The sequence below is a fragment of the Halogeometricum sp. CBA1124 genome (assembly GCF_009741955.1).
GTDB classification, from domain to species: Archaea; Halobacteriota; Halobacteria; order Halobacteriales; family Haloferacaceae; genus Halogeometricum; species Halogeometricum rufum.
In genome coordinates this window covers 1-54,764 of record NZ_WPCD01000007.1, presented here as the reverse complement: position 1 = coordinate 54,764, position 54,764 = coordinate 1, and the positions used below count along the sequence as shown (strand labels likewise).

General features: G+C 68.5%; 48 protein-coding genes and 14 pseudogenes. 36 read left to right on the top strand and 26 right to left on the bottom strand.

What is annotated here, in order from left to right:
* Both GJ632_RS22810 and GJ632_RS02175 read left to right on the top strand, forming a co-directional pair.
* Positions 1-230 (top strand): hypothetical protein (locus GJ632_RS22810; protein WP_231751251.1); only part of this gene is annotated, 230 nt, incomplete at its 5' end.
* A 307-nt stretch (positions 231-537) separates the two neighbouring features.
* Positions 538-1,037 (top strand): annotated as a pseudogene (locus GJ632_RS02175) (DUF5813 family protein).
* Between the two features lie 36 nt (positions 1,038-1,073).
* Here GJ632_RS02175 and GJ632_RS02170 read toward each other — a convergent pair.
* Positions 1,074-1,303: pseudogene (locus GJ632_RS02170) on the bottom strand (Lrp/AsnC ligand binding domain-containing protein).
* A gap of 1 nt (position 1,304) precedes the next feature.
* Entirely contained in the window at positions 1,305-1,988 is a 684-nt protein-coding gene (locus tag GJ632_RS02165; RefSeq protein WP_191451934.1) for a TrkA family potassium uptake protein, read from the bottom strand.
* Between the two features lie 86 nt (positions 1,989-2,074).
* On the opposite strand from GJ632_RS02165, the gene GJ632_RS02160 reads away from it, so the two are divergent.
* On the top strand, positions 2,075-2,308 hold the full coding sequence (locus tag GJ632_RS02160) for an Lrp/AsnC ligand binding domain-containing protein (protein WP_089808693.1): 234 nt from the start codon (positions 2,075-2,077) through the stop codon (positions 2,306-2,308).
* A 74-nt stretch (positions 2,309-2,382) separates the two neighbouring features.
* Positions 2,383-2,790: a hypothetical protein gene (locus tag GJ632_RS02155; RefSeq protein ID WP_343160967.1), complete on the top strand. Its 408-nt coding sequence runs from the start codon at positions 2,383-2,385 to the stop codon at positions 2,788-2,790.
* A gap of 54 nt (positions 2,791-2,844) precedes the next feature.
* Here GJ632_RS02155 and GJ632_RS02150 read toward each other — a convergent pair whose 3' ends face one another.
* A complete protein-coding gene (locus GJ632_RS02150) occupies positions 2,845-3,891 on the bottom strand; it encodes a thiamine pyrophosphate-dependent dehydrogenase E1 component subunit alpha (protein ID WP_191451933.1) in 1,047 nt (348 codons plus the stop codon).
* Positions 3,892-4,052: 161 nt separating this feature from the next.
* Between GJ632_RS02150 and GJ632_RS02145 the strand changes: the two genes are divergently transcribed.
* Together GJ632_RS02145 and GJ632_RS02140 are read left to right on the top strand one after the other, a co-directional pair.
* The gene (locus tag GJ632_RS02145; protein WP_191451932.1) at positions 4,053-5,252 is read left to right on the top strand and encodes a glycosyltransferase family 2 protein; all 1,200 of its coding nucleotides are present in this window, start codon (positions 4,053-4,055) and stop codon (positions 5,250-5,252) included.
* Positions 5,253-5,301: 49 nt separating this feature from the next.
* Positions 5,302-5,625, top strand: coding sequence for a hypothetical protein (locus tag GJ632_RS02140; protein ID WP_089808702.1), 324 nt, complete (start codon positions 5,302-5,304; stop codon positions 5,623-5,625).
* Between the two features lie 59 nt (positions 5,626-5,684).
* On the opposite strand, the gene tmk is transcribed toward GJ632_RS02140, so the two are convergent.
* Positions 5,685-6,284, bottom strand: a complete 600-nt coding sequence (tmk, locus tag GJ632_RS02135) for a dTMP kinase (protein ID WP_089808703.1) — start codon at positions 6,282-6,284, stop codon at positions 5,685-5,687.
* A gap of 161 nt (positions 6,285-6,445) precedes the next feature.
* Here tmk and GJ632_RS02130 point away from each other — a divergent pair, with 161 nt between their 5' ends.
* The 6 genes and pseudogenes from GJ632_RS02130 (at position 6,446) to GJ632_RS02105 (ending at position 12,179) form a co-directional block, all read left to right on the top strand.
* Positions 6,446-7,342, top strand: a complete 897-nt coding sequence (locus GJ632_RS02130; protein ID WP_191451931.1) for a complex I NDUFA9 subunit family protein — start codon at positions 6,446-6,448, stop codon at positions 7,340-7,342.
* A gap of 232 nt (positions 7,343-7,574) precedes the next feature.
* On the top strand, positions 7,575-8,756 hold the full coding sequence (locus tag GJ632_RS02125; protein WP_177232630.1) for a tubulin/FtsZ family protein: 1,182 nt from the start codon (positions 7,575-7,577) through the stop codon (positions 8,754-8,756).
* Positions 8,725-9,510, top strand: coding sequence for a hypothetical protein (locus GJ632_RS02120; protein WP_089808707.1), 786 nt, complete (start codon positions 8,725-8,727; stop codon positions 9,508-9,510). The genes GJ632_RS02125 and GJ632_RS02120 overlap by 32 nt, the downstream gene beginning before the upstream one ends.
* A 39-nt stretch (positions 9,511-9,549) precedes the next feature.
* Positions 9,550-10,172: pseudogene (gene cofC, locus GJ632_RS02115) on the top strand (2-phospho-L-lactate guanylyltransferase).
* Between the two features lie 196 nt (positions 10,173-10,368).
* Positions 10,369-11,526 (top strand): 7,8-didemethyl-8-hydroxy-5-deazariboflavin synthase subunit CofG, encoded by a 1,158-nt coding sequence (gene cofG, locus GJ632_RS02110; protein ID WP_343160966.1) that lies wholly within the window; start codon positions 10,369-10,371, stop codon positions 11,524-11,526.
* A 47-nt stretch (positions 11,527-11,573) separates the two neighbouring features.
* Positions 11,574-12,179 carry a class I SAM-dependent methyltransferase gene (locus tag GJ632_RS02105; RefSeq protein WP_343160965.1) on the top strand — a complete coding sequence of 202 codons (606 nt, stop codon included), beginning with the start codon at positions 11,574-11,576 and terminating at the stop codon, positions 12,177-12,179.
* Here GJ632_RS02105 and GJ632_RS02100 read toward each other — a convergent pair.
* The 3 genes and pseudogenes from GJ632_RS02100 to cofH all read right to left on the bottom strand — a co-directional run bounded on the left by GJ632_RS02100 (position 12,169) and on the right by cofH (position 14,941).
* Positions 12,169-12,779: pseudogene (locus tag GJ632_RS02100) on the bottom strand (hypothetical protein). The gene GJ632_RS02105 and the pseudogene GJ632_RS02100 sit on opposite strands and share 11 nt — an antisense overlap.
* A gap of 141 nt (positions 12,780-12,920) precedes the next feature.
* Positions 12,921-13,469 (bottom strand): metal-dependent hydrolase, encoded by a 549-nt coding sequence (locus tag GJ632_RS02095; RefSeq protein ID WP_191451929.1) that lies wholly within the window; start codon positions 13,467-13,469, stop codon positions 12,921-12,923.
* An 80-nt stretch (positions 13,470-13,549) separates the two neighbouring features.
* The gene (gene cofH / locus GJ632_RS02090; RefSeq protein WP_191451928.1) at positions 13,550-14,941 is read right to left on the bottom strand and encodes a 7,8-didemethyl-8-hydroxy-5-deazariboflavin synthase subunit CofH; all 1,392 of its coding nucleotides are present in this window, start codon (positions 14,939-14,941) and stop codon (positions 13,550-13,552) included.
* A gap of 150 nt (positions 14,942-15,091) precedes the next feature.
* Between cofH and GJ632_RS21800 the strand changes: the two are divergent.
* A pseudogene (locus GJ632_RS21800) lies at positions 15,092-15,412 on the top strand (DUF5518 domain-containing protein); the annotation flags it as partial.
* Between the two features lie 107 nt (positions 15,413-15,519).
* Here GJ632_RS21800 and GJ632_RS02085 read toward each other — a convergent pair.
* Positions 15,520-15,963: pseudogene (locus GJ632_RS02085) on the bottom strand (formate/nitrite transporter family protein); the annotation flags it as partial.
* Positions 15,964-16,051: 88 nt separating this feature from the next.
* On the opposite strand from GJ632_RS02085, the gene GJ632_RS02080 reads away from it, so the two are divergent.
* Positions 16,052-16,294 (top strand): hypothetical protein, encoded by a 243-nt coding sequence (locus GJ632_RS02080; RefSeq protein ID WP_191451926.1) that lies wholly within the window; start codon positions 16,052-16,054, stop codon positions 16,292-16,294.
* On the opposite strand, the gene GJ632_RS02075 is transcribed toward GJ632_RS02080, so the two are convergent.
* The 3 genes from GJ632_RS02075 to GJ632_RS02065 all read right to left on the bottom strand — a co-directional run bounded on the left by GJ632_RS02075 (position 16,242) and on the right by GJ632_RS02065 (position 18,565).
* Positions 16,242-17,249, bottom strand: a complete 1,008-nt coding sequence (locus GJ632_RS02075) for a 5,10-methylenetetrahydromethanopterin reductase (RefSeq protein ID WP_191451925.1) — start codon at positions 17,247-17,249, stop codon at positions 16,242-16,244. The two genes, GJ632_RS02080 and GJ632_RS02075, sit on opposite strands and share 53 nt — an antisense overlap.
* The gene (locus tag GJ632_RS02070) at positions 17,242-17,994 is read right to left on the bottom strand and encodes a coenzyme F420-0:L-glutamate ligase (RefSeq protein ID WP_191451924.1); all 753 of its coding nucleotides are present in this window, start codon (positions 17,992-17,994) and stop codon (positions 17,242-17,244) included. Before GJ632_RS02070 ends, GJ632_RS02075 begins: the two co-directional genes overlap by 8 nt.
* Positions 17,995-18,058: 64 nt before the next feature.
* Complete coding sequence (locus tag GJ632_RS02065; RefSeq protein ID WP_191451923.1) at positions 18,059-18,565, bottom strand: metallophosphoesterase family protein; 507 nt, start codon at positions 18,563-18,565, stop codon at positions 18,059-18,061.
* Positions 18,566-18,622: 57 nt separating this feature from the next.
* On the opposite strand from GJ632_RS02065, the gene GJ632_RS25090 reads away from it, so the two are divergent.
* The 3 genes and pseudogenes from GJ632_RS25090 (at position 18,623) to GJ632_RS02055 (ending at position 21,225) form a co-directional block, all read left to right on the top strand.
* On the top strand, positions 18,623-19,234 hold the full coding sequence (locus tag GJ632_RS25090; RefSeq protein WP_343160964.1) for an NUDIX domain-containing protein: 612 nt from the start codon (positions 18,623-18,625) through the stop codon (positions 19,232-19,234).
* Positions 19,228-19,877 (top strand): annotated as a pseudogene (locus GJ632_RS25720) (hypothetical protein). Before GJ632_RS25090 ends, GJ632_RS25720 begins: the two are co-directional and overlap by 7 nt.
* Positions 19,878-20,139: 262 nt before the next feature.
* Positions 20,140-21,225: a PAS domain-containing protein gene (locus GJ632_RS02055; RefSeq protein ID WP_191451922.1), complete on the top strand. Its 1,086-nt coding sequence runs from the start codon at positions 20,140-20,142 to the stop codon at positions 21,223-21,225.
* Here the strand turns inward: GJ632_RS02055 and engB are convergent.
* Positions 21,218-21,838 carry a GTP-binding protein EngB gene (engB, locus tag GJ632_RS02050; RefSeq protein ID WP_089808928.1) on the bottom strand — a complete coding sequence of 207 codons (621 nt, stop codon included), beginning with the start codon at positions 21,836-21,838 and terminating at the stop codon, positions 21,218-21,220. The two genes, GJ632_RS02055 and engB, sit on opposite strands and share 8 nt — an antisense overlap.
* A gap of 241 nt (positions 21,839-22,079) precedes the next feature.
* On the opposite strand from engB, the gene GJ632_RS02045 reads away from it, so the two are divergent.
* From GJ632_RS02045 to GJ632_RS02030, 4 genes are all read left to right on the top strand, one after another.
* On the top strand, positions 22,080-22,319 hold the full coding sequence (locus tag GJ632_RS02045; RefSeq protein WP_191451921.1) for a hypothetical protein: 240 nt from the start codon (positions 22,080-22,082) through the stop codon (positions 22,317-22,319).
* A gap of 81 nt (positions 22,320-22,400) precedes the next feature.
* On the top strand, positions 22,401-23,414 hold the full coding sequence (locus tag GJ632_RS02040) for a bifunctional oligoribonuclease/PAP phosphatase NrnA (RefSeq protein WP_089808932.1): 1,014 nt from the start codon (positions 22,401-22,403) through the stop codon (positions 23,412-23,414).
* A 96-nt stretch (positions 23,415-23,510) separates the two neighbouring features.
* Positions 23,511-24,218, top strand: coding sequence for a 5-formyltetrahydrofolate cyclo-ligase (locus GJ632_RS02035; RefSeq protein WP_191451920.1), 708 nt, complete (start codon positions 23,511-23,513; stop codon positions 24,216-24,218).
* A 222-nt stretch (positions 24,219-24,440) separates the two neighbouring features.
* A complete protein-coding gene (locus tag GJ632_RS02030; RefSeq protein ID WP_089808936.1) occupies positions 24,441-26,141 on the top strand; it encodes a BCCT family transporter in 1,701 nt (566 codons plus the stop codon).
* A gap of 63 nt (positions 26,142-26,204) precedes the next feature.
* Here GJ632_RS02030 and GJ632_RS02025 read toward each other — a convergent pair whose 3' ends face one another.
* Together GJ632_RS02025 and GJ632_RS02020 are read right to left on the bottom strand one after the other, a co-directional pair.
* Entirely contained in the window at positions 26,205-27,515 is a 1,311-nt protein-coding gene (locus GJ632_RS02025; RefSeq protein ID WP_191451919.1) for an amidohydrolase, read from the bottom strand.
* 146 nt (positions 27,516-27,661) lie between these two features.
* Positions 27,662-28,844, bottom strand: a pseudogene (locus GJ632_RS02020) (M24 family metallopeptidase).
* Positions 28,845-29,046: 202 nt separating this feature from the next.
* On the opposite strand from GJ632_RS02020, the gene GJ632_RS02015 reads away from it, so the two are divergent.
* The 3 genes from GJ632_RS02015 (at position 29,047) to GJ632_RS02005 (ending at position 33,030) form a co-directional block, all read left to right on the top strand.
* A complete protein-coding gene (locus GJ632_RS02015) occupies positions 29,047-30,438 on the top strand; it encodes a TIGR00341 family protein (RefSeq protein WP_343160963.1) in 1,392 nt (463 codons plus the stop codon).
* A gap of 59 nt (positions 30,439-30,497) precedes the next feature.
* A complete protein-coding gene (locus GJ632_RS02010) occupies positions 30,498-31,418 on the top strand; it encodes an SIMPL domain-containing protein (RefSeq protein WP_343160962.1) in 921 nt (306 codons plus the stop codon).
* A 214-nt stretch (positions 31,419-31,632) separates the two neighbouring features.
* Positions 31,633-33,030 (top strand): aminomethyl transferase family protein, encoded by a 1,398-nt coding sequence (locus GJ632_RS02005; RefSeq protein ID WP_197427817.1) that lies wholly within the window; start codon positions 31,633-31,635, stop codon positions 33,028-33,030.
* Between the two features lie 79 nt (positions 33,031-33,109).
* Here the strand turns inward: GJ632_RS02005 and GJ632_RS02000 are convergent, their stop codons facing one another.
* The gene (locus tag GJ632_RS02000; protein ID WP_089808943.1) at positions 33,110-34,132 is read right to left on the bottom strand and encodes a GTPase; all 1,023 of its coding nucleotides are present in this window, start codon (positions 34,130-34,132) and stop codon (positions 33,110-33,112) included.
* 152 nt (positions 34,133-34,284) lie between these two features.
* On the opposite strand from GJ632_RS02000, the gene GJ632_RS01995 reads away from it, so the two are divergent.
* Positions 34,285-34,653, top strand: a complete 369-nt coding sequence (locus GJ632_RS01995; protein WP_089808945.1) for a DUF5518 domain-containing protein — start codon at positions 34,285-34,287, stop codon at positions 34,651-34,653.
* Positions 34,654-34,667: 14 nt separating this feature from the next.
* On the opposite strand, the gene GJ632_RS01990 is transcribed toward GJ632_RS01995, so the two are convergent.
* On the bottom strand, positions 34,668-35,183 hold the full coding sequence (locus GJ632_RS01990; protein ID WP_089808947.1) for a DUF367 family protein: 516 nt from the start codon (positions 35,181-35,183) through the stop codon (positions 34,668-34,670).
* Positions 35,184-35,329: 146 nt separating this feature from the next.
* Here GJ632_RS01990 and GJ632_RS01985 point away from each other — a divergent pair, with 146 nt between their 5' ends.
* Positions 35,330-35,695, top strand: a complete 366-nt coding sequence (locus GJ632_RS01985) for a nuclear transport factor 2 family protein (RefSeq protein ID WP_191451918.1) — start codon at positions 35,330-35,332, stop codon at positions 35,693-35,695.
* 18 nt (positions 35,696-35,713) lie between these two features.
* On the opposite strand, the gene GJ632_RS01980 is transcribed toward GJ632_RS01985, so the two are convergent.
* The 3 genes from GJ632_RS01980 to GJ632_RS01970 all read right to left on the bottom strand — a co-directional run bounded on the left by GJ632_RS01980 (position 35,714) and on the right by GJ632_RS01970 (position 38,629).
* Positions 35,714-35,983, bottom strand: coding sequence for a hypothetical protein (locus GJ632_RS01980; RefSeq protein WP_089808951.1), 270 nt, complete (start codon positions 35,981-35,983; stop codon positions 35,714-35,716).
* Between the two features lie 168 nt (positions 35,984-36,151).
* Positions 36,152-37,534 carry a serine--tRNA ligase gene (gene serS / locus GJ632_RS01975; protein ID WP_191451917.1) on the bottom strand — a complete coding sequence of 461 codons (1,383 nt, stop codon included), beginning with the start codon at positions 37,532-37,534 and terminating at the stop codon, positions 36,152-36,154.
* 72 nt (positions 37,535-37,606) lie between these two features.
* Positions 37,607-38,629: a nitronate monooxygenase gene (locus tag GJ632_RS01970; protein WP_343160961.1), complete on the bottom strand. Its 1,023-nt coding sequence runs from the start codon at positions 38,627-38,629 to the stop codon at positions 37,607-37,609.
* 119 nt (positions 38,630-38,748) lie between these two features.
* On the opposite strand from GJ632_RS01970, the pseudogene GJ632_RS01965 reads away from it, so the two are divergent.
* Positions 38,749-39,662 (top strand): annotated as a pseudogene (locus GJ632_RS01965) (MBL fold metallo-hydrolase).
* A gap of 24 nt (positions 39,663-39,686) precedes the next feature.
* Here the strand turns inward: GJ632_RS01965 and GJ632_RS01960 are convergent.
* Both GJ632_RS01960 and GJ632_RS01955 read right to left on the bottom strand, forming a co-directional pair.
* Positions 39,687-40,430 (bottom strand): DICT sensory domain-containing protein, encoded by a 744-nt coding sequence (locus tag GJ632_RS01960; protein WP_197427815.1) that lies wholly within the window; start codon positions 40,428-40,430, stop codon positions 39,687-39,689.
* Between the two features lie 47 nt (positions 40,431-40,477).
* The gene (locus GJ632_RS01955; RefSeq protein ID WP_191451914.1) at positions 40,478-40,756 is read right to left on the bottom strand and encodes a hypothetical protein; all 279 of its coding nucleotides are present in this window, start codon (positions 40,754-40,756) and stop codon (positions 40,478-40,480) included.
* 417 nt (positions 40,757-41,173) lie between these two features.
* On the opposite strand from GJ632_RS01955, the pseudogene GJ632_RS01950 reads away from it, so the two are divergent.
* Positions 41,174-43,191 (top strand): annotated as a pseudogene (locus GJ632_RS01950) (AMP-dependent synthetase/ligase).
* Between the two features lie 197 nt (positions 43,192-43,388).
* Positions 43,389-45,250 (top strand): annotated as a pseudogene (locus GJ632_RS01945) (cation:proton antiporter).
* A 78-nt stretch (positions 45,251-45,328) separates the two neighbouring features.
* On the opposite strand, the gene GJ632_RS22805 reads toward GJ632_RS01945, so the two are convergent.
* The 4 genes and pseudogenes from GJ632_RS22805 to GJ632_RS01925 all read right to left on the bottom strand — a co-directional run bounded on the left by GJ632_RS22805 (position 45,329) and on the right by GJ632_RS01925 (position 47,383).
* Positions 45,329-45,853, bottom strand: a complete 525-nt coding sequence (locus GJ632_RS22805) for a hypothetical protein (protein ID WP_231751250.1) — start codon at positions 45,851-45,853, stop codon at positions 45,329-45,331.
* Between the two features lie 7 nt (positions 45,854-45,860).
* A pseudogene (locus GJ632_RS25715) lies at positions 45,861-45,935 on the bottom strand (hypothetical protein); the annotation flags it as partial.
* Between the two features lie 27 nt (positions 45,936-45,962).
* Positions 45,963-46,112, bottom strand: coding sequence for a hypothetical protein (locus GJ632_RS01930; protein WP_191451911.1), 150 nt, complete (start codon positions 46,110-46,112; stop codon positions 45,963-45,965).
* A gap of 137 nt (positions 46,113-46,249) precedes the next feature.
* On the bottom strand, positions 46,250-47,383 hold the full coding sequence (locus GJ632_RS01925; RefSeq protein ID WP_191451910.1) for a thiolase family protein: 1,134 nt from the start codon (positions 47,381-47,383) through the stop codon (positions 46,250-46,252).
* A gap of 377 nt (positions 47,384-47,760) precedes the next feature.
* Here GJ632_RS01925 and GJ632_RS01920 point away from each other — a divergent pair, with 377 nt between their 5' ends.
* The 3 genes from GJ632_RS01920 (at position 47,761) to GJ632_RS01910 (ending at position 50,277) form a co-directional block, all read left to right on the top strand.
* Positions 47,761-49,149 carry an ATP-binding protein gene (locus GJ632_RS01920; RefSeq protein WP_191451909.1) on the top strand — a complete coding sequence of 463 codons (1,389 nt, stop codon included), beginning with the start codon at positions 47,761-47,763 and terminating at the stop codon, positions 49,147-49,149.
* Positions 49,150-49,217: 68 nt separating this feature from the next.
* A complete protein-coding gene (locus GJ632_RS01915) occupies positions 49,218-50,042 on the top strand; it encodes an MBL fold metallo-hydrolase (RefSeq protein ID WP_089808974.1) in 825 nt (274 codons plus the stop codon).
* Positions 50,043-50,091: 49 nt separating this feature from the next.
* Positions 50,092-50,277: a hypothetical protein gene (locus tag GJ632_RS01910; RefSeq protein WP_089808976.1), complete on the top strand. Its 186-nt coding sequence runs from the start codon at positions 50,092-50,094 to the stop codon at positions 50,275-50,277.
* Positions 50,278-50,298: 21 nt separating this feature from the next.
* Here the strand turns inward: GJ632_RS01910 and GJ632_RS01905 are convergent.
* Positions 50,299-51,281 (bottom strand): annotated as a pseudogene (locus GJ632_RS01905) (DUF5787 family protein).
* A 103-nt stretch (positions 51,282-51,384) separates the two neighbouring features.
* Between GJ632_RS01905 and GJ632_RS01900 the strand changes: the two are divergent.
* The 4 genes and pseudogenes from GJ632_RS01900 to GJ632_RS01885 all read left to right on the top strand — a co-directional run.
* A complete protein-coding gene (locus GJ632_RS01900; RefSeq protein ID WP_191451908.1) occupies positions 51,385-52,230 on the top strand; it encodes a DUF6517 family protein in 846 nt (281 codons plus the stop codon).
* Between the two features lie 146 nt (positions 52,231-52,376).
* A complete protein-coding gene (locus GJ632_RS01895) occupies positions 52,377-53,606 on the top strand; it encodes a translation initiation factor IF-2 subunit gamma (RefSeq protein WP_177232657.1) in 1,230 nt (409 codons plus the stop codon).
* Positions 53,603-54,046, top strand: a complete 444-nt coding sequence (locus GJ632_RS01890; RefSeq protein ID WP_394351774.1) for a PIN domain-containing protein — start codon at positions 53,603-53,605, stop codon at positions 54,044-54,046. Before GJ632_RS01895 ends, GJ632_RS01890 begins: the two co-directional genes overlap by 4 nt.
* A gap of 7 nt (positions 54,047-54,053) precedes the next feature.
* Positions 54,054-54,617: pseudogene (locus tag GJ632_RS01885) on the top strand (DNA-directed RNA polymerase); the annotation flags it as partial.
* Between the last annotated feature and the right edge of the window lie 147 nt (positions 54,618-54,764).

The following is a 54,764-nucleotide window of genomic DNA, read 5'->3' as shown; positions in this document are numbered from 1 at the left end:
GAGGAGATGGACGCTACATCATCCGTCGTCGACGACCCCGATCGAACTCGGGATGGCAGCGAACCGCCGAGAAGGAGGGGTTGGAGTCCATCGCGGACATCGCGCGGACGGAGTGGCGGCCGCCGCGACAGAGGCCGGGCGAGTGGACTCGGACCGGCACGAGTGACCCGCCGCGGGCCGTCGCTTCGCCCGCGACGGCGCGAGAGCGTCGCCACTCGAACTCGGTGTAGTGGACGAATCAAACGAGTCGACCGACCGGTTCGGTGGTCGACGCCGTCGCTCGAACGTGCGAATCAGTGGGAAAAGGTAGCGCCCGTTCGGGAACAGCCCGAACGGACGCTGCCGCCCTGAATTGGTCCCCGCTGACGCTTCGGCCCTCCAAAGCGAAGCGTCACATGTTCCGATGGCTGGCAGACACTTAAACGTGCCGCACGCCGGGAAAATCTCCGGTTGTGTGCCGTCGTGGCGAAACCGCACGCGGCCGGGCGGAGACGCGACGCGAGGGGCTTTTGTCCCGTCGTCACCTGTCTGTAAGCGATGAGCGACGTACCGGACCGGGCACGGCGTGCCTTCCGCGACCACGACTCCTTCGAGCAGGTGGACGAGACGACGTACGAGTGGACGGCGACGGCGTTCGACGGCCGCGTGACCGCCGGCGCAGACGGCGGCGGAATCGCGTTCGCGGTGACCGTCCGCGTCCCGATGCTGGACGCCGCCGTCGAGGACGACGTCGCCCCGGTCGTCGAGGACGGCTGGTACGAGACGTCGAGTTGCGCGTCGAGGACGTCGGCGGGGTCACCAAGAAAGAGCACGACTTCGACGTGGACGTGTCCCGCGAGGGGTCGACGGCGGTGGTCAGCACGTCCTTCACCGACATCGACGAACGGCGCGGCGTCGCGGACGCCGGCGCGGTCATCGACTACGTCGAGGGGACGTACGTGCAGGGAATCATCCCCGGCTACGAGTACACGGAGCCGGTTTCGGGCCTCGTCCAGCGCGCGACGGACGCGGCCAACAGCGACGGCGCACCGCTCTGAGAGCGTCCCGACGTCGAGACGGGGCGGCGCGGCGTCTCAGTCCATCGCGATGTACGTCTGCGTGTCCTCGATGCCGTCCATCTCGTGGATGGACGCCGCGATGTCCTTGACGTCGCCCGGACCATCGACGTTCGCCTTGACGATGAAGTCCACGTCGCCGGCGACGATGCTGACGGTCTCGACGCCGGCGCGAGGTCGAGCATCGACTGTTTCAGTCGGTCCACGTCGCCTGTCGACGCCTTCACCATCACGTAGGCGGTGACCATCTCAGGCACCCCCCGCGGCGGTGGCGACGTCCTCGCCGACGACGAGTTGCCGCACCTCGTTGAGCACGTCGAAGTCCGCGAGGATGGCGAGTCTGTCGCCCGTCTCGAGGGAGTCGTCGCCCATCGGGATGCCCATCTTCTCGTCGGCCTTCCCGAACGCGAGGATGCGAGCGTGCGCCGGGAGCGCCACCTCCTCGATGGAGTAGCCGCGCATCGGCGACTCGTCGCTGACGGTCATGAGGACCACCTGGAGGTTCTGCGCGATGTCGGCGATGGCGCGAATCGACCCGCCGAGGAGGGCGTTCTTCGCGCCGATGGCGCCGAGGCGTTCGGGGTAGACAACCTCGTCCACCTCCTCGGCGTACTTCCGGTACACCTCCTCGCGGTAGTCCTCGTCCACGCGAAGCACCGTCCGCAGACCGTGATGCTTGGCGATGGAACAGGCGGCGAAGTTGACGTTCAGGTCGCTCGTGAGTGCGCCGAGGGCGTCCGCGTCCGCGACGCCCGCCCGGTCGAGGACCACCTCTCTGGAGCCGTCGCCTTCGACCACCTCGAACTCCGCCTCGCGGGCGCGTTCGATTCGGTCGGCGTCCACCTCGACGAGTGTCACCTCGTGTCCTTCCTCGCGGAGGACGCGGGCCGTTCTGAGTCCGACACGCCCTGTACCAATGATAACGAACCGCATGGGGAATACCTACACCGCCTGAGATGAATAAGCTTCCCCCGACGGCCGGCGCAAACGCTATGTCGCGCGGCGTGCACCTGTGTAGCATGGTCCACGCCTTCATCATGGTCAAGACCGGGGCCGGCGAATCAGAACGGCTCCTCGCGCCGATTCGAGAACTGGAGACGGTGACGGAGGCGCACATCGTGGCGGGCGCGTACGACATCATCGCCGAAGTCGACACCGACGAGGTGTACGAGGTGCTCCAGACGGCGTCGAGCAAGGTGCAGGGGTTGCAGGGCGTCACGGACACGAAGACGTACATCACGATGGACGACTGAGTGCGGCGAGGCGCGAGGGACGACGGCCGAAGGTGAGCGGAACGGTCAAGTGTCGCTCGGTGGAACTGTGTCGCGTGCCAACGGTTCCCCGTGACCTCCGAACGTCGCTGAAGACCGAAGCATGGACGTCCCTGCTCGCCGCCGCCGTGTTCGCCTCCCTCGGTGGCTTCTCGACGGTACTGCTTCAGGCGTCCCCGTGGACGGTTCTGGGAGCGGCGCTCGTTCCGATTCCGGTCGGCGCGTTCTTCGCGCTGGGGAAGAGTTCTCCGCGCGTCGCGGAGGCGCTGACGCACCGCGGGTTCCGCTTCGCGTTCACGCTCTCGGTCACGCTGTCGCTGGTGTGGCTGGTGGCCGGCGGGTCGCCCGGCGTCCGCCTCGGCGTCGTCTCGTTCCTCGGAGGGGTCGCCGCCGGCAACTGGTATCTCTACTCGGTGGCGGGTATCGAGTACGCCGGCGACGAGGGCAACGTCCTGCCTCCCTGACCCCGCGCCGGACCGACGGCCGGCGAAGCGGCGGGCGTGCCGACTCCCCGACGTTCAGTACTCCAGTTCGTTCGGGTCGTGCCGGGTGAGGAACTCGCGCATCTCCTCGCGTTGCTCCACGAGGGCCGGCGGCAGCGTCTCGTAGGCGTGCTCGAACGCGTCGTCGGGGTCGGCCGGCGGCAGGTCCTCGACCCACTCGACGGCGTCTTTCAGTTCGGCCTCTGCGTTCTCGCGCACCGTCTCGACGAACGCGTCGTCTATCACCCCACGGTCACGCAGGAACTCCTCGTAGCGGTCGAGCGGGTCGCGGACGCGCCACTCGGGCAGGTCCGGGTCGTCGTCGCGGTAAGCGCTCGGGTCGTCCGCGGTGGTGTGAGCCCCCTGACGGTACGTCAGGCTCTCCACGAGGACCGGACTCCCCTCGCGGGCGTCGGCGAGGGCCTCGGTGACCGTCTCGCGGACCGCGAGGGGGTCGTTGCCGTCCACCTGCACGCCCTCGAAGCCGTACGCCTCGGCCTTGACGGCGATGGAGTCGCTGGCGGTCTGTCGCTCCCGCGGCATCGAGATGGCCCACGCGTTGTTCTCGCAGAAGAACACCACCGGCGCGTCGAACACGCCGGCGAAGTTCAGCCCCTCGTGGAAGTCGCCCTCTGAGGTGGCGCCGTCGCCGAAACAGACCAGAATCGCGTGGTCCTCCTCGGTGTAGTTCGCCGCCATCCCGGCGCCCGTCGCCAGCGGAATCTGCGTGGCGATAGGCACCGCCTGCGGGAAGACGGGGACGTCGTGGTCCGAGAGGTACTCCGGGCGGCCGCGGCGGAACGCGAGGATGTCGCTCATCGGGACGCCGCGAGCGATTTGGAGCGCGTTCGACCGGTAGGTGGGAAACAGCACGTCGTCGTCGCGCATCGCGTGGGCCGCGCCGACCTGCGAAGCCTCCTGTCCGGTGAAGGGCGGATAGCCGCTCATCCACCCCCGCCGTTGGAGCGCGAGTGCGCGTTCGTCGAACCGCCGCGTCCGAACCATGTCGCGGAAGGCCGCACGCGCGTCTTGCTCGTCCAGCCACGAGTCGTCGAGGGACCGCTCACCGATGAGTCGGTGCATGTCGGCTTCACACCGTGACTCGTGATAAACGTCCCCGGTTCACGCGCGTCACCGGCACGAACCGGTTTCGGCCCCACAGGAACCTGCTACCGCCGGTTTAACGGCCCACGTAGTCCGGAACGGTGCACTCTACTTATATCGAGATAGTCAGTAAATAGAGTATGTTCGAGGTGCGGGCCGAACTCGTCGTAACCGTTCTCCTGTGGGTCTCCCTCGGGTTCTACGGGTTCTCGGCGCTCTGGTGGCTGTTCGAGACGACGGTGCTGTCGCGGGGATGGCGGACCGACGACAGACTCGTCTGGGGACCCGAGGACGTGCAGGTGCGGATACTCACCGTCGACGCCGAGGACGTGGTGCAGGCGACGGTGGACGCCATCCCCGAGGAGATACCCGACGTCCACGTCGTCGCCGAGCGACCGATGACCGTCGCGGGCGCGACGGTGCACGTCGTCCCGTCGGCGTTCACCTGCGAGGCGGCGAACAAGGGACGCGCCGTCGAGTGGGCCCGACGACACGTGGCGTGTGACCGCGAGTACGTCCTCTACCTCGACGAAGACACGCTGATGACCGGGTTCGACGGCGTTCCGGACGCAGACGTGGTGCAGTTCTCCGAACTCCCGATGTTCACGGGGTCGAGGCTCGCCTACCTCTGTGAGGTGTTCCGGATGGGCTACCAGTACGAACAGCGCGGGTTCCACCGACTCCGCTACCCCCTGTACGCGTGGGGCGGGGCCGTCGCGGTCCGGCGGTCGGTCGAGGCGCGCGTGACGTGGGACGCGAAGACGCTGACGGAGGACACCAACTTCGTCTGGCGGGCGGCGCGGGACGTCCGCGCGACGTACGCCCTCGTGGACGCGAAGTTCCGGAATCAGGCGCCGCCGTCGGTTCGCGCGCTGATACGCCAGCGCCGGCGGTGGATTTCGGGGTCCATCGACGACGACAGTCACCTGGCGTGGCGCTACCGTCCGCTGTACGCGACGCGCATCGTCGCGTGGGCGTTCTCGCCGCTGGTGCCGTTGCTGGTCGTGGCCGCCTACGTCCACCCCGGAACCGCGCCGAACTTCGCGCTGTACGCCGGGATAGCGACCGGGTTCGGCCTCCTGCTCTACGTCTACACCGCGCTCGGAGCGGTGTCGTACGGCAAGTCGCTCCCGCTCGCTCTCCTGTACGTGGCGCTCACGCCGGTGGCCGTCGTCGTCCACGCCGCCGGCGCGATGTGGGGCGTCCTCTCGCCGGTGCGGACGTTCGAGGTGACCGAGAAGGTGGTTCCCGAGCGACTGGTCGACGCCCACCCCGAGATGGAACCGGGCGACCTGACCGACGAGGACGGCAGGCGGTCGGTGGACCAGACGGCCGACTGAGCGTCGAACGCACCCGAGCATGTAAAGTCGTCGGGCGCCTACGTCGGGTATGGTCTCGGTCCTCGACCTCGTGCTGTTCGGTGTGGTCGTCGCGGGGCACACCCTCATCGCGGCGGTGATGACCCGATTCTTCCGCATCCGGCTGAAGACGCAGTGGGGGTACGTCGTCTACTCCCTGCTGCTCATCCCCGTCGTCCTCCTCGTGACGACGCTGGTGTTCTTCGGCCTCCTCCCCATCGGCGGCAGTCTCAACCTCGACACGCCGGCGTTGCTCGCGGCGTCCATCGGGATGCCGCTGGCGCTCGGGTTCACCGTCGACACGCTGTACGTCCCGCCGCCGGAGGAGTACGACCTGCCCGAAGCGCGGAACTAGGAACGACCGCGGCGGAGCGCGAAACTGAGAACGACTCGTTCGAAGCGCGGTCCCGAGCGCTACCGCCGTTCGTGTTCGGCGACGAGTCGCTCGACGCTGCGTTCGACCATCTCGATTACGTCCTCCGGGGGTTGGCTGGCGTCGACGCGGACGAACCGCTCGGGTTCGGCGTCGATGAGGCGTTCGTAGTTCTGCCGCACCGACTCCAGATACGAGGCGCGCTCGAACTTGTTCGTCGCGCCGGCGCGCGCGGCGGCGGTCTCGGGGTCCACGTCGAGGTAGATGGTCGCGTCCGGCGGCCGGGAGAAGGCGGCGTGGATGCCGCGGATGTAGTCCAGCGGTCGGCGGAGGTCCGACTCTTCGAGCGTCGCGGCCTGATAGGCGAACCGGGAGTCCGAGTAGCGGTCGGAGACGACGAGTTCGCCGTCGGCGAGTGCCGGGCGGACCACGCGCGAGAGGTGGTCGGCGTGGTCGGCGGTGAACAGGAACAGTTCCGCGAGCGAGTCGGCGTCCTCGTCGGCCATCGACCGGGAGACGGCGTCGCCGTACCACGACTCGGTGGGTTCGCGCGTGAACACCGCGTCGGGGTGGGCGTCGTGCAACGCCTCCCACGCCGTGGTCTTTCCGCTGCCGTCTAACCCCTCAAGCGTGATGAGCATGGTTCGAGGTGGACGGTCGGGGGAGTAAAACCGCTCGGGTCGCCGCCGCCCCGGACCGCGTCGGGTCGGCGGTGGTTCGAGGGTCGAATTCGCCCACAAATCGCGAGACGACGGCACCCAACGGGGGTACATTTACGTCGATTCCGCGACAACTGTAGGTGATGAAAGTTCTCGTGGTCGGCGGAAGCGGTTTCGTGGGAACGAACCTGTGCCGTGAACTGAAAGCGCGGGGCCACGAAGTGACGGCCCTCTCGCGGAGTCCGAGTAGCGAGGCGTTGCCGAAGGGCGTGAACAAGACGATGGGCAACGTCACGGTGTACGACTCCATCAAGAACGCCTTCGAGGGGATGGACGCCGTCTACAATCTCGTCGCACTGTCGCCGCTTTTCAAACCGAGCGGGGGCAAGGAGATGCACGACAAGATTCACCGACAGGGCACCGAGAACGTCGTGCGCGCCGCCGAGAAACACGAGGTGGACCGGTTCGTCCAGATGAGCGCTCTCGGGGCGGACGAGGACGGCCCCACCGCCTACATCCGAGCGAAGGGCGAAGCCGAGCAGATAGTCACCGAATCGGTCCTCGACTGGACCATCTTCCGCCCGTCGGTCGTCTTCGGCGAGGGCGGCGAGTTCGTCAAGTTCACGAAACTGCTCGCGCCGCCGTACGTCAGCGCACTCCCCGGCGGCGGAAAGACGCGGTTCCAACCGATTCACGTCGACGACGTGGTCCGGATGATGGCCGACGCTATCGAAGACGAGAAACACGTCGGCCAGACGTACGAGATCGGCGGCCCGGACAAACTCACTCTCGCGGAGATAGCGAAACTGATACACGAGTCCAACGGGCGGTCCACCACCGTGGTCCCGGTTCCGATGGGTCTCGCCAAGGTGGGACTCGCCGTCGGCGGCGCGATTCCCGGGTTCCCGATGGGTTCGGACCAGTACCGGTCGCTGAAGTTCGACAACGTCACCGACGACAACGACATCGGAGCGTTCGACTACGGCACGGGTGAACTGACCACGCTGCGAGCGTACCTCAACGACTACGGCGACGAGTAGAATATGAAAAAAATTGCCGCATCACTCCCGTTATCGCCCTCCAAATATTATATAAAAAGAGATATTCTCTATAGTGAGAATTACCCGGTTTCGGATAACGGGTGATTAACGTCTGCCCCGCGTCTGTCGATTTCGAGAATTATTGTATCATTTTCCAGATGTTTCCCCATCACAAAGTTTATGTTCGCATTCGTGCTGGCATATAGTCAATGGCGAGGGGACCGAACAAACGATGAAACTCGCAATGATCGGATTCGGGCAAGCCGGGGGAAAGATAGTCGACAAATTCGTCGAGTACGACCAGCGACACGGTTCGGGCATCGTCCGGGCCGCCGTCGCAGTCAACTCCGCGAAGGCCGACCTGATGGGCCTAGAGCACATCCCGCAGGACCAACGGGTCCTCATCGGGCAGTCGCGTGTGAAGGGTCACGGGGTCGGTGCCGACAACGAACTCGGCGCTGAAATCGCCGAGGAGGACATCGACGAGGTGCAGGGTGCCATCGACAGCATCCCCGTCCACGAGGTGGACGCGTTCCTCGTCGTCTCCGGACTCGGCGGCGGCACCGGCAGCGGTGGCGCGCCCGTATTAGCGAAACACTTGAAACGAATCTACACAGAGCCAGTCTACGGACTCGGCGTCCTGCCGGGCGGTGACGAGGGCGGTATCTACACCCTCAACGCCGCGCGGTCGTTCCAGACGTTCGTCCGCGAGGTTGACAACCTCATGGTGTTCGACAACGACGCCTGGCGCAAGACCGGTGAGTCCGTGCAGGGGGGGTACGACGAGATAAACGAGGAGATAGTCACTCGCTTCGGCGTCCTGTTCGGCGCGGGCGAAGTCGAACACGGCGGCGAAGTCGCAGAGAGCGTCGTCGACTCCTCGGAGATAATCAACACGCTCGCCGGCGGTGGCGTCTCCACCGTCGGGTACGCCTCCGAGACGGTCGAGGAGAAGAACTCCAGCGGCGGACTCCTCTCCCGCATCACCGGCGGCGACGGTGACGAGCAGATAGACACCGCCCACACGACCAACCGCATCACGTCGCTGGTCCGGAAGGCCGCACTCGGCCGCCTCACGCTCCCGTGCGAGATAGAGGGCACCGAGCGCGCGTTGCTCGTCCTCGCCGGTCCGCCGGAGCATCTCAACCGGAAAGGAATAGAGCGCGGCCGGAAGTGGATCGAGGAGCAGACCGGCAGCATGGAGGTCCGCGGCGGCGACTACCCCATCCGCAACTCGGGGAAAGTCGCGTCGGTCATCCTGCTCTCGGGCGTCACCAACGTGCCCCGCATCAAGGAGCTGCAGCAGGTGGCCATCGAAGCGCAGGAGAACATCGACGAGATTCGGCAGGAGAGCGACGAGAACTTGGAAAATCTGGTCAACGATGACGAAGACGAGTTGGAATCGCTTTTCTAAGCTCGCGCTCGCCTGTCTCGTCGCCCTGACGGCCCTCGCGGCACCCGTCGCCGCCGTGTCGGTCGCCGAGGACGACGTGCCCAGCGAAGCGCAGGTCGATTCGAAGGTCACCACGACGGTGACGCTGAACGAACTGTACCAGAACCCGCAGTTGGAGTCGTGGACGCTCGCCGGGTCGACCGAGTTGACGGACGTGACGTGGACCGTCACGTACTACGACCAGACGGGTGCCAAGGTGAACCAGCAGTCGTTCGACGGCCAGAACTTCAGCGGCGCGTCCATCGACGCCGGTGACGGCACCAGCGAGGTCGAGGTGCGCGTCTCCGGCACCGCGCCGAGCGTCGAGTCGTACGTGTACGACCCCGCGCAGTCGTTCACCGTCATGAGCCTCCAGCAGACGCGCGAAGGCGGCTCCTCGAACGACATCGGGTCGTGGACGACGCAGCACTTCACCGAGGAGAGTCAGAGCGCCCGGTCGGCGCTCGACGAGTCGCAGGCGGCCGTCCAGAGCGCCGGGTCCGACCAGGCCGAATCGACGTTCGACAACGCCGTCAGCGCGTTCGAGAACGGGAACTTCGAACTCGCGACCGAGCTGGCGAATCAGGCGCAGAGCGAGGCCCAGCAGGCTCAGCAGTCGAGCCAGACGCAGCAACTGCTCGTGTACGCCGCCGGTGGACTCGTCGCCCTGGCCGTCGTGGTCGGTGGCGTCTTCTACTGGCGCTCCCAGCAGGACAGCTACGACAAACTGGGCTGAGCCGCACCGTTCTTCTTTGCGGACCACGCCGGTATCGACATGCACGTCGTCGTCCCGTACACCACGCGCGAGCCGAAGAGTCGCCTCGCCGGCGTCCTCGCTCCCGACGAACGCCGCGCGTTCGCCCGCGCGATGCGCGACGACGTCGTCGCCGCCGTCCGCGCGGCGGGCGAGACGCCGACGGTCCTGACCACGGAACCGCTCGACGACGGCGTGGACGCCCCCGTCGTCGTCGACGACAGGCCGCTGACGCCCGCGGTGAACGCGATACTCGCCGAGGAGGCGGAGTCGGCGGTGGGCGTCGTCATGGCGGACCTGCCGCTCGCGACGCCGGACGCGCTCGCGCGACTGTTCGAGAGCGACGGCGACGTCGTCGTGGCACCGGGGCGCGGCGGCGGGACGAACGCGCTCGTCGTCCGCGACCCGGCGTTCCGCGTGGACTACCACGGCGCCTCCTACCGGGACCACCGGCGAATCGCGGCCGACGCCGCCGGACTGTCCGTCGCCGTCGTCGATTCGATGCGGTTGGCGACGGACGTGGACGAACCCGCGGACCTCGCGGAGGTCCTCCTCCACGGCGAGGGGGCCGCGCGGGCGTGGCTGACGGACGCCGGCTCGAACTCGCCGTCGCGGACGGCCGCGTCGGCGTCGCGCGCGAGTGAACCCGCCAGTAGGACTATACGTTTCAGCGGCGAAGTCTCACGATGCGCGACGCGTCGGGTGTGCCGGGCGTGAGCGGGCGTTTCACCGTCCGCACCGTACCGCACGCAGTAGCGCGTCGCGCAGTCCCCGCGCGGAGACGTGGTCGGCGTCACCGCGAGTGACATACTTTTGTGCCTCCGAGACGGACGCGCAGTCGTGTTCCCTGCGGCCGACGAGTACGACGTACACATCGAACCGGACGACGACGCCGTCGAGCGACTGCTGGCCGTCTCGCCCGACGACGTCGACCCGGCGTCGGAACTCACCTTCTCCCGGAACGTCTTCCTCCCGTTGACCACCGCCTGCCGGTACACCTGCACCTACTGCACCTACTACGACGTGCCGGGCGAGGCGACGCTGCTGTCGCCCGAGGAGGTGCGCGAGACGCTCCGAGTCGGCGCCGACGCCGGCTGCACGGAGGCGCTGTTCACGTTCGGCGACGAACCGGACGACCGCTACACGGCGATACACGACCAGTTGGCCGAGTGGGGGTACGACGACGTCTTGGCGTACCTGCGCGACTGCTGCGAGATGGCGATGGAGGAGGGACTGCTCGCGCACTCGAACCCGGGCGACCTCACCGAAGCCGAGTTCGAGCGCCTCGCCCCGGTCAACGCGTCGATGGGCGTCATGCTGGAGACGACGGCGGACGTGGCGGCGCACTCGGGCGGCCGGCGGAAGACGCCGGGACAGCGACTCAACACGGTCCGCGCCGCGGGCGAGGTGGGCGTCCCCTTCACCACCGGCATCCTCGTCGGCATCGGCGAGACGTGGCGCGACCGCGCCGAGAGCCTGTTGGCCATCCGCGAACTGCACGAACGCCACGACCACGTTCAGGAGGTCATCGTCCAGAACGTCGTCCCGAACGAGCGGTCGAGCTTCGAGCGGCCGTCGGTGGCGACGATGCGCCGCGTCGTCGCCATGGCCCGCGCCGCCCTCCCCGAGGAAGTGTCGGTGCAGGTGCCGCCGAACCTCTCGCCGACGCGCGACCTCCTCGACTGCGGCGTCGACGACCTGGGCGGCGTCTCGCCCGTCACCGACGACTACGTCAACCCCGACTACGAGTGGCCCGCCCTGCGGGAACTCCGCGACGTCGCCGACGCGGGCGGGGTCCCCCTGTACGAACGCCTGCCGGTGTACGAGCGCTACCTCCCCGAGCGTCACCGCCGCCCCGAGTTCGACGGCCGGCCGGCGACCGGAACGTGGCTCTCCGACCGCGTCCGCGCGGCGATAGACGCCGACGACGTCCACGGCGAACGCTACCGCGGCGTCGCCAGACGCGACGGCCCCCTCGCCGTCGGCTCTGCGGACTGAGCGCACACCACCGAGCGAACTATCCTGACAGTCGGCGAATCAGAACCGTGTTCGAGAACACGCGACAGCCCGACTGGGACTGGTGGGAGACGCTCTGGCCGGAACCGAAGGCCGTCCTCCGGCGCGTCGGCATCGACGCCGGTCAGTCCGTCGCGGACGTCGGGTCGGGGAACGGCTACTTCACGCTCCCGCTCTCGGAGGTGGTCGGCGACGAACCGGTGTACGCGGTGGACATCGACGACGCGTTGCTCGACGAACTCTCGACGCGGGCCGACGACCGGGACTGCGCCAACGTCCGCTGTCTCCACGGCGACGCCCGGAACCTCCCGGACGTCCTGCCGGAACCCGTCGACGTGGTACTGGTCGCCAACACGTTCCACGGCGTCGAACGGCAGGCCGAGTTCGCGCGACTGGCGCGGGAGTCGCTCCGCCCGGGCGGGCGGTTCGTCGTCGTGAACTGGCACGACCTGCCGCGCGCCGAGACGACCGTCGACGGCGAACCGCGCGGCCCGCCCGAGGACCTCCGGATGTCCGTCGCGGAGACGCGAGAGGTGTTCTCGGCGGCGTTCGACGACAGGGAGACGGTCGACCTGCCGCCGTACCACTACGCCGTCGTCGGGCGGAACGAGTCGACCGGCGACCTCAGCGCCTGAAGAGGGAGACGAGGGCGACGACGGCCGTCAGCACCGGCGGCACGGGGAGATTCACCCGCCCGGACAACTGCGGAATCCGTTTCCTGCAGAGCGCGTAGCCGGCACCGACGACCAGCGTGCCGAGCGCGAACGCGCGGACGCCCTCGCCGAAGACGACCAGTCCGGGCGCGACGAGGACGACGGCCAGCGCGAGGTCCTCGGGTGCGCCGTCGTAGCGAATCCACCGCTTCGGCGCGACCCACGCCTCGCGCGACCGGAGGTAGACGCCGTGGTCCGTCGCCGCCTCCCACGGGCGCGCCTCGGGAACTCCCGCCCGCCGAGGTCGAACAGGGGGGTGAAGCGCCGCGGCGACGAAGAACGTCGCGGCGGCGACGGCGGGCGTGAGGGGGCGACGACGGCGGCGAACGTCGCGAGGACCGCGAGGAGGGCGTACGCCTCAACGGCGTGGAGCGTGCGCCGGTGTTCGCCCGCCACCATGTCGAGGTCGGGGAAGACGCTGCCCGCGACGGCGGCGACGACGACCAGTGGCGCGAGTTCCGGCGCGAGGAGGGCGACGGGAGCGGCGAGTGCGATGCCCGCTCCGACGTGCGTCGGCGCCATCATCGCTCGCTCACCGCCGTTCGCGCGCGATGCCTCTGTGGTTCGTTCATCCGACCGAACTGATCGACGCGGAGGGATCTGTCTTGTGCGCTCGGGTCCGGCGTCGCCGTCCGCCCGCCGACGCGCCGCCCTCGACCCGGGTCAGATGCCCAGCACGTCGGGAACGCGCCGCCGAAACAGGGTGTAGACGGCGGCGACGACGAGTCCGACGGCGACGACGAGGCGAGCGGAGGGGACGAGGTACGCCGCCGGGAGGGCGAGGGCGGCGGTGAGGAAGAAGTCCTCGGGTGCGCCGTCGTACCGGACGACGTGCCGCGGGCTGAGCCACCGCTTCCGCGGGTGGAGGTACACCGCGCGCGGCGAGGTGCGCTCCCACGGGCGGAGTTCGTCGCTGCCGCCGAACCAGTCGGACGCGGCGTGCAGACCGGCGGCGAGGAGGAACGTCGCGAGGGCGACAGTCGCGGAGGAGGGGGCCGCGACGGCGACGACGGCGGCGACGACGCCCGCCAACGAGGCGTAGACGGGGTAGTGGAGCGACTTGCGGTGCGTGCCGACGAACAGGTCGACGTCGGGCGCGACGCCGCCGAGGAGGGCGCCGCCGACGGCCGCCGCCGTGAACTGGGGTGCCACGACGGCCGCGGGCGCGCCCAACAGGAGGAGTGCTGCGGCGGCGTGAGTCGTCACCATCATCGCTCACAGAGAGGGGCGACGGACACTTCAGACTGCGCCCCTCGGCAGAGTGGTCCCGCGCCCGCCGACGGCCGCCGCGGTCAGTCGTCCGCGGGCGCCGGTTCGCCGCCGTCGTCTTCGGGGCGCGCGACCATCGGCGTCCCGTCGGCGCGCGGGCCGAGCATCGGGCCGTGCGGGCCGTCGTCGGGGTCCAGACGGCGTCGCTGCCGGTAGTCGGTCGAGCGTTCGACGGGCGGGCGGCCGATGGCCGACACCATCTCGACGTAGTCGTCGAACGACCGGAACTCGCCGTAGTCGCCGCCCGCGCGCTTCGTTATCTCCTCGGAGAGGATGGTGCCCATGAAGTCGTTCGCACCGCAGTTGAGCAGTTTCAGCGACTTGGCGTCGCCGAACTTCACCCACGAGGACTGGACGTTGTCCACGTTGTCGAGGAACAGGCGCGCGACGGCGACCATCAGTTCGTCCTCGGCGTCGGAGGCGCCCTCGGTGACGAGTCCGCGTTCGTACAGCGGGGTGTTCCGGTGGACGAACGAGAGCGGGACGAACTCCGTGATGCCGCCCGTTCGGTCCTGCAGGTCGCGAATCACCTTCAGGTGCATGACGCGGTGGGCCTCGTTCTCGACGTGGCCGTACATGATGGTCGCCGTCGCGTCGAGGCCGGCGGCCATCGCCCCCTCCATCCCCTCGACCCACTCGTCGGTGCCTATCTTCCCCGGGCAGATGACGTCGCGAACCTCGGGAACGAGTATCTCGGCGGCGGTGCCGGGCACGGAGGCGAGGCCGGCGGCCTTCAGTTCGCGGTACACCGCCTCGTAGGACCAGTCCGTCCCGCGGCGGGCGTGGTACGCCTCCTCGGGCGTCATCGAGTGGAGGTGCGCCCCGCCGACGGACATCGCGCGCATCTGCTCGACGTACGTGCCGGGGTCCGTGTCGTACGCCGCGGGCGGTTTGTAGTCAACCTCGGCGTACGGGTCGTCGTACGAGTCGAGAATCTCGCGGTGCTCCTCGTTCAGGACGAACGCGGGGTGGAGGCCGGAGACGGAGGTGACCTCGTAGATGCCGGTGTCGAGGGCGTCCTCGACGACGGCGCGGGACTCGGCGGGCGTCTTCGTGAACCCGGTGTGGTCGCCCTCGTGGTCGGACTCGAACTGGTGGGCCGTGTTCTTGAAGTTGCAGAACAGACAGCCGGTGTTGCAGGCCGTCGTGACGTTGTTGTTCAGGTTCGCGACGAACGTCACGTCGTCGCCGACCATCTCCGCGCGGCGGCGGTCGGCGGCCTCCAGCACCTGCTCTTTCCGCACCGGGTCGATGCCCTCGCGGTCCGTCCCCGTCGTCATCAGTTCGACGCCGTCGGCGACGGTGAGTCTGTCACCGGCGCGCGCCTTCGCAAGCGCGTTCTCGAACGACTGGTCGGTGTCGGGGACGTGTTCGAAGTCGAGGTCCGCCCCGCCCGAAGCCGACGCGTCGGTCATGGTTCGTCACCACTGCGCGGGAGCACAAAAGTGAGGCGGTATCGGCCACCGGAGCCGGCAGCGACGACGAGACGGCCGGTCGGCGTCGAACGGACCGGCGAGGTGCTATCCTGCCTCAGACGTGGCTATATCCGCTCGGCGCGCGTAGATATGGGTATGACGCAAACTACTATCGACACGACGGACCGCGAGGGGATGAGCTTCTGGGTGAGCGCGCTCATCGGAGCGCTGGTGAGCGTCGTCGCGAGCGTCGTCCCGTTCTCCCCCGTCCTCGGGGGCGGCGTGGCGGGCTACCTGTACGCCGGGTCGCGCGACGACGGCCTCCGGGTCGGCGCCGTCTCTGGCGCCATCGCCGCGGTCCCGGTCCTCCTCGTCGTCGCCCTCGTCTTCGGCGGCCTCGGGCTGATAACCATCGTGGAGAACGCCCTCAACGCGGCGGTGTTCTTCGTCGGGACGTTCCTGCTCGTCACCCTCCTCGTGGTGGCGCTGTCGGCCGGTCTGTCGGCCCTCGGCGGCTACCTCGGCGTCTACGTTCGCGAGGAGTACGACGGCGGCGACTCGCGCCGCCGCGAGGACGACGCGCCGACGCCGCCGCCGACGAAGTTGCCGGCGACGACGACGGCCCAGATCTTCAGCAGGTGGGGGACGCTCACCAGTCGTTCGAGCAGGAGGACGACGGGCGGCAGCGTGTTCTCTGTGTAGAGCTGGTAGCCCCCGATGATGATGAAGACGAACCCGAGCGGGTACAGCAGCGCGCTGAGAACCGGGTCGCGGCCGGTCGACGCCGTCATCGACGCGTACAGCAGGAACGTGACCGTTATCGCGAACCCGGCGGCCAGCGCGCTGAAGAACAGTTCACGCGTCTTCCGCGTCGCCTCCTCGTCGGCGACGGCGATGATGCGCTGGAACACCTCGTGCGTCTCGAACCGGTCCCGGACGGTCCCCCCGTACGCCGGCGCACCGCTTCGCGACTGTTCGACGGCCTCACGAATCGACTCGTCGTCGGAACTCTCGTCGTCCATCTGCTACGGCATACCGAGGGGACGGTGAAAACTCCTCGCCGCGGTGGGAATCCTCAACACACAAGTACGGCCGTTCCGAACGGCGGGTATGGTCACAGTCATCGACTTCGTCGTGGAGTTGCTCACGAGCGTCGTCAACCTCGTGCTCACGTTCGTCTTCGACGTGTTCCTCGGTGTGGACCCCCTCAGCGCAGTCGCGTTCCTGTTCGGCGCCGGGTTCGTCCTCGCCGCCAGCGCCGTCTTCGGCTACCTCACGGTCGGGGCTCTCGTGAACGCCCTCACGGGCATCGGTTCGAGCGCGCGCGAGCCGTCGCCTCGGCGGCGAGCGTAACCGCCTCGTCCGGGTCCGGGCCGAGGGGCGACCCGACCACCACGCCGTCGGCGTGGTCGAGGACGGCCGCGATGCGGTCGGCCACCTCGTCCGCGGTGCCGGCGACGGAGAACGCGTCTATCATCGCGGGCGTGACGAGGCCGAACGCCTCGGAGAACTCGCCCGCCGAAATCTTCTCGCCGATGTCACTCGCCAGCGACCGGTCTATCCCGTGTCTGTCGAGGACCGGCGGGGCGGCCCCCGCGGCGATGAACGCCACCGGCGGCCGGGCGGCCTCGCGGGCCGCCTCGCGGTCGGCACCGACGCTGACGCTGGCGTACGCGAGGAGTTCGAAGTCGCCGCGGTCGTCGGGTCGGTCCTCGATACCCTCCGCGACGCGGTCCCGGGCCCACGACAGGTCGTCGGGGTGGGAGCCGTTGAACAGGAGGCCGTCGGCGTGCTTTCCCGCCATCCGGCACATGTGCGGCCCCTCGCCGCCGACGTACACCGGAATCTCGCCCGGCACGTCGAAGTTGAGACCGGCGTCGGCCGCCTCGAACGTCCCGTCGTGACTGACGCGTTCGCCGTCCCACACTCGCTGGGCGACCTTGAACGCCTCAAGCACGGAGCGGAGGCCGCGTTCGTCTTCGAGGCCGAGGTTCGAGAGCGTCGAGGGGTCGCCCGGGCCGATGCCGAACACGGCCCGGCCCGCCGACAGTTCCGCGACGGTGGCCGTCTTCGCGGCGAGGGTGACCGGGTGCATCTCGTAGGGGTTGGCGACGCCCGGGCCGAGGCGAATCCGGTCCGTCTCGCCCGCCAGACGGGAGAGGACCGCGAACGGGTCGCGGTTGTTGTAGTGACAGGAGACGAACGCCGCGTCGTAGCCGGCCTCCTCGGCGCGGACGCCGCGTGCGACCGTCTCGGGGACGGGGGCTTCGGGCGTGAGTTCGATGCCGAGCGTCGGGTCGTCACTCATGCTCCCACCCCCGGACGGCCTGCCGGACGAAGTCGCCCGCTATCTCGCGGAAGTGGTTGTCGCTGCCGCCGTGGTCGCCCCACTCGAAGTCGCGGACGACGACGACGGGCGTCCCGCCCGCGCCCTCGCCGGCGAGGAGGTTGGCGGCCGCGGCGAGTTCGTCCACGACGTTCTCGACGGTGACGCCGAGTTCGCGGCCGTCGCGGTCCGTCTCGCCGCGCCAGTCGCGCGAGGCGTGCATCCCGGCCCACCCGATGGCGACGCCGCGTTGCCCGTGGCGGAACGGTCGCCCGCAGGTGTCGGTGACGACGACGCGGTCGGCGGGGAGTTCGGCGCGGATTCGCTCGGCGCTCTCGGACGGGCGTTTCGGCAGGAGCAGCAGGTCGTGGTCGGGGACGTTCGAGCGGTCGATGCCGGCGTTGACGCCGACGTGCCCGAAGCGCGTCTCCGTGAGGAGAAACGGCGACTCCATCAGGAGGTCGACGCTCTCCTCTAAGACCGCCTGCGCGAAGCGCGGGTCCTTCTCCTCGCCGGTGGCGGCTTCGAGGGTCGACGCGATTTCGCGGGCGCGGGGGCCCGCCGGGAAGTCTTCGAGGTCGAACAGTCGCCCCTCGGCCTTCGAGACCACCGTCGAGGCGACGCAGACGACGTCGTCCTCTCGGAGGTCGACCCGGTCGCGGACGACGGCCGCGAGGTCGTCGCCCGGCCGAATCTCGGGCACGTCGGGGACGGCGAACAGTTCCATACCCGTCGGTCGGGACCGGACAGGTAAAAAGCGGGGAGATGGTGGTGAGTGCGGCCGGTTTCGGTCACTCGCGGTGGAGCGTGGCCGACACGTCCGACCCCTCGACGGTGACCGTGAGCATCGTCGCCTCCGTCGCCGGACTCGCGCCCGTCGCGCTTCCGGGGTTCAGGAGTCTGACGCCGTCGAACGCCTCGTCCATCACCTCGTGGGTGTGCCCCGAGATGCCGACGGCGTCCGGACCGCCCGACTCCCGCACCGTGCCGGCGACGCGTTCGCGGTAGCCCTCCCGCGGGCCGGAACCGTGAGTGACGACGAACAGGGCGTCTTCGACCGAGAGCGTCGTCACCTCCGGCAGGTCGAACGACCGCGGGTCGATGTTGCCGAGGACGGCGGTGAGGTTCCCCGCCCCGCCGGCGAGTTCGACCACCCGGTCGTAGGCGTCCAGGGAGTCGAAGTCCCCCGCGTGGACGACGTGGTCGGCCGCGCGAATCCGCCCGGCGACCCAGTCGGGGATTCGCGCCTCCCGCGACGGCACGTGCGTGTCGCTGACGACGGCGAGTTCGACGGACATGCGGGAGAATACGCCGGACACCGCAAAAACCGTTGTCCCGCGCGCCTAACGGGCGGTATGGCACACGTCGTCACCTGCTTCGTCCGGAACCGCGGGGCGGTGTTACTCACCCGACGGAGCGAGCGGACGGGGACGTACGCCGGTCGGTGGGCGGGCGTCTCCGGGTACGTCGAGGGCGACCCGGCCGACGCGACGGCGGACGCGTGGCGGGAACTCCGCGAGGAGACCGGTCTGACGGAGGCCGACCTCGAACTCCTCGCCGCGGGCGAGACGGTGACCGTCGCGGACGAGGAGGGGTCGTTCGTCGTCCACCCGTTCCTGTTCGAGTCGTCGTCGCGGACGGTCACGGCGAACGAGGAACTCGCCGAGACGGAGTGGACGGACCCGACGGAGATACGTGACCGGCCGACCGTCCCGCACCTCTGGGAGACGTGGCGACGCGTGGGTCCGACCGTCGACGACGTGCGGACGGACCGGACCCACGGGTCGGCGTGGATTTCCGCGCGCGCGCTGGAAACGCTCCGAGACGCCGCCGCGGAGGCGGACGACTGGGAGTCGGTCGCCGCGGTCGGCCGCGAACTCCGCGACGCGCGGCCGAGCATGGCCGCCGTCGGCAACCGCGTGAACCGCGTCCTCGCGACGGCCGAGCGAACCCCCGACGCGTGGTGACGACGGCGATTCGGGAACTCCGGGCGGCGTTCGACGCGGGCGACGAGGCGGCGCGGACCGCGGTGCGGCGGCTTCGAGACGCCGAGGCGACGGCCGTGGCGACGCTGTCGCGGTCCGGCACCGTCGCGACGGTCCTCCGCGAACTCGACCCGTCGTCGCTCCTCGTCGCGGAGTCGCGACCGGAACGCGAGGGCGTCGCCGTCGCGGAGTCGATGGCCGCGGCGACGACGGGGACGGTGACGCTCACCACCGAAGCGGCGCTTCCGGCCGCGATGACGGCCGCGGAGACGGCCGTCGACGCCGTCGTCGTCGGCGCGACGCCGTCGGCCCGGACGGGAGCGTCGTCAACAAGACGGGGACGCGCGTCCTCGCCGGCGCGGCGCGGGAGGCGGGGGTGCCCGTCTACGTCGTCGCCGCCAGCGACAAGGTGCGGCCGGCGGGTGAGTACCGGGTGGAAGACGAGGCGTCGCCGCGCGGCGCGGTGTACGACGGCGACGCCGAGGTGACGGTGTTCGCGCCGACGTTCGAACGCGTCCCCGCCGCGTCGGTGGACGGACTCGCCACGGAGGACGGCCTGCTCGACGCGGCGGCCGTGCGCCGGGTCGCCGCGACCCACGCCGAGAACGGCGCGTGGGACGCCTAGCGAGCGACGACACGGCGCGCAGAGGGTAAGGGTGAAATGCGGCGGCCCGCTACCGTCCCACGGGCGACAGTGACGAGGGTTACCCCCACCGAGCCCCGTGTGACGAGGCACTCAACGCCCGAGTCGCCCTTCTGTGACCGAGACGACATTAATCCCGGGATAGCGAGCGACAGCGGCGTAAAATCGCCTGATTTCGCGTTGAAAGACGGTGTACGTTAAGGGGGTCGGGCGTCCGAGAGAGACCGTGAACGAGCACCGCCCAGTGGACGACGACGTGGGTATCCTGCTCGTCGACGACGACCCCGCATTCGTCGAGGCCGCCGCGACGTTCGTCGGCCGCCACCTCCAGTCCGCCAACACGTACACCGCCGAATCGCCGGCCGACGCCCGCGCGTTTCTGGAGTCGAACGCGTCCGCCGTCGACTGCGTCGTCAGCGACTACGAGATGCATCGCGAGACGGGCCTCGACCTCCTCGAAACGGTCAGGGACGCCTATCCGAACCTCCCGTTCATCCTCTTCACGGGGAAGGGAAGCGAGGAAGTCGCCGGCGAGGCGTTCCGCGCCGGTGCCACCGACTACCTGAAGAAGGAGATGGGCACCGAGCAGTTCGAGGTGCTCGCCCGGCGCATCGAACAGGCCGTCACCGCGTCGCGCGCCACCCGGGAGGCGGCGCGGAACCGGAAACTGCTCGACACCGCTCTCGACGCCGTCGAGGACGTGTTCTACGTGTTCGACGCGTCGGGGCAGTTCCTCCGCTGGAACGACGCGCTGGCCGACCAGACGGGGTACGCCGACGAGGCGATAGCGGAGATGCACCCGACGGAGTTCTTCGACGACGGCGACGCCGAACGCGTCGCCGAGGCCATCGCGGCCGTCCTCGACGGCGAGAGCGTGACCATCGAGGCGACGGTCCGGACGAAAGACGGCGAGTCGCGCCCGTACGAGTTCACCGGGTCGCTCCTCGAAGACGAGGCGGGCGGACCGTTCGGCGTCTGCGGCGTCGGGCGCGACCGGTCGAACCGCGCCCGCATCCACGAACTCGAAGCCGTCCTCGACGGTCTGGGCGTCCCGACGTTCGCCGTCGCCCCGGACGGGACGCTCGGCGACGTGAAAGGGGCCTGTGACCGACTCGGCGTCGACGACTCGCACGTCGGTCGACCGGCGTGGGACGTCCTCCCGTGGGACGCCGACTCGGCGCTGGCGACGGCGGTCGACGAGACGAGGGCGACGGGCAGGTCCAGGACGGTTTCGGTCCCGTTGCCCGACGGGGACGCCGTCGGCGCGACGTGTCTCTCGTCGAGGGCGGGCGTCTCGGTCCGCGTCTACCTGAGCGAGGCCCCTAGCTGACGAACTTCAGCAGGTCGTCGCGTTTCTGCTCGTGGAAGTACGTCTGCAGCGATTCCAGAAGCGCGTCGATGCTCCCGCGCTTCGCGGTGACGGGCGCTATCACGTCCGACCACTGTTTCCACGGCGGCATCAGGCCGAGACGGTCACAGAGTTCGTCCAGTCGTTCGTCCCTGTCGTCGACTTTGTCCATCTTGTTCACCGCGACGACGGTGGGGACGCCGAGTTCACGGAGGAAGTGGAACATCTCCACGTCGTGGGGAATCTCGTCCGGGCCGGAGTGCCGGTCGATGATGTCCACGACGCTCTTGCCGTCCACGACGAGGACGGCGGCGAGGATGTCGTCGGCGTTCGACTCGAGGTAGCGGACGATGTCCGTCTTTATCTCCTCGCGGCGGGCCTCCTCGACGCCCGACATGAACCCGAAGCCGGGGAGGTCGGTGAACATGAAGCGCTCGCCGCTCCAGTCGAAGTGGTTCGGCTGTCGGGTCACGCCCGGCTTCTTGCCCGTCGTGAACTTCGAGTGGCCGGTCAACTCCCGCATCAGCGTCGACTTCCCGACGTTAGAGCGCCCGACGAGGACGACTTCCTGACGGTCCGGGCGGTCTTCGAACATGTGCGACTGGAGGCCGTCCCGCCGGTTAACGCTGACGTTGCGGGCCGAATCGGTGCAGACCGTCTCGGTTCGGATACAGTCCCGTTTCGGACATAGTCTTATTACGGATGATGTGAACAGGAGGCACAGAGACCGATGTCAGAGACGACCGACCGACGACCGAACGGCCCCGAGTCCGGCGCGACGCCCGAGGAGTTCCAGCAGGCGCGTCCGGGACGCCACCGCCCTCCTGTCCGACGACGTGGAGCGACCGGAGTCGTTCTTCCTCGCCATGCAGTACGGGAGCGGCACCGACTACGTCCACGCGCACGCCGACGCGAACGACGACCAGTTGGACGCGAAGGTGTACGACCTCCTGTCGCCGCTGGCCGTCCACGCCAGACAGGTCGCCGACGCGGCGAACGCCGACCCCGAGACGGTGCTGGAGTGCGCCGCCGAGATACTCGACAGCGTCGAGGAGCCCGACAGAGTCGGCGAGTGAGGCGACCGCCCGCGCCGACGGCCGTCCGACGCGCGCTCCCTCGGGAGTAGACCCTTGTAGTTCCCGCACCGAACGCCGGGGATGAGCGACATCTCCGAACTGCAGTCGCTGCTCGCGGACGCCGCGGAGTTGAACATCGTCTGTCACAACAACCCCGACCCGGACTGTCTCGCGAGCGCGTTCGCGCTCGGCCGAATCGCCGCGGACGCCGGGATAGACGAGCGTCGAATCCTCTACAGCGGCGACATCTCCCACCAGCAGAACCGCGCGTTCATCAACCTCCTCGAAATCGACCTCACGGCGTTCGACGCGGCTGCCGTGACGGACCGACCGGCCGACTCGCTGGTGGCGTTCGTCGACCACTCCCGCCCGGGTGCGAACAACGAAGTCCCGGAGGGGACGCCCGTCGACATCGTCATCGACCACCACCCCGCCGAGGACGTGGAAGCCCGGTTCGTGGACCACCGGGAGTCCATCGGCGCGACGGCGACCATCCTCACGCAGTACGTCCGCGAACTCGACCTCTCGCTCGACAGCGCCCTCGCGACCGCCCTCTTGTTCGCCATCCGACGGGAGACGCTCGGCTTCCTCCGCGGCGCGACCGAAGCCGAGTACGCCGCCGCCGGCCACCTCCACGGCCCGACGGACCGCGACCTGCTCCGGAGACTGGCGACGCCGTCGGTCAGCGGCGCCACCGTGGACGCCATCGCGGACGCGATTCGGAACCGAGACGTTCGGGGGTCGGTACTCGTCTCCCACGTCGGTCGGACCAGCGAACGCGACGCACTCCCGCAGGCCGCCGACTACCTCGCCACCCTCGAAGGCGTCCAGACGGCCGTCGTGTACGGCATCGTCGACGACTCCATCCACCTGAGCGCTCGCTCGACAGACGCGCGACTCCACGTCGGGACGGTCCTCCGCGAGGCGTTCGGGGGCGTCGGGAGCGCCGGCGGCCACCGCGAGATGGCGGGCGGCGAGGTGCCCCTCGGCGTGTTCGCGGAGTACGACGACACCGCGCAACTGGTCGCGATGGTCGAGCGAGTGGTCACCGACAGGCTCGTGGACGCGCTCAAACTGTCGCGAGACGACGACTGAACCGGGGCGCGCCCGACCCGCGCGCCCGTCGGCCGCGGCGGTCCCCGTCGGGACGAGGTGAGGGACGTTCTAGTACTCGGGCCGATAACTGCGAGCATGGACAAACAGGCGCTTCGAGAGCGCATCTGGGACGAGTTAGAGGAGAGCGGGGAGGCCCGGTTTCCGTATCCACCGCACGGCAGAATTCCCAATTTCGACGGTGCAGACGAGGCGGCGGAACGGTTAGCAGCGAACGAAGCGTGGCAGGAGGCTGAGGTAGTCAAGTCCAATCCCGACTCCCCGCAACTTCCCGTACGGCGGGCCGCGCTGCGAGCGGGAAAGACGCTCTACATGGCCGTCCCGCGATTGCGGGACGAGAAGTGTTTCCTCCGGTTGGACCCCGACGAGATAGCGGATATCGACCACGCGACGACCATCGGCGGGTCGTCGGAGGTCGGTGTCCCGGTCGGTCCAGACGAGATGGAATCGATCGATCTGATCGTCTCGGGAAGCGTCGCTGTGAACGGTATAGGAGCGCGCGTCGGGAAGGGGGAAGGATACAGCGACCTGGAGTTCGCCATCCTTCGGGAGTTCGGACTCGTCGACGACGCGACGACGACGGTGACGACGCTCCACGAGATGCAGTTCGTGGACGAGGCAATTCCGACTGCGTCGCACGACGTCCCGATAGAGTGGGTGTTCACGCCGGAACGGAGCGTTCGCACGGACGCGTCGGGCGGGAAGCCGGAGGGTCTCGCGTGGAACGGCGTTGCCGACGAGCGACTCGACGAGATTCCGATACTGAACCGACTGGACCGCGAGTAGACCGCCCTCGCACCGAGACGCACCCTCGCCGTCGCCCGGTGACGCGCCCGTCGACAGGGACGGTTCGGCGACCAGACAGAAATCGTATATGACTCGTCTGTCTGAAAAACACTTATCAGACGCTCTGTCGACAAGTTGGCATGAGTTCACATAGCACCCCCTGCGGTACGTGGTGCGACAGTCGAACACGGCGTCGTGGGTCGCTCGGGGAGGTGAGACGGTATGAGTGACGACGGGAAGGGACTCGTCGCCGAGTTCCGCGAGGAGATCGACCCGACCGTCTTCCTGTTCGGGGCGTTGCTGACCGTGGGCGTCATCGTCGCGTTCTTCGTCAGCCCGAACGCCGTCGAGAGCGGAATCTCCTCGCTGAACGGGACGATGCTCGGGATGTTCAACTGGGCGCTCCTGCTCATCGTGTTCCTCGTCGTCGTCTTCCTGCTGTTCCTCATCGTCGGCCCGTGGGGAGCCATCAAACTCGGCGACGAGTCCCCCGAGTACAGCTTCCTCTCGTTCTTCTCGATGCTCTACTCCGCGGGCTTCGCGGCCGGCGTGGTGTTCTGGGGGCCGACCGAGGCGCTGTTCTACTACGCGAACCCCTCGCCGTTGTTCGAGGGCGTACAGGGGAGTTCGGCCGAGGCGATGACCATCGCCGTCCAGCAGACGATGTTCCACTGGGCGCTGCCCCAACTGGCCGTGTTCACCATCATGGGAATCGCCATCGGCTACTTCGCGTACAACTACGAGAACGTCCCGCTGCGCGTCTCCTCGGCGCTGACGCCCATCATCGGCGCGGACAACCTCGACGGCCCGGTGGCGAAAGTCGTCGACATCCTCGCCGTCTTCGCGACCATCGGCGGGGTGGCGACGTCGCTGGGCTTCATCGGCAGCCAGTTCGTCACCGGACTGGACTACCAGTGGGGAATCAGCATGGGGAACGTCGGCATCCTCCTCGTGGTGACGTTCATGACGCTCCTGTTCACGACGTCGATGGTACTCGGCGTCGACAAGGGGATTCGCCGACTCTCGAACTTCAACATGGTCCTGTTCGTCGTGCTCATGCTCTCGACGTTCCTCGTCGGCCCGACGCTGTTCTTGCTTCTGCTGGGCACGCAGGCGTTCGGCGGGATGGTGTCGGACTTCGTCGCGATGAGCCTCTTCACCGGCGCGGGGCCGATGGGCGCGGGGAACATGGAGTCGACGAACTGGATGAACGCGTGGACGGTGTTCTACTGGGCGTGGGCGCTCTCGTGGTCGCCGTTCGCGGGCCTGTTCATCGCCCGCATCTCGAAGGGTCGCACCGTCCGCGAAGTCGCGTTCACCGGCATCGTCGCGACGTCGGCGGCGACGATTCCGTGGTTCACGTTCATCGGCGGCACCGCCGTCTGGGCCCAGCACAACGGCGTCGCGGACTTCGGCGCGGTCATCGCCGGCGAGGCGGGCGCGGAGGTGTCCGGCTTCATCCTCTTCGAGGCGCTGCAGTTCACGCTGAACCTCGGCGGGGTGTCGATGACGCTCCCCGTCGGGACGCTCCTGATGTACATGTTCCTGATACTCGTGACGACGTTCTTCGTCACCTCGGCGGACTCCTCGACGCTGGCCGTCTCGATGATGACGACCGGCGGCAAGGCCCGACCGTCGACCATCAACCGCATCTTCTGGGGCGTCGTCCTCGGACTGACCGCGGCGATACTGATGATTCTCGGCGGGACGGGGAGCGCGAACACGCTCCAGCAGGCGGCCATCATCACCGGGACGCCGTTCGCGTTCGTCTGCTTCCTCGCCCTCCTCTCGCTGATGAAGGACTTCGGCTCGAACTACGGCCGCGTGCTCCTGCAGGACGAGACGGTCCTCGTGGGGTCGAGCCGGAAGAGCGAGCCGGACCCACCCGGTGCCGGCGACCCGGTCGAGTCGGACGACGACTGACGGCGTAATCCCCGCGCCGGCGTCTCGTGCGGCCGTCGAGTCAGCCGGACCGTCGGACCCCGGTCACTCGTCGTCCTCGACGGTCGCACGCGGGACCGGATGTCGCCGTTCGAGTTCCCGAATCGTCCGGACCAGCACGTCGACGCCGTGGCCCAGACACCGCTCGTCGACGTCGAACGTCGACGTGTGGTGACTCGTCGGGTGGTCGGTGCCGACGACGAGGTACGTCGCCAGCCCGCCGTCTCGCTGCACGCGGTCCATCAGGAACGTCGCGTCCTCGCTCGCGCCGAAGTCGGCGGCCGGGAGGACGCTGTCGATGCCCTCGACGCCCTCGGCCACCTCGGCCACGAGGGCCTGCAGTTCGGGGTCGCTGTCCGCCCGCGGCGACTCGCTCACCACGTCGAACTCGGCCCGGCAGCCGTGCATGGCGGCCGCGGACGCGACCGTACGCTCCAGACGCGACTTCACGTACTCCATCAGTTCGGTGGTCTCCCCCCGCGCTTCGGCCTCCATGTGGGCGCGTTCGGCGACGACGTTGCTCGACGTGCCCGCCTCGACCCTGCCGACGTTCACTCTGGTCATCCCGTCGCCGTGGCGCGGGATGGCGTACGCGTTCTGGATGACGGTGCCCGCCGCCTGAATGGCGTTGTCGCCCTCGTTCGGGGCCTTGCCCGCGTGGGCCGACGTTCCCCTGATGGTCACGTCGACGTGGCACATCGCGAGCGGTTTCTCGATGCCCGCGACCACCTCGCCGGTCGGGTGGTCGAGGCCGACGTGGACGGCCAGCAGGTAGTCCACCCCCTCCGCGAATCGGCTCTCGGCCATCGGTCTGCCGCCGCCGCTCAGCTCTTCTGCCGGTTGGAAGAAGACGACGAGTCGCCCCGCGAAGTCGCTCGCCGCGACCGCTTCGAGCGTCGCCAACCCCCACGTCATGTGGGCGTCGTGCCCGCAGGCGTGCATCGTCCCGTCTCTCTCCGAGCGGAACCCCTCGGCCGCGGGGCGGTGGTCGTCGTCGGTCGACTCCTCGACGAACAGGCCGTCGATGTCGACGCGGAGTCCGACCGACGGCCCGTCGCCGCGTTCGAGGACGGCGACTGCGCCGGTGTTGCCGCCGGCCATCTTCCCGAGGACGTCCTCGTCCGCGCCGTACTCCCGGGCGCGGTTCAGCCACGGTTCCAGGTCCGACTCGTCGGGGACGGCCATCCGGTCGGCGGGGTCGTAGGCGTCGGCGCCGACGGCCAGTTCGTCGACGCCGATTCGCGCTATCTCCTCCACCAGCCGAGCCGTGGTGTAGAACTCGCGCCACGCCGGTTCGGGGTGGCGGTGGAAGCCGCGACGGACCGTCTCCAGACGGTCCCGAAGTAACTCTACCATGTGACTAGCTAACGTAGCACAGTAGCTTAGGTGTACGCCGTCGTGGGCGTCCGGACGCACCGAATCGGTCCGAGCAGCGCCGAATCGGCCCGGACCGTGCCGAATCCGCCGGACCACGGCGACCCCTCCGAACGGTCGGCGGCGGGTCAGGTCGTGAACAATCGCCGCGGGAAGTCAGCGAGCGTCTCCGCGCCGGAGGCGGTGACGCGGAACGTCTCGCTTATCTCGACGCCCACCTCGTCCGTCCAGATGCCGGGAATCGCGTGGAACGTCATGTCCTCCTCCAGCACCGTCTCGTCTCCGGGACGGAGGCTCGCCGTGTGTTCGCCCCAGTCCGGGGGGTAGCCCAACCCCATCGAGTAGCCGATTCGGTCGGCTTTCTCGATGTCGTACTTCGCGATGGTCTCCCGCCACGCGCGTTCGACGGCCTCGCAGGTGACGCCCGGTTCGACGGCGTCGAGGGCGGCTTCGAGTCCCTCGACGACGACGTCGGCGGTGTGTTCGAGTTTCTCGGGGGGGGTCGCCGACGAACGTCGTCCGCGCGAGCGGGGAGTGATAGCGGTGCCGACAGCCCGACAGTTCGACGATGACCGGGTCGCCGTCCTCGAACTCGCGGTCCGTCCACGTCAGGTGCGGCGTCCCCGTGTGGTCGCCCGACGGCATCAACGGGACGATGGCGGGGTAGTCGCCGCCGTAGTCGTCGGTGCCGCGGACGAGGGCGTCGTAGATAGCTCGCGCCGCCTCGTACTCCGGGACGCCCTCCTCGATGGCGTCTAACCCCGCCCGCATCGCGTTCTCGGAGATGCGGGCGGCCTCGCGCATGTAGTCGAGTTCGCGTTCGGACTTCACGATGCGAACCCAGCCCACGAGCAGGGTCGCGTCCTCGAAGGCGGCGTCCGGGAGGTTCTCCCGCAGTCGCGTGTACGACTTCGCGGTGAAGTACGACGCGTCCATCTCCAGTCCGACGGACCCGTCGTCGACGCCCAGTTCTTCGAGGACGCCGGCGACGTAGTCCATCGGGTGGAGGTCGTACGGCGAGTGGACGTGGTCGTCGCTGTACGAGCGGATGCTCTCGCGGTCGAGGTGCGTCGTCGCTCGCGCGCCCCCCGCGTCCATCTCCCGGCCGATCCAGACGGGTTCGTCGCGCCCGGGGGTCACGACGACGGCCTGATGGACGTAGAACGACCAGCCGTCGTACCCCGTCAGGTAGTTCATGTTCGCCGGGTCTGAGACGACGAGCGCGTCCAACTCCGCCTCGCGCATCCGCGCCTTCGTCCGGTCGACCCGCCGTTCGTACTCCGCTTCCGGGAATATCTGTTCACGTGGCATGGTAACGAGTCACCTACCCGACAGTCGCTCAGCGATGCAAAAAGTGTTCAGTCTCGGAATCGGGCACGTCGGGCGAGCGGACGCGTCGAGTCGTCGGCGGGGATGCGTCGAACCGGCGGCGGGGATACGTCGAACCGGCGGCGGCGACGCCGGACGGACCGCACGCCGTCGGGTTTTTGCTCCCCCCGCGGAACGTTCCGACGTGCGACTCGTACAGGTGATGATTCCGACGGGGAAACGAAAGACGGTCCTCGAACTGCTGGACGAGGAGGGGATAGACTACGCCGTCTCCGACGAGACGAGCGGTCGCGACTACACCGCGCTCGTCTCCTTTCCGCTGCCGTCGGCCGCCGTCGAACCCGTGCTGGAGAAGTTGCGCGAGGTGGGTATCGAACGCGACGCCTACACCGTCGTCGTCGACGCCGAAACCGTCGTCTCCGAGCGGTTCGAGGCGCTGGAAGAGCGGTACGAGGAGGAGAACGGGGACAGCGACCGAATCGCGCGGGAGGAACTCGCCGCCAACGCGGACGAGTTGGCCCCGCCGCTCCCGTCGTTCGTCCTCATGACCGTCGTGAGCGCGGTGGTCGCCACCGCGGGCGTCCTCCTCGACTCGCCGGCCGTCGTCGTCGGGTCGATGGTCATCGCCCCCCTCGTCGGCCCCGCGATGTCGACGAGCGTCGGAACCGTCATCGACGACCGGGAGATGGCGGTCGAGGGCATCAAACTGCAGGTGCTCGGCACCGCCATCGCCATCGCCGCCGCGGCCATCTTCGCCGTCGTCCTCCGCGCGTCCGGTATCGTCCCGCTGACGGCCGAGGAGGTGTTCGCCATCAGCGAGGTGCGCGAGCGACTCGCGCCGGACGTACTGTCGCTCGTCATCGCCCTCGGCGCCGGTGCCGCGGGGGCGGCCGCCGTCTCGTCGGGCGTCTCCGCCGCGCTCGTCGGCGTCATGATAGCGGCCGCGCTGGTGCCGCCCATCGCCGTCGTCGGCGTCGCCCTGGCCTGGGGACAACCGGTGGCGATGCTGGGGCCCTTCGTGCTGGTGCTCGTCAACATCCTGTCGATAAACTTCGTCGCCCTCATCGTCCTCTGGCAGATGGGCTACCGGCCGCAACTGTGGTTCCGCGAGGAAGAGGCCAGGTCGGCGACCGTCTCGCGCCTCGCCAGCATCGGGATGATACTCCTCGTCCTGTCGTCGGTGCTCGTCGGCGTCACCTACGGCACCTACCGCACCGCGACGTTCGAGACGGACGCGCAGAGCGCGGTCAGCGCGGAACTCCCCGAGGAGGCGTCGCTCCTGTCGATGGACGTGCAGTACGACGGCTTCCCGTTCCAGACGCCGACTCGCGTCGTCGTCACCGTCGGCTACCCGCCCGACGCGTCGCCGCCCGACGTCGGCGAGCGACTCCGCCCGCGCATCCGCGAACTCGCGCCGGAACCGCTCGGTCCGTTGGGGAGCCGCGACCTGGCGGTCGAAGTGCGGTACGTCCCCGTCGACCAGCCCAGACGGGTCGAGGGAGCGACCGACGACGCGTCGGTGCTGGCCGGCGACCCGGCCGCGGTGGCGGGTCGCTCCGGGGCGGTGCCGGCGTGACTGAAAGAGTTCTTTGTGACAACGGCGGCTTGAAGCGCTGAGCCGACGAAGACGTGGCTATGCAACGTCGATTCAGAACGGTCGTCCTCCCGGTCACCCTCGCAGCGCTCCTCGCCCTGTCGGGGTGTCTCGCCCCGCTACAGGCCGACGGCGGCGCGGACGAAGCCGGCGCACAGCAGGTCACGAACGCCCAGCAACTGTCGGACGCGTCGGGTCGTACCATCACCGTCTCCGGGGACGGCGAGGTGTCAACCGAAGCCGACCTCGCCGTCCTCACCGTCGCCGTGACGGCGACGGCGTCCTCGGCCGACGACGCCCGCGCGCAGGTCGCGGAGCGCTCCGAGACGATGCGGCAGGCGCTCCGTGACGCCGGCGTCCCCGACGACGCCGTGACCACGGCGCACTTCCGCGTCGGCCCGCAGTACGACTACGACGGGAAGGAGCGGAACGTGACCGGCTACCGGGCGGTCCACGCGTACACCATCGAAGTCGCCCCCGACCGCGCGGGCGAGGTGATCGACGTGGCCGTCGGCAACGGTGCCGACGAGGTCCAACAGGTCACCTTCACGCTCACCGACGAGACGCGCGCCGACCTCCGCGAAGAGGCCCTGCGCGCCGCGATGGACGCCGCCCGCACCGACGCCGACACGCTCGCCGACGCGGCGAACCTCTCCATCGCGGGCGTCCACTCCGTCTCCACGTCCGGTGGCTTCACCCCCCGTCGGCACCCGCGTGGCCTACGAGACGGCGGACGCCGGCGGCGCGAGCACGTCCTTCGAACCCGGCCCGGTGACGGTGACCGCGACGGTCAGCGTGACGTACGAGGCCGAGTAGAAGCGACTGACACCGGTGAATTCTTCGAGACGGTCGGAGTGACGGTAGTCGTCCGCCATCACTCCCCCCTCGTCGTTCCGACCGCACCACTCGAGCGACGGACGGAAGGCTCGGTGGGGGGACGAAATCTTCCGCCGTCCGTATAAACACGTTAAACGTATAACATACAGAGGGATACGGTCGGGGGCATGTTATCTGGTGATATGGCACGGGAACACAATGACGGCGGCCGAGCCAGCGCTACCGAATCACACGTCTCCCTCACCGCTGGAGTCGTCACGGCATTCGACGCCAGTCGGTTCGGACGTATCTGGACATCGCTGTTCGGCCGTTGCGCCGGAGCACCGGAATAGTTCGACAATGACGAGTAATCGACACCATCCGAACCACCCCGACGTCGACCAATCGGATCGGACCATCCCCAGAAATCTCCGTCAGACGGGCGACGCGGACGTCGACCTCCTGATATCGACTCGAGTTCGGCAGTCACCGTTCTGGCACCTCTCCGTCGAGGCGGGGTGTCGGCAGGCGACGGTCTACAATCACATGTACCACCCGCGGGCGTACATCGACCCCGACGAGGGCGGGTTGGACGCCGAGTACGACCTGCTGGTCGACGAGGTGACGCTGATGGACGTCGCCGTCGAGCGCCAGATCCGCGTCGAGGGGCCCGATGCCGAGGCGTTCGTCAACTACGTCATCACGCGAGACGCGACCGACATCGAGCCGATGCGCGGGAAGTACGCCATCTGCTGCAATCAGGACGGCGGCATCCTCAACGACTTCGTCCTGTTACGACTCGCCGACGACGAGTTCTGGTTCTCCATCGCGGACGCCGACCTGAAACAGTGGCTCCAAGGCGTCACGGTCAACTCCGAGTTCGAGGTCGACATCGACGAGATCGACGTCTCGCCGATGCAAGTTCAGGGCCCGAAATCGCCTGCGGTGATGGAGTCGCTCGTCGGAGACGTGGTCGAAGACATCCCGTACTACGGACTGATGGAAGCCACGGTCAACGACGTCCCGGTGCTGGTGAGTCAGACCGGCTTCTCCGGAGAGGCGGGATTCGAGATATATGTCCGTGAGGCGACGAAGAACGCCGAAGGGGTGTGGAACCCGGTACTCGAAACGGTCGAGGCCCACGGCGGTACCGCGACGGGGATATCCCATCAACGACGTATCGCAGCCGGAATCATGTCGCTGGGGCAGGACATGGACGACGAGACGTCGCCGTTCCAGGTCAACCTCGGCTATCAGGTGCCCGACGACAAGGACGCGGACTACGTCGGCAAAGCCGAACTGGAACGCCAGCGAGACGCCATCGAGAACGGCGATTTCCCGTTCACGCACAAACTGGTCGGCCTGAAGATGGCCGGCGAACCGATCCGGGACTACGCTCCCGACTTCTGGCTCGTCTCGGACCCCGAGACCGGCGACGAGTGCGGCTATCTGACGTCGGCGTGGTGGAATCCGGAACTGGAGACCAACATCGGCCTCGGATTCGTGCCGGCGACGAAACTGCAGGCCGCGACCGACGTTCCGCTCGACGACTCGATATACGACGCGGACGTCGACGCGGAGTTCGAAGTCCACCTCCCGGACGAGTACGCCGAGGAGCCCGGCGAACCCGTCTATGCGACGGTCGCGAAGGTTCCGTTCAAGGAGTCGGTCAATCCCAGCGCTCGCGAACAGGCCAAGATTCACGCCAGAGACGATATGAACGATTCCGGGTCTCGGTCGTCTGGAGAACGAGAATAGCTCCCGAGGGCGGTCCGAGACCGGATGCGTACCCGTTCCAGAGCCAGTCGTCGCGTGGGTCGTGGGGTCGAGTCCCGACCTACTCCTGCCGCGACGGCGGGATGTCGGGGCTCCAGTCGACGGCGTCGACGGCGGCGGCGAGCACGTCGTCGACGCCCTCCTCCGTCTCGACGCTCATGTAGTAGTCCGCCGCCACGTCGGTCGAGCGGTCGCTCTTGTTGCAGACGGTGAGTACCGGCACGTCGCGTTCGGCGAACCGCCGTTCGACGGCGTCGCGCAGTTCCAACTGCGCGTCGAGCGGGTAGCCGCACGCACCGCTGGCGTCGACGACGAACAGGACGGCGTCCGCGAGGTGTTCGAGGGCGCTGACGGCCTGCTTCTCGATGTCGTTGCGGTCCGCCTCGGGCCTGTCGAGGAGGCCGGGCGTGTCGATGATCTGGTATCGAATCCGGTCGCGCTCGAAGTGGCCTATCTGGACGCCCTTCGTCGTGAACGGGTAGCGCGCTATCTCGTTGGACGCGCGGGTGACGTGGTTGACGAACGACGACTTGCCGACGTTCGGGTAGCCGGCGACGACGATGGCCGGTTCGTCGGGGCGGATGTCGGGGAGGTTCTTCAGGGCGTCGCGGGCCTCGCCGATTCGCAGGAGGTCCTCGGAGACTTCCTCGACGATGTCGGCCATCCGGGCGAACGCCTGTTTGCGGTGTTTGCGGGCCGTCTCCGGGTCGGACTTCCGCATCTTCGACTGGTACTCGCGACGAATCTCGGCTATCTGCCGGCTCGCCCACGTCACCTCCGAGAGACTCTGTCTGAGTTCGTCGACGCCGCCGGGGCGATGGTCCGGGTCGTCGTCCGACCCCGGGTCCGAGACGTCCACGATGGCGTCGGCGAGTTCGTAGTAGAACGGGTCGACCGTCCCGAAGTCGGGCCACTCTGTGACGACGTTCTCCAGGTTGTCCGAGAGGATGGACGAAGCCGTCTGGAGCATCGACTCCTGGGCCTCCAGTCCCGACTTCGCCCGACCGGACCGCGCGGCACGCGAGAAGGCTTTGTCGAGAAGTTCCTCCGACCGCGGCGTCGTCGGGAGGGACTCGAAAATCATGATACCCTCTCTACTCGGCCGAGGGGTAAAAGCGCGTCCGTTCGGCCGTCGCGCGGCAGGACGTGACACTCCACGGGACGGCGCGGCGGCGGTGCGGCGACGACGCGCCGACGGGCACGAGACTTTTGTCCGGGACGAGCGTACCCGGACGCATGAACACGGACTGGCGTGCCGTCGCCGTCGGCTTCGTCGTGATACTCGTCGTCGGGGCGGTCGGACTCTCGCTCCCCCTCCTCGGACAGATAGGCGCCGGCCTCGTCGGCGGGTTCGCCGCGGGCTACCTCGCGGGCGGAACGCTCGGCGACGGCGCGTGGAACGGGCTCCTCGCGGGGTCCATCTCCGGCGTCGTCCTCACCCTCGTCCTCGCCCTGTTGGGGAGCGTCCTCGGACTCGCCGGTGGACCGCTGGGGGCGTTCCTCGGCGGCGCGGGCGTCTTCCTCGTGGGACTGGTGGTGACGGTCCTCTTCGCCGTCGACAGCGCCATCGCGGGCGCTATCGGGTCGTGGGCGAAGGCTCGGTGACGCCGTCGGATCGGTCAGTCGCCGCGCTCCAGATACTCCTGCTGAATCTCGACCACCGCCGAGGAGTCCTCGCAGTCGGCGTAGCGTCTGAGCGGTTCCTCGTTCAGTTCGAGGAACGTGTGCCCCCACGTGAACTTCGAGAGGATTCGCTCGGCGTGGTCGGCGTGACCGAAGATGGAGAGGGCGGCGGCGAGTGCCTCCACCGTGGTGAGTTGCATCGGCCGCCCGAAGTTGACCGGGTTGGCCGCGACGAGGTACGGGAGCGCGCGGTGGTCGCCCGGCAGCGAGAACATCGCCTCGCCGGCCGACTCCCACGAGCAGTCGAGGGCGACGAGGGTCGTCGCGCCCGCGTCCGCCGGCGAGAGGGCGCGTTCGGCGTGCGGATTAAGGACGACGCCGTACGGCGTCGCGCGGTCGGACCGGTGGAGTTCGGCGAGGTCGAACCGCGAGAGTTTCCGCGCCGTACACTTCGCGGGGTCGTCGTCGCCCTCGTAGCGGACGTGCAGGCTCGGAGACGAGGCGTCGGACACGGTGGTGGCAGTCGGCGACGGACGGATAAAAGCGGTTCGTCGGCGGACGGCGAGGGACCACTCGTCGCCGTCGCCGTCGCCATCGCCGGCGGTCCCGCGGGGGACGACCCGTCAGCGTCTTGTCGCCGGCACCGCGACTGGCACGCATGGACTCGGACGCCGCCGCGTCGGGACGGGGACTCGTCGAGACGTACTACGACGCCGTCGACGCCGGCGACTACGACCGCCTCGCGTCGGTGCTTGCGCCCGACGTCGTCCACGACAGGCCCGACCGGACGCTGTCGGGACGCGAGACGTTCGTCTCGTTCATGCGCGACGGTCGCCCCGAGACGGAGACGCGCCACGAGGTGACGGCGACGTACCGCGCCGACGACGGCGGCCGGGTCGCCCGCGGCCGACTGGTCGGTGCGGACGGGGGCGTACGCTTCGACTTCGTGGACGTGTTCGACGTCGGCGACGACGGCATCCGGCGCATCGAGACGTTCGTGCGCGACGACCTCCGGCGCGGATAGCGGGGACGGGAGCGAGCGTCAGCGGTCGTCTCTGACCGCGACGACGCCCTCGGTATCTATCTTGACCAGTCGGTCCTCGATGCAGAAGTGGACCTCGAGTTCCACGTCCGCCTCGCGCGCCGAGGAGAGCAGTCGTTCCGCCTCCTCGGGGTCGACGCCGCGGAGACGGGGCACGGTTCCGCCCTCCGAACCGAGGGTGGTCGTGAGCGTCGCGTCGAGTTCGGCCGCCGAGTCGAACCGGTGCCTGCCGACCGCCCGCCACGGCGTGTCGTCGATGGAACGAATCACGCTGCGACACCTCCCGATTCCGGGAGTCGGGTCGAGTTGCTCATACTCGTCCGTCGGACTGTGGGGTAATGTAGGGGGTCGGCCGTGACCGCGAGTCCAGCCGAATTTCGTCCGATTTCGGGCTAAATGGCCGATTAAACGGAGGAGCGCGTCCGCCGTTCGCGGCGGTCAGTCCTTCCGACCCGCGCCGACGGCCGACTCGCCGACGTGTTCGTGGCCCTCGATGACCTCGAGGCCGCCCATGTACGGGCGGAGCGCTTCGGGGACGGTCACGGTGCCGTCGTCGTTCTGGTAGTACTCGAGGATGGCGACGACGACGCGCGGGACGGCGAGGCCCGACCCGTTCAGCGTGTGGAGGTACTCGGCCGACTCGTGGCGTTCGGGCCGGTAGCGGAGGCCGGCGCGGCGGGCCTGGAAGTCCTCGAAGTTCGACACCGACGACACCTCCAGCCACCGGCCGCCCTCCTCAGGGCCGTCCTCCATGTCGTCGCCCGGCGCCCACACCTCGATGTCGTACTTCTTCGCCTGCGTGAAGCCGAGGTCACCGGTACACATCTCGAGGATGCGGTACGGGAGTTCGAGGCGGCGAAGCACCTCCTCGGCGTCGTCCAGAAGTTCGTCGAAGCGGTCGTACGACTCCTCGGGGCGGACGAAGTTGACCATCTCCACCTTGTTGAACTGGTGGACGCGGACGATGCCCCGCGTCTCGGTGCCGTGTTCGCCCGCCTCGCGCCGGAAGTTCGGCGTGTACGCCTGGTGCTTCACCGGCAGGTCGTCGTCGAGCAGAATCTCGTCGCGGTACATGTTCGTGACGGGCACTTCGGCGGTGGGGCAGAGCCACAGGTCGTCGTCGTCGTACGCCTCCTCGTTCGACCCGCCGAGGCGGTAGGCGTCGTCGGTGAACTTGGGGAACTGGCCCGTCCCCTCCATCGACCGCGAGTTCACCGGGATGGGCGGGAACAGGTCGGTGTAGCCCTGTTCGCGGTGGACGTCCATCATGAACTGGACGAGGGCGTGTTCGAGGCGCGCCCCGTCGCCCTTGGCGAAGTAGAAGCCGCCGCCGGCGACCTTCGCGCCGCGTTCGAAGTCGAGGACGTCCAGTTCCTCGCCGAGGTCGTAGTGCGGGACCACCTCGTCGGGCAACTCGCGCAGGTCGTCGAACCCCTCGCGGCGGCGTTCGACGTTGTCCGACTCGTCCTCGCCGACGGGGACGTCCTCGTGGGGAATCTGCGGGAGTTCGAGCAGTCGCACCTCCAACTCGGCCTCGAGTTCGTCCGCGCGGTCCTCGACGTCGGCCAACTCGGCCTTCAGTTCCTGCGACCGTTCGATGGCCTCCTGGGCTTCCTCGTCCTTCCCTTCGGCCTTCAGGTCGCCTATCTTCGACGACGTCTCGTTGCGCTCGTGCCGGAGTTCGTCGCCGCGTTGCTTCAGCGACCGCCACTCGTCGTCCACCTCGAGAACGTGGTCGAGGTCCACGTCGTCCATCCCTTTGTTGCGAAGCGCCTCCCGAACCGTCTCCGGGTTCTCGCGGAGGAACTGCCTGCTAATCATTGTCCGACGGTTCGACAGGGCGCGGCAAAACCGTGTCGCATCCGTGCCACTCGGTACGAGGGCGTGGCCGCCTCAGCGGTCCGTCCGCACGCGTCCGTCCGCGGCGCGGAGGGCCGTCGCCGCCTCCGAGACGAACGCGTCGACGACGTCGCCCGCGGGGACGACGTCGTCCGTCAGTCCCGCGCTCTGGCCCGCGTAGAGGGGGAGTTCGGTCACGTCGCCCTCCATCTCCGGCGTCGCCAGCGAGTCCTCGTATCGGCCGACCGGCCCGTCCGGACCGCGCGCCACCGTCTCGCCGTCGCCGGGGCGGTCCGACTCGGGGCGGGCGGCCGCCTCCCAGCGGTCCGTCGTCTCGTTTCGCAGGACGCGGTGCGGTGTACCGGGCCACCCCTTCGAGAACGGCGTCCCGTACCGCGTCTCCGTCTCCGCGGCCTCGACCACCCGCCGCCGGTAGGCTCGGTGGACGTTCGCCTCTTCGGTCGCGAGAAACCGCGTCCCGACCCAGACGCCGTCGGCACCGAGCGTCGCGGCGGCGGCGAGGCCCCGACCGTCGGCGATACCGCCCGCGGCGACGACGGGCGTGTCCGGGACGGCGTCCGCGACGCGCGGGACGAGAGGCATCGTCGCCACCTCACTCTGCACGTGGCCGCCGGCCTCCCACCCCTGCGCGACGACAACGTCTGCGCCCGCGTCGACCGCGTCCCGCGCCTCAGCCGCGCTTCCGACCGTCCACAGCGTCGTCGCGCCCGCGTCGTCGACGCGTTCGACGTGCCGTGTGGCGTCGCCGAAGGAGAAGGAGAACACGGGCGCGCCGGCGTCCAGACAGGCCTCGACGTGGTCTTCAGTGGGATACTCCGTCGCCGCCGGGTCCACGACGAGGTTGACGCCGAACGGGCAGTCGGTCAGGTCGCGGGTCCGGCGCACCGCGTCCGCGGCGTCGGCCGGGTCGCGCCACGTCACGGCGAGCGTCCCGAGTCCGCCCGTCTCGGAGACGGCGGCGGCGAGTTCGGGACAGGTCGCGCTCCCGATGGGAGCCTGTACGACCGGCGCGTCGATACCGAGTCGGTCGGTGAGTCGGGTCTCGAAAGCGGGCACGTCCGGGGAGACGGGCGCGTCCGCCAAAGTCTTCGGGTCGAGTCGCGCGAGCGGGTCGGCCGTGCCCGACGCATCGCCGCCGTCCGAACGCTTTTCGTCCCGCGCGTCGCGCATCCGGCATGGCTATCGGCGACGTGACGACGGTCCCCGGAACCGACGACGTGCACTACGTCGACACCGGGATGTACGACTCAGAACAGTACGGGTCGGTGTACATCATCGACGCCGAGCGACCGACGTTCGTCGACACGGGCATCGGGACGAACCGCGAGTACCTCTTCGACGCGCTGGACGAACTGGACATCGCCCGCGAGGACGTGCAGTACCTCCTGCCGACGCACATCCACCTCGACCACGCCGGCGGCGCGGGCTTCCTCGCCGAGGCGTGCCCGAACGCGACGGTGCTGACCCACGAGATAGGCGTACCGCACCTCGTCGACCCCGAACGACTCGTCGAGGGGACGAAGGCGGCCGTCGGCGAGCAGTGGGAGTACTACGTCGAACCCGAACCGGTGCCCGAGGACCGCATCGAACCGCTGACCGACGGCGACGAAATCGACCTCGGCGACCGGACGCTGTCGGTGATACACGCGCCGGGGCACGCCCCCCACCAGACGATGTTCCACGACTCGAAGGACGACATCCTGTTCACCGGCGACGCGGCGGGCATCTACGTCCCGAAGAAGGACGAGGTCCGACAGACGACGCCGCCGTCGCAGTTCGATTTGGAGAAGTCGCTGGACGACGTGCGCACCATCGAGGAGATTGCCCCCGAGACGCTCTGTTACGGTCACTTCGGACCGGTCGAGTACGAGGAGGAACTGATGGAGTCGTACAAGCGGACGCTCGTGGAGTGGGTCGAGGCCGTCCGCGCGAAACGGGAGGAACTCGGCGACGACGAAGCCGTCGAACAGCACTTCGCCGAGCACACGGAGATGACCGACCTGTGGAGCGACAAGAAGGCCCACGAGGAGGAGAAACTGACGCGCGCGGCGTCCTCGGCTATCTGGACTGGAAGGCCAAGCAGGAGTGAGAGCGCGGGCGCGCCGGACGCCCCCTACGCTCTGTCCTCCGCGCCGTCTTCCGGTCCCGCGCCCTCGCGGGTGCGGTCGGCCGCGGCCGACGGCACCTCGGCGAGCGCTCGGCGGACGAGCGACCGGTCGTAGGTCCACACGCCGTAGAAGTCGTCTTCGGACAGTTGCTCGGCCACGAGGGCGAACTGCTGGTCGGGCTGGTCGCCGCCGTCGAACACCATGAACCAGTGGCGGCCGATTTCGGACGCGGGTTCGGTGTGTACCGTCAGTCCCGGCACCGCCGGCGGGTCGCCGTCGACGACGAAGTAGGCGTGCACGTCGAGGTCGGTCTCGCCGGCCAGACGGCGGTACAGCGACCGCTGGTCGGCGAACCGGGCCGCGGACTGGAACCCGACGTGGAGCGTTCCGGTGCCGACGCGCCACGTCCTGTCCTCGAACTCGCGAGCGGTCAACAGCAACTGGCGGCGGTCCAGCGACGCGAACACGGTGTCGTCCAACAGGTCGACTATCGCCCGGTACGCGTCCGTGTCGCGGCGGTCTAGGCGCGGCCGTCGGAGATACTCCCGAATCGTCTCGACCGCTATCACGCCGCGGACGCGGCCGTCATCGCGAATCGCGACGAACGGTTCGGGGGCGGACTGCGGTAGCTCTCGGTACGCTATCTCCACGTTGCGCGTGTCGAACTGCTCCCGGAAGTCCCCCGGGTCCGGCGCGTAGTAGACGAGTGACTTGCGGTGCCGTTCTGCCTCGTCGAGGATCGCTCCCATACCCATGGTGAGGTCGTGTCGTGACGACGCCCGATGGCCGGCGCGCGTCACGCCTCCGGAACGTCTACGGCATTGTCGTACTGGTAACTAAACTTTATCAGTACCTGAATCGGGGCGGGCGGCGGCGAGAACTCGACCGACCCGGAGTCGGCGTCGTACGTGACGAGACCGCTCTTCGCGAGCATCGGGAGATGGCGGTGGTGAAGCGAGACGAGGACGGTCCGTCGTTCGTCCTCGCCGACGAAGTCGTCGTCGCGGAGGCGCCACCCGACGAGTACGTCGGCCAGTTCCTCGACTGTCGTCTCCGGGCGTCGAGGAGGAACCACAGCAGACGCCGGCGTTCCTCGTGGGAGAGGACGGAGAACAGGTCGTCCGCCGACGGGACGCCGTCGAGACAGTTCCAGTCGTACCCCTCGTACTCGGATAGCGGCACCGTCGGGTCCCCGTCTTCGGTCATGTGAATGCCCACCTCGGTCATGGGTAGTACGCACCATACTGTTTTCAACCCACCGGCTAACCGTCTCGACGACGAACTGTCGGCGTTTCGGGTATTTCGCGCCCGCTATCCCGAACGGGCGCTCTGCGGAACCCCACCGGTTCGTGAAAACGTTGCCACTACCAGACACACCTGTGCGGGCGTCGGGCCGGAGAAACTCGCGGTCCGACGCGGCGCGTTGAACCGCGAACAACGGCCCGGTTCGGAAGGTATATTCTTTTAAATTGTGAACGAATATGTCTGTTGCATGGACTGGCGGGACTCCGAAGCGACGTTCGAGGACGACGTCGTCGGCGACACGACGCTGGCACGGATGTTCGAAGACAGCGCGGCGCGCAACGCCGGCGAACCCGCCCAGCGGTACAAAGGCGGCATCTACGACCGGTCGCTCGTCAGCGCCGGCGTCGTCCCCGAAGCGCCGGACGGCGACTACGCCGAGTTGACGTACGACGAGATGCGCGGCGTCGTCCGGAACCTCGCGGCGGGGTTCCGGAAACTCGGGGTCGAGGCGGGGTCCCGCGTCGGCATCCTCGCGCACACCCGGATGGAGTGGGCGCAGTGCGACTTCGGTATCCTCGCCGCGGGCGGCGCCGTCACCACCGTCTACACCTCCTCCTCGGAGCGGCAGGTCCAGTATCTGCTCTCGGACCCCGACGCGTCGGGCGCGTCGTCGAGAACGCCGAACTCCTCGGGCGAGTGCTCGCCGTCGAGGACGAGTTGGACCTCGAGTTCGTCGTCCTCGTCGACGACCCGGCGGACGGGAGCGGGATGGGTGGCGCCGTCCGCGACAGAGACGACATCTACACGCTCGGCGACGTCCACGAGATGGGCGCGGAGGCGTTCGACGAGGACGCCTACGAGTCGTGGCTGGCCGAACGGGACCCCGCGGACCTCGCGTCGCTCATCTACACCTCTGGGACGACGGGCCAACCGAAGGGCGTCAAACTCAGCCACCGGAACTTCCGGTCGAACGTGAACCAGTGTTACAAGCGGTTCGGCCCGCGTCCCGACAAGGCCGACGACGTGCCGGTCGTCTCGCGCGGGTCGGTGACGCTGTCGTTCCTCCCCCTCGCGCACGTGTTCGAGCGACTCGCCGGCCACTTCATGATGTTCGCGGCGGGCGCCACCGTCGCCTACGCGGAGGACCCCGACACCCTGCGCGAGGACTTCCAACTCGTCCGGCCGACGACGGGGACGAGCGTCCCCCGCGTGTACGAGAAACTGTACGACGCGATTCGGACGCAGGCCTCGGAGTCGCCGGTGAAAAAGCGCATCTTCGAGTGGGCCGTCGACGTCGGCCGCGAGTACCACGAGTCCGCGGCGCCGGGGGCCGTCCTCTCGGCGAAACACGCCCTCGCCGACAGACTCGTCTTCGAGCAGGTGCGCGACGCCCTCGGCGGCCGCATCGAGTTCTTCATCAGCGGCGGCGGCAGCCTCTCCGCGGAACTCTGCGCGCTGTACCACGGGATGGGGCTCCCGATTCTGGAGGGCTACGGGCTGACGGAGACGTCGCCCGTCGTCGCCGTCAACCCGCCCGAGGAACCGAAGATTGGCACTATCGGCGCGCCCGTCGTGGACGTCGAGGTGAAACTCGACGACACCGTCGTCGGCGACGTGACGGGCGACGCCGGCGGCGAGGTGGGCGAACTCCTCGTGAAGGGGCCGAACGTCAGCGAGGGGTACTGGAACCGGCCGGAGGAGACGGCGGAGGCGTTCGTCGACGACCCCGAGAGCGACGCCGACGGGGCGTCCGAGGCGGCGGGAGCGTCCGGGCGGTGGTTCCGGACCGGCGACGTGGTCGAACTCCGACCGGACGGCTACATCTCGTTCCGCGAACGCGCCAAGCAGATTCTCGTCCTCTCGACGGGGAAGAACGTCGCCCCGGGCCCCATCGAGGACGCGTTCGCCTCCAGCGACGTGGTCGAGCAGTGCATGGTGCTGGGGGACGGCCGGAAGTTCGTCTCGGCGCTCATCGTCCCGAACTTCGATGGCGTCCGTGACTGGGCCGCCCGCGAGGGGTACGACCTGCCGGACGGCGTGCGGGCGGTCTGCCGCGACGACCGGGTGAGAGAGCGGATTCAGGCCGAGGTCGACGCCGCCAACGAAGGCTTCGAGTCCTACGAGCAGATCAAGCAGTTCCGCCTCGTCCCCGAGGAGTTCACCGAGCACAACGACCTGATGACGCCGACGATGAAGAAGAAGCGTCGGAACATCCTCGACCGGTACGCCGACCAGATAGAGATGCTCTACACCGACGAGGACTGACGGTTTCCCCGCCGCCGAAGACGGGCGTCACGACGATACCGGCGACCGGCGGCCGCTGTCGGTCCCCGCGTTCGAGCATATTCGGAGCGGCTTGGTATTTCCGCACGATTGTTCAATTTTCACCCGGAAAAGAGCGTCGTGAATGTGTGCTTTTATGTCCATTCGTCACATCGGCGAGAATACATGGAGGTGTCATAGTGGCGGCTGGCTCGAATCTCATCTACATCGTCGCCGCCATCATCGGTATCGGCGTCGTCTCGCAGGTGCTTTCGGACCGGTTTCAGGTTCCGAGCGTGCTGTTTCTCATCGCCTCGGGCATACTGCTCGGCCCAGAGGTACTCGGCGTCGTCAGTCCGGAGTCGTTCGGCGGCGGCCTGTCCGCCATCGTCGGTCTCTCGGTCGCAATCATCGTCTTCGAGGGGGCGTTCCACCTCCGCATCGAGAAACTGCGGGAGCGCCCGCGGCGACCATCAGACTCGTCACCGTCGGCGCGGCGATAGCGCTCGTCGGAACGGCCGCGGCCGTCTACTTCCTGCTCGGCGCGTCGTGGCCCCTGTCGTTTCTCATCGGCGCGCTTCTCGTCGCCACCGGGCCGACGGTCATCACCCCGATTCTGGAGGTCGTCCCGGCGCGTGACCGCGTCGAGGCGGTGCTGGAGACGGAGGGCATCGTCAACGACGTGACGGCGGCCATCCTCGCCGTCGTCATCTTCGAGGCCATCATCGTGGGTGCCACCGAGCCCAGCGTGCTTCTGACGCTGTTCGCCGAACGCCTCGGCGTCGGCGTCGTCGTCGGCAGCCTCGTCGCCGCGACGCTGTTCTACGCGCTCCGGTACGTAGACCTCTCGCCCGGTAACGCGCCGCAGAACGCTCGACTGCTCGTCCTCGCGGGCGCGCTCGTCGCCTACGGCGCGGCCGACTTCATCGCCACCGAGGCGGGCATCGCCGCCGTCGCCACCGCCGGCATCCTGCTCGGCAACGCCGACGTCCCGTACGAGCACGACATCGAGTCGTTCAAGGGCGACGTGACGCTCATCGTCCTCTCGTTCGTCTTCATCGCGCTGGCGGCGCTGTTGGACTTCGGCACCCTGCTCCGACTCGGCCTCGGCGGACTGGGTGTCGTCGCCGTCGTCGCCCTCGTCCTCCGACCGGCGCTCGTGTTCCTGTCGGCCCGCGGCGACCGCTTCACCACGGGCGAGAAGTGGTTCATGAGCCTCGTCGGCCCGCGGGGCATCATCCCCGCGTCCGTCGCGACGCTGTTCGCCATCCAACTGCGGGCGGAGGGCCTGACGCAGGCCGCCGACACTCTCGTCGGCACCGTCTTCCTCGTCATCCTCGTGACCGTCGTCTTCGAGGGCGGCCTCGCGAGACAGATAGCCGAATACCTCGACGTCATACCAATGCGTGTACTCGTCATCGGAGGCGGTAAGGTGGGCCGGTCGCTCGCCGAACGCCTCGAAGACCGCGGAGAGAACGTAGTGCTCATCGAACAAGACATGGAGATAATCGAGACGGCCCGCAACGAGGGTCACACCGTCCACCAGGGTGACGGCACCGACACGGACGTGTTGCGCTCTGCGGGCGCGGCCAACGCCAAAATCGTGGTCGCCGCCACCGGCGACGACGACGTGAACCTGCTCGTCTCCCAACTGGCGTCCTCGAAGTTCGACCCAGAGACCATCATCGCCCGGGCGAACAACCCGAACAACGTGGAGGCGTTCGAGGAACTCGGCGTCCGCACCATCTCGTCGGTGCTGGCGACGGCGCAGGCCATCGACAACTACATCGAACGGCCGGCGATGATGAACTGGATGAGCGAAATCGGTCGCTCGGGCGACGTGCAGGAGATAGAGGTCACCTCGCAGGAGATCGTCGGCAAGACGGTCCGCGACATCGGACCGGAACTGCCCGACGGCTGTCTCATCGCGCTCGTCTCCCGAGACGGCGAGACGGCCGTTCCGAGCGCGGACTACACCGTCCAGCACGGCGACCGAATCACCGTCATCGGCAGCCACGACGCCGTCCGACAGGCGATGCAGTTCGTCCACCCCGACGAGTGACGCAGTCCATCGGCCGTCCGGGCCGCCGGCGGTAGTTCCCTTCTGCCCGACGGCCGTCTCCGTCGCCGCCGACCGGTCTCAGTCGTCGTCGGAGCGCGCGGCGGCCGCCGCGCCCGCCGCGCCGAGGCCGAGTGCGCCGGCGAGGACGCCGAACCCCGGAATCGACGACCCCGTCTCCGAACCGCCGGCGGCGCCGGGCGTCTCGATGCTACTGCTCCCCACTTCTTCGAGTTGGAGCGTCACGTAGCCGCCGGAACAGGCCGACTGCTCGTTGACGACGAACAGTTTCCCCACCTGGACGTTGGTCCCCTCCGTGACGGCGAACATCGTGGCGGGCTCCGACCGGTTCGCCTCGCTCGCGGTGTCGATCACCTCCACGTCGTAGCCGGTCAGGTCCTCCTGACTCCCGGCGAACTCGCAGCTTTTGACGCCCTGCTGTGAGGCCTCGCGGTCGTACCCCGACACCTGCACGAACAGGCCGACGTAGTCGTCGTTCTCGACGTCGGCGCCGTGTTCTGTACCGCCACGGGCGTCGTCTTGTTCTGCTGAGACTCGGACTGGCCGGCGGCCGTCCCCACGACGCGGGCGTCGCCGCCGCGGCACCGAGAGACGCGGCCCCCGCGAGAAACCGACGTCGGTTGAGCGTCTCCTCGCCGTCGGCGTCGCTCGAAGGCTCGACAGTCATCGTTCGTCGGGACCGTCGGACGGGCGTTCAAAAAGCGTCGTGGCCGCCGCGACGCGTCGTCCGGGCCGGCGACTCGGCGACGGCCGGGAGCCACGCCGACGCGCCGGTTCTCGCCGCTCGCTGGGCTTCGAGCGTGACGGCGAACAGCGCTCCGAGGGCGAGTGTGAGGAGTCCCACCGCGACGGAGAGCCGAGGCTGTCGGGTCGTGGTGGACGGTACGTGTCACGGAGTCGAGATCTTCGTCGCCGCTTCTTGCGGGGCGAGAACGGCCGGTCGTCGGCGTTCGACCGCGCCGTGGACGGGGTCGGCCGCGTCTACCGGCTGAACTCGATAGCCGCGCCCTGTCCGAACCCGACGCAGAGCGTCGCCAGACCGCGTTCGGCGTCGCGCTTCGTCATCTCGTGGATGAGCGTCACCGGCAGGCGCGCCCCGGACGCGCCGAGGGGGTGGCCGATGGCGATGGCGCCGCCGTTGACGTTGTAGTTCTCGGGGTCGACGCCGAGTTCGTCGCGCGCGTAGACGCACTGGCTGGCGAACGCCTCGTTGAGTTCCACGAGGTCGTAGTCCTCGACGTCGCGGCCGTTGCGTTCCAGCAGATTGCGCGTCGCCGGGACGGGACCGATACCCATCACCGTCGGGTCCACGCCGGCGACGGCGTTCGTGCCGACCTCTGCGAGGACGTCGAGGTCGTTCGCCTCGGCGAACTCGCGGGAGGTGACGAGCACGGCCGCCGCGCCGTCGGTTATCTGCGAGGAGTTGCCGGCGGTGACCGTCCCGTCGCCCGTGAACGCCGGGTCGAGTCCGGCGAGCGTCTCGGCGGAGGTGTCCCGGCGGATACCCTCGTCCTCGGTGACGACGCCGTCGTCGGTCTCGATGGGGACGATTTCGTCGTCGAAGCGGCCGGAGTCCGTCGCCTCCGCGGCGCGTTCGTGACTCTTCGCGGCGTACTCGTCCTGTTGCTCGCGGGAGACGCCGTACTCCTCGGCCACCTTCTCGGCGGTCATCCCCATCTGGAGTTGGAACACGTTGTACTGCTCGGAGAGTTCGGGGTGGAGGTGCTGGTAGGAGTCGCCGTCCATCGGCACGCGGGACATGCTCTCGACGCCGCCGGCGACGATGCAGTCGCGGTTGCCCGCCGCGATGGCGTCGGAGGCGGAGATGATGGCCTGCATCGAGGAGGCACACCAGCGGTTGATGCTCGTCGCGGGCGTCCCCTCGCCGAGTTCCGAGAGGAGGGCGATGACGCGGGCGACGTTGTTGTCCTGTTCGCCGCGTTGCTGGGCGACGCCCCACATCAGGTCGTCCACGTCCTCGGCGTCGAGGTCGGACTCGTCGAGGATGTGGTCGAGGAGGGCGACCGAGAGGTCTTCGCTTCGCACGTCTTCGAAGACGCCGCCGGCCTTCCCGAACGGAGTGCGGTACGCGGCCGCGATGACTGGTTGAGGCATGTTCCCCCATCCGGTTTCCGTGGTGATAAATGGGGTAGAACTCTCGGAGACGGGCACGGAGTTTCACGCACTCGCCGTTTCCGCGACGCCCGGACGAATCGGGCCGCGACGGACGCGGCGGTCGATTCGAACGCCGTCGAAGTTCGGTGACGACGCGGACGGCGACCGTCCGGGTGCCGAGTCAGGGGCCGTTGTTGAACATCTACACTCGTTCTCCCGATAACTAGTCGGAACGCGGTGAGTTGCACGTCCGCGGAGGACATCCGACGCCCGATAGCGTCTTCCGTGGTGGGTCCCCGGCGGACGGCGGCGGCGACACTCGCCCGCCTGAGCGGCCTTCGACGGTCTTATGCCGTCTGGCGGGCAACGTTGCGGGGATGAGTGACCCGGCTCTCGAGGTGGTCGAGTTCCTCCTCACGGCCAATCTCTACTCCGAGAACCGTGAGTTAGACGAGAACGACCTCCCGCCGCGGTACCGCCGAGTCTTCTGGACGGACCCGCCGGACGACGAGAACGAAGACGACGAAACGGCCCCCATCGGCATCGAACGCCCCCTAGTCGTGACCGACAGCGTCGCGCGGAAGGCCACGGGCGTCGAACGGCCGTGGGAAGCTATCTCCGACCTCATGTTCACCCAGCGCGAGGACTTCTCGGGACGCATCTCCCTCACGCAACCCGACATGGCCGTCGACTGGTACCTCGAACGGGCCGACCGTGAGCAGTTGGAGACCAACCCGACTATCGCGGCCGCCGTCGAGGACCGCGACGACGTGGACGTGACCCACGCCGAGGCGCGCGAGCAGACCCGGTCGATTCAGGCCGACCGCGTCTGGATAGACAGCCTCCTCGACCAGTACTTCGACGAGGAGGAGGACGCGGAGATGCTGGACCTCGTGCAGGTCCGCGCGCCCGAGGAGATAGAGATGACCCTCGAAGACCTCGTGCTGACGAGCGACCAGGAGGGCGAGATTCACAAGCTGATGAAGGCCATCGAACACCGCGAGTACCTCGCGGACATCGGCCTCAGAGAGATCGGCAAGATACTGTTCGTCGGGCCGCCCGGGACCGGGAAGACCACCGTCTCCCGCGCGCTGGCGCACGAACTCGGCCTGCCGTTCGTCGAGGTGAAACTCTCGATGATAACGAGTCAGTACCTCGGCGAGACGGCCAAGAACGTCGAGAAGACGTTCGAGGTGGCCAAGCGACTGTCGCCGTGCATCCTCTTCATCGACGAGTTCGACTCGGTGGCGAAGACCCGCCGGTCGGACGAGCACGCCGCCCTCAAGCGCGCGGTGAACACCCTGCTGAAGAGCATCGACGACATCTCGCTCATCCGCGACGAGGTCATCCTCATCGGGGCGACCAACCACCCCGACCAACTCGACGCGGCGGCGTGGCGGCGCTTCGACGAGATCGTCAACTTCCCCAAGCCGGACCGGCAGATGCGCTCGGACATCCTCCGCATCATCACGAAGCAGATGGACGTCACGGAGTTCGACCCCGACGACATCGCCGACCGGACCGAGGGACTCACCGGGTCGGACCTGCGCATGGTCCTCCGCGAGGCCGTCCTCGAAGCCCTCACCGAGGAGCGGATGGCGCTGACGCAGGAGGACATCGTCGACGCCGTCGAGGACTTCGAGGAACGGGACAACCTGAAGAACATGGACATGATGTCAGACGGCGAGCAGTTGATGGCGGGTGACGGCGCGGGCGACGACGATCAGTCGCACGACCACGACCACGACCACGACCACGACGACTGAGCGCGGTCGCCGGCACCGCCGTTCCCCTTCGACTACGCTTATCACTCACCCGTCCCCTACACCCGACGATGCGCGTCACTCTCCTCGGCACCGGCGACACGACGGGGACGCCGACCGTCGGGTGCGACTGCGACACCTGCCGGGAGGCGAAAGCCCGGGGCGTGGAGCGCACCCGCTTCTCCGTCCACGTCGAGAACGACCGGACGGGCGAGTCGTTGCTCGTCGACTTCAGCCCCGACTTCCGCCAGCAGTTTCTGACGCACGACGTGCCCCTCCCGGACGCGGGCCTCGTCACGCACATCCACTTCGACCATATCGACGGTCTCGGCAACGCCTACCGCGTGTTCGAGGACCTGCCCGTCCACGCCGCCGACGAGACGGACCCGAAGACGGGCCAGAGCGTCGCCGAGACGGTCGCCTCGAAGTTCGACTACCTCGACCGCATCTCCGTCGAGGCGCACGCGCCGTTCGAGGCGTTCCGCACCTGCGGGCTGGACGTGACGCTCGTACCGGTTGACCACCCGCCCCTCCTCTGCTACGGACTCGCGGTCGAGGACCCAGAGACCGGCGCGAAACTGTCGCTGTCGGGCGACACGAGTTACGGCGTCCCCGAGGACTCGAAGGCCGTGCTGTCGGACCCCGACCTGTTCCTCGCCGACGGCATCGTCCCGGCGTCGCTCTGCAAACACCACCCGCTCGGCGGGAAACACCACGACGAGGCCGGCGTCCCGCGGACGTTCGGCACGAAGCACATGACGCGGGAGGGGGCGCTCTCTCTCGCCGAGGAACTGAACGCCGCGCGAACCCGCCTCGTCCACACCGCACACTACTACCCCGTCGAGGAGGCGTTCGAGGAACCGCTGGCCGTGGACGGCGAGCAGTACGACCTGTAGCGGCGGCGCGAACCGGAACGTTTTGACCGCCGCGCGCGCACCGGCAGGCATGAGCGACGTTCTCAGCCGCCTCCAGACCGCGATTCCGATGGCCCTCGTCGGGGGCGTCGTCTACACCGGCGTCTCGTACGCGGTGGACGGCCGCGTCGACTTCGTCGGCGGCGCGGTGTTCATGCTCGTGTTCGGGTTCGTCGTCACCGTCGGACTGGTGTACGCCGACCGGAGCGAGGAGTGAGACGGAACCGAGCGACGCGTGTCACAGGAACCGGTCGAGGCCGCTCTGCCGCCGCGCGACGCCCGCGGGGTCGCGCACCCACGGCGTCCGGGCGTCGCGGAGTGCGGCGGCGTCGAGCGCCGACGGGTCGCCCGACTCGACGCCCGGCAGTCCGCGCCGCAGTCGCGGCCGGGTTCGACGACGCAGTCGAACGCCGCGCAGTAGGGACGCCCGTCGTCGGTCGCACGCGCGTTCGCGCACGGCGGCAGGTCGTACGTCCGCCAGCCCTTGCCGTACGTCCGCTCTGCGACCCGCAGTCGCGCCCGTCGCTTCTCCGCCGCCGAGACGACGGACACGTCGGTCCGGAGGGGGCGTTCGGCCGCGAGTTCGACGCCGGCGGCGTCGGAATCGAGCGGCGTCGGCTCCCGGACGACCGTTCGGTCGCCCGTCGCGGGGTCGAATCGCCAGACGCCGACGGCCGCCGGGATGCGGTTCAGGTGCGCGCGAGTGACGTAGCTCTCCGTGGCGAGAATCACCTCGTCGAACAGGCCCAGTGAGACGTCCGTGCGGAGTTGGCGCTCCAAATCGCCCGGGTCGCCGAGGTCCGGTTTGTTCTCGACGCCGACCAGTCGGCCGAACCAGTCGTCGGGGTAGCGCGTCGTCCGGCGGACGTACTCGCGCCCGCCGCGCCACTCCGACTCGAAGAAGCCGACGTCGACGGCCCCGTCGACGGCGTCTCTGGCGGCGTCGCGGTGGCAGTCGAACGCGTCGCGCCAGAACACCGCCTCGCCGACGCCCACGTCGCTGGTGATGGCGCGATGGGGAATCGACGCTTCGGTGACGGCCGCGCGCGCCTCGAAGGCCGGCCCGGGGACGACGCCGCAGACGTCGACGATGCGGCGGCCCGGGGCGGCGACGGCGGCGCCGAGTTGCCGACCGAGCACCCACTCCGTGGTCTGTTCGAGGTGCGAACAGAGCGCTACCTCGAAGGCGAACTCGCGCGGACGGTCGGTCCCTGCGGCCACGTACCGCCACCTGCGCGTGGCGCGGACAAAAGGGACACGAATACACTCAACTATCCGTCAATTCACGGAAAACTACTTGAACGGGTGGGCGAGAACGTCCCGCATGGATGGGGAGCAAGGGCAGAGACCCGACCGGAACGACCGAACCGACAGCGACGGGCGCAGACGCGGCAGACGCGCGTTCCTCGGCCTCACGGCCGCCGCGGGCGTCTCCACGCTCGCCGGGTGTAGCACCACGTCGGGGACGGTGAGCGCGGCGCGACGGCCGCCGAGCGTGCCGGAGAGTCGGCTGGCCGAGGGGGGATGGGAACAGGTAGACGACGTGACACGGGACCCGGCGTTCGAGGAGTCGTTCGGGCCGGTGACGGTGACGGCGGCCACGCGGACGCTCCTGTACGAGGACGCCGCCCTCCGCGCGGCGATAGCGGAGAAGACGCTCGGACAGGCGGCCACGCAGTTCTCGACGTTCTTCGCCTCGCGCGTGACGTTCGACCCCGACCTGACGAGTCTCCCCGCCGGCGCGGGGCGGCAGCAACTGCTCGACCAGGTGGAGTCGCAGTCGCGGACGCAGTTCCGGAACCGACTGCAGGAGGCCGGACTCGCACCCGTCGAACGGGTTGACACGGGGACGTTCGACGCGGCCGGCGGCGCGTCGGCGCGCCTGACCGAGTACGAGGCGACGTTCGCGTTCGAGGGGTTCTCCGTCGGCGTCGGCGAGGAGGAGATAACCATCGAGGGCGGCGAGATAGCCGTCTCGGGGCACCTCGCGGCGTGGATCGCGAACGACTCCGTCCTCGTCGCCGGCGGAGCTTTCCCCGCCGAGAACTTCGCCCGCGCGGTGACGAAGTCGCCCTCGGAGGCAATCGAACTCAGCGTGGACATCGACCTCGGCCTGACGCCGGCGGCGTACCGCGAGGAACTGTTCGGTCTGATGCGCCGCGTCGAGTAGCGCCGCGCGACGGGGTCGAACTCCGCCGTCTCGCGCGGTCGGACGTGTCGCGGGACCACACAGCGCACGCTCCGCGTCGCGAGAACAGCAACTTTATCAGTCGTTCGGGGCGAAACTTCCCCAAGATTACTCTCAGGAGGTCAATGGTGACACAAAACCCACAACAACCGGAGGTGAACATCGGACTGGTCGGTCACGTAGACCACGGCAAGACGACGCTCGTGCAGGCGTTATCGGGCTCGTGGACGGACCAGCACTCCGAGGAGATGAAACGCGGCATCTCCATCCGCCTCGGCTACGCCGACGCGACGTTCCGACAGATTCCCGGCGCCGACCCGCCGGAGTGCTACACCGTCGAGGAGACGGACGAGGACGGCAACGAGACGGAGGTCCTGCGTACCGTCTCGTTCGTCGACGCGCCCGGTCACGAGACGCTGATGGCGACGATGTTGTCCGGGGCGGCCATCATGGACGGCGCCGTCCTCGTCGTGAGTGCGACCGAGGAGGTGCCGCAGGCGCAGACCGAAGAGCACCTGATGGCGCTGGACATCATCGGCATCGACAACATCGTGGTCGCGCAGAACAAGGTCGACCTCGTGGACCGCGACCGCGCGGTCGAGAACTACGAGCAGATTCAGGAGTTCGTGAAGGGCACGGTGGCCGAGGACGCACCCATCGTCCCCATCAGCGCCCAGCAGGAGGTGAACATCGACCTCCTCATCGACGCCATCGAGCGCGAGATTCCGACGCCCGAACGCGACGAGACGAAGGCCGCGCGGATGTTCACCGCTCGCTCGTTCGACATCAACCGCCCCGGGACGACGTGGGAGGACCTCTCCGGCGGCGTCATCGGCGGGTCCGTCGTCGAGGGGAAACTGACGAAGGGCGAGGAACTCGAACTCCGCCCCGGCCGAGAGGTCGAAGAGGGCGGGCAGACCGAGTGGAAGCCCATCACCACCGACATCCGGTCGCTGCAGGCGGGCGGACAGATGAGCGACGAGGTCCGCCCCGGCGGCCTCTGTGGCGTCGGGACCGGTCTCGACCCCAGTCTGACGAAGGGTGACGCCCTCGCCGGTCAGGTCGCGGGCGAACCCGGGTCGCTGCCGCCGACGCGCGAGGAGTTCACGATGGACGTGGAACTGCTCAACCGCGTGGTCGGCGAGGACGAGGAGACCGTCGAGGAGATTTCGACGGGCGAACCGCTGATGCTCACCGTGGGCACGGCGACCACCGTCGGCGCGGTGACGAGTGCGCGCACGGGCGAGGCCGAAGTCTCGCTGAAGCGCCCCGTCTGCGCCGCCGCCGGTGCGAAGATAGCCATCAACCGCCGCGTCGGCGCGCGGTGGCGACTCATCGGTATCGGGACGCTGAAGTGACGACACAGACACGACACCGGACGGACAGCGAGGCTGACGCGGGCGGTGACGCAGCGACGACGACGGTCGTCCTCGACACCAACGCGCTGATGATGCCCGTCGAACTCGACGTTCGCCTGTTCGACGAACTCGACCGACTGCTCGCCGCGAACGTAGACCTCGTGGTGCCGGCGCCCGTCGTCGGGGAGTTAGAGAAACTCTCCGCGGGTGCCGGGACCGAGGGCGTCGCTGCGAGCGTCGGGTCGGACCTCGCGGCCGACCGGTGCCGTGTCGTCGACACCGACGCGACGTACGCGGACGACGCCGTGGTCGAACTCGCCGAACGCGGCTTCGACTGCGTCGTTACGAACGACAAACCCCTTCGCGACCGACTGCTCGAACGCGGCGTACGGGTAATCGGTATAAGGGGGCACCACAAACTGGACATAACAGAGCCTTAGCACTACGATGTACAAACGGGTACGACTCAAAGACACAGTGGAGGTTCCGCCGGAGCATCTCGCTGACGTGACCCCGCAACGGGTCAAGCGACTCCTGCAGGACAAACTTGAAGGACGGATGGACGAAGACGTCGGGAGCGTCGTGAGCGTCACCAACGTTCACGACATCGGCGAAGGGACGGTTCTCCCCGGGCGCGCGGGCGTCTACTACGAGGCCGAGTTCGACGCGGTCACCTTCGACCCCGACATGCAGGAGGTCATCGACGGACAGGTCGTCGAAGTCGTGGAGTTCGGTGCCTTCGTCGGCATCGGCCCCGTCGACGGGCTGCTACACGTCTCGCAGATCTCCGACGAGTACCTCGCCTACGACGGCGAGAACCAACAGCTCGCCTCGACGGAGTCGAACCGCACGCTCGCCGTCGGCGACTCCGTGCGCGTTCGCGTCGTCACCAAGAGCATCGACGAACGCAACCCGCGCGACTCGAAGATCGGTCTCACGGCGAAACAGCCCGGCCTCGGCAAACACGGCTGGCTGGAGTCGGACCGACAGGCCAGCGAGGCCGCGACCGAAGCGGAAGGGTCGATAGATGGCCCAAGCCGCGTCTGGCCTGCCGCGAGTGCCACTACATCAACATGCCCGACTCGCAGGCGTGCGAGAGTTGCGGGTCGTCCAGCCTCACCGAGGCACTGGGCGGGTACGGTCGGGTCATCACCACCC

Coding starts and splice junctions, on each gene's coding strand:
- GJ632_RS02165 (WP_191451934.1), bottom strand. CDS start 1,988: ATGCGGTTCGTTATCATTGGTACAGGGCGTGTCGGACTCAGAACGGCC.
- GJ632_RS02160 (WP_089808693.1), top strand. CDS start 2,075: ATGGTCCACGCCTTCATCATGGTCAAGACCGGGGCCGGCGAATCAGAA.
- GJ632_RS02150 (WP_191451933.1), bottom strand. CDS start 3,891: ATGCACCGACTCATCGGTGAGCGGTCCCTCGACGACTCGTGGCTGGAC.
- GJ632_RS02145 (WP_191451932.1), top strand. CDS start 4,053: ATGTTCGAGGTGCGGGCCGAACTCGTCGTAACCGTTCTCCTGTGGGTC.
- GJ632_RS02140 (WP_089808702.1), top strand. CDS start 5,302: ATGGTCTCGGTCCTCGACCTCGTGCTGTTCGGTGTGGTCGTCGCGGGG.
- tmk (WP_089808703.1), bottom strand. CDS start 6,284: ATGCTCATCACGCTTGAGGGGTTAGACGGCAGCGGAAAGACCACGGCG.
- GJ632_RS02130 (WP_191451931.1), top strand. CDS start 6,446: ATGAAAGTTCTCGTGGTCGGCGGAAGCGGTTTCGTGGGAACGAACCTG.
- GJ632_RS02125 (WP_177232630.1), top strand. CDS start 7,575: ATGAAACTCGCAATGATCGGATTCGGGCAAGCCGGGGGAAAGATAGTC.
- GJ632_RS02120 (WP_089808707.1), top strand. CDS start 8,725: ATGACGAAGACGAGTTGGAATCGCTTTTCTAAGCTCGCGCTCGCCTGT.
- GJ632_RS02095 (WP_191451929.1), bottom strand. CDS start 13,469: ATGATGGTGACGACTCACGCCGCCGCAGCACTCCTCCTGTTGGGCGCG.
- cofH (WP_191451928.1), bottom strand. CDS start 14,941: ATGACCGACGCGTCGGCTTCGGGCGGGGCGGACCTCGACTTCGAACAC.
- GJ632_RS02080 (WP_191451926.1), top strand. CDS start 16,052: ATGGTCACAGTCATCGACTTCGTCGTGGAGTTGCTCACGAGCGTCGTC.
- GJ632_RS02075 (WP_191451925.1), bottom strand. CDS start 17,249: ATGAGTGACGACCCGACGCTCGGCATCGAACTCACGCCCGAAGCCCCC.
- GJ632_RS02070 (WP_191451924.1), bottom strand. CDS start 17,994: ATGGAACTGTTCGCCGTCCCCGACGTGCCCGAGATTCGGCCGGGCGAC.
- GJ632_RS02065 (WP_191451923.1), bottom strand. CDS start 18,565: ATGTCCGTCGAACTCGCCGTCGTCAGCGACACGCACGTGCCGTCGCGG.
- GJ632_RS25090 (WP_343160964.1), top strand. CDS start 18,623: ATGGCACACGTCGTCACCTGCTTCGTCCGGAACCGCGGGGCGGTGTTA.
- engB (WP_089808928.1), bottom strand. CDS start 21,838: ATGTTCGAAGACCGCCCGGACCGTCAGGAAGTCGTCCTCGTCGGGCGC.
- GJ632_RS02040 (WP_089808932.1), top strand. CDS start 22,401: ATGAGCGACATCTCCGAACTGCAGTCGCTGCTCGCGGACGCCGCGGAG.
- GJ632_RS02035 (WP_191451920.1), top strand. CDS start 23,511: ATGGACAAACAGGCGCTTCGAGAGCGCATCTGGGACGAGTTAGAGGAG.
- GJ632_RS02030 (WP_089808936.1), top strand. CDS start 24,441: ATGAGTGACGACGGGAAGGGACTCGTCGCCGAGTTCCGCGAGGAGATC.
- GJ632_RS02025 (WP_191451919.1), bottom strand. CDS start 27,515: ATGGTAGAGTTACTTCGGGACCGTCTGGAGACGGTCCGTCGCGGCTTC.
- GJ632_RS02010 (WP_343160962.1), top strand. CDS start 30,498: ATGCAACGTCGATTCAGAACGGTCGTCCTCCCGGTCACCCTCGCAGCG.
- GJ632_RS02005 (WP_197427817.1), top strand. CDS start 31,633: ATGACGAGTAATCGACACCATCCGAACCACCCCGACGTCGACCAATCG.
- GJ632_RS02000 (WP_089808943.1), bottom strand. CDS start 34,132: ATGATTTTCGAGTCCCTCCCGACGACGCCGCGGTCGGAGGAACTTCTC.
- GJ632_RS01995 (WP_089808945.1), top strand. CDS start 34,285: ATGAACACGGACTGGCGTGCCGTCGCCGTCGGCTTCGTCGTGATACTC.
- GJ632_RS01985 (WP_191451918.1), top strand. CDS start 35,330: ATGGACTCGGACGCCGCCGCGTCGGGACGGGGACTCGTCGAGACGTAC.
- serS (WP_191451917.1), bottom strand. CDS start 37,534: ATGATTAGCAGGCAGTTCCTCCGCGAGAACCCGGAGACGGTTCGGGAG.
- GJ632_RS01960 (WP_197427815.1), bottom strand. CDS start 40,430: ATGGGAGCGATCCTCGACGAGGCAGAACGGCACCGCAAGTCACTCGTC.
- GJ632_RS01925 (WP_191451910.1), bottom strand. CDS start 47,383: ATGCCTCAACCAGTCATCGCGGCCGCGTACCGCACTCCGTTCGGGAAG.
- GJ632_RS01920 (WP_191451909.1), top strand. CDS start 47,761: ATGAGTGACCCGGCTCTCGAGGTGGTCGAGTTCCTCCTCACGGCCAAT.
- GJ632_RS01915 (WP_089808974.1), top strand. CDS start 49,218: ATGCGCGTCACTCTCCTCGGCACCGGCGACACGACGGGGACGCCGACC.
- GJ632_RS01910 (WP_089808976.1), top strand. CDS start 50,092: ATGAGCGACGTTCTCAGCCGCCTCCAGACCGCGATTCCGATGGCCCTC.
- GJ632_RS01900 (WP_191451908.1), top strand. CDS start 51,385: ATGGATGGGGAGCAAGGGCAGAGACCCGACCGGAACGACCGAACCGAC.